Annotated in this window: 54 protein-coding genes (1 of these 54 only partly in view); 42 read left to right on the forward strand and 12 right to left on the reverse strand. The window is 63.3% G+C overall.

The window, feature by feature from the left end; all coding sequences use genetic code 11:
- Together ASU23_RS20485 and ASU23_RS20490 are read right to left on the reverse strand one after the other, a co-directional pair.
- Positions 1-431: the 5' portion of a pyridoxamine 5'-phosphate oxidase family protein gene (locus tag ASU23_RS20485; protein WP_058038610.1), read on the reverse strand. 73 nt of this gene lie to the left of the window's left edge; only the first 431 of its 504 coding nucleotides appear in the window; the start codon lies at positions 429-431; its stop codon lies off the left edge, out of view.
- A 55-nt stretch (positions 432-486) separates the two neighbouring features.
- Positions 487-1,188: an IclR family transcriptional regulator gene (locus tag ASU23_RS20490; RefSeq protein WP_007729342.1), complete on the reverse strand. Its 702-nt coding sequence runs from the start codon at positions 1,186-1,188 to the stop codon at positions 487-489.
- A gap of 158 nt (positions 1,189-1,346) precedes the next feature.
- Here ASU23_RS20490 and leuC point away from each other — a divergent pair, with 158 nt between their 5' ends.
- The 3 genes from leuC (at position 1,347) to ASU23_RS20505 (ending at position 4,248) form a co-directional block, all read left to right on the forward strand.
- Complete coding sequence (leuC, locus tag ASU23_RS20495) at positions 1,347-2,768, forward strand: 3-isopropylmalate dehydratase large subunit (protein ID WP_003944727.1); 1,422 nt, start codon at positions 1,347-1,349, stop codon at positions 2,766-2,768.
- Between the two features lie 27 nt (positions 2,769-2,795).
- Positions 2,796-3,404, forward strand: coding sequence for a 3-isopropylmalate dehydratase small subunit (gene leuD, locus ASU23_RS20500; RefSeq protein ID WP_058038611.1), 609 nt, complete (start codon positions 2,796-2,798; stop codon positions 3,402-3,404).
- A gap of 157 nt (positions 3,405-3,561) precedes the next feature.
- A complete protein-coding gene (locus tag ASU23_RS20505; RefSeq protein ID WP_047271271.1) occupies positions 3,562-4,248 on the forward strand; it encodes an HU family DNA-binding protein in 687 nt (228 codons plus the stop codon).
- Between the two features lie 167 nt (positions 4,249-4,415).
- On the opposite strand, the gene ASU23_RS20510 is transcribed toward ASU23_RS20505, so the two are convergent.
- From ASU23_RS20510 to cofC, 3 genes are read right to left on the reverse strand one after another with little or no spacing between them, the layout of a single operon-like run.
- Positions 4,416-5,342 (reverse strand): bifunctional NUDIX hydrolase/histidine phosphatase family protein, encoded by a 927-nt coding sequence (locus tag ASU23_RS20510; RefSeq protein ID WP_058038612.1) that lies wholly within the window; start codon positions 5,340-5,342, stop codon positions 4,416-4,418.
- Positions 5,343-5,359: 17 nt separating this feature from the next.
- On the reverse strand, positions 5,360-7,603 hold the full coding sequence (locus ASU23_RS20515) for an RNA degradosome polyphosphate kinase (protein WP_003942685.1): 2,244 nt from the start codon (positions 7,601-7,603) through the stop codon (positions 5,360-5,362).
- A 51-nt stretch (positions 7,604-7,654) separates the two neighbouring features.
- Entirely contained in the window at positions 7,655-8,404 is a 750-nt protein-coding gene (cofC, locus tag ASU23_RS20520) for a 2-phospho-L-lactate guanylyltransferase (protein WP_080552786.1), read from the reverse strand.
- Positions 8,405-8,530: 126 nt separating this feature from the next.
- On the opposite strand from cofC, the gene ASU23_RS20525 reads away from it, so the two are divergent.
- From ASU23_RS20525 to ASU23_RS20535, 3 genes are all read left to right on the forward strand, one after another.
- Positions 8,531-9,529 (forward strand): NAD(P)H-dependent glycerol-3-phosphate dehydrogenase, encoded by a 999-nt coding sequence (locus ASU23_RS20525; protein ID WP_030535420.1) that lies wholly within the window; start codon positions 8,531-8,533, stop codon positions 9,527-9,529.
- Entirely contained in the window at positions 9,526-10,677 is a 1,152-nt protein-coding gene (locus ASU23_RS20530) for a cystathionine gamma-lyase (RefSeq protein WP_058038613.1), read from the forward strand. The genes ASU23_RS20525 and ASU23_RS20530 overlap by 4 nt, the downstream gene beginning before the upstream one ends.
- 71 nt (positions 10,678-10,748) lie before the next feature.
- Positions 10,749-11,855, forward strand: a complete 1,107-nt coding sequence (locus ASU23_RS20535; RefSeq protein ID WP_042450837.1) for a D-alanine--D-alanine ligase family protein — start codon at positions 10,749-10,751, stop codon at positions 11,853-11,855.
- Here the strand turns inward: ASU23_RS20535 and ASU23_RS20540 are convergent, their stop codons facing one another.
- Entirely contained in the window at positions 11,856-12,548 is a 693-nt protein-coding gene (locus ASU23_RS20540) for a DUF3515 domain-containing protein (protein ID WP_003942765.1), read from the reverse strand.
- Positions 12,549-12,625: 77 nt separating this feature from the next.
- Here ASU23_RS20540 and ASU23_RS20545 point away from each other — a divergent pair, with 77 nt between their 5' ends.
- The 3 genes from ASU23_RS20545 to ASU23_RS20555 are packed head-to-tail and all read left to right on the forward strand — an operon-like array spanning position 12,626 to position 14,877.
- Positions 12,626-13,675: a thiamine-phosphate kinase gene (locus ASU23_RS20545; RefSeq protein ID WP_172827078.1), complete on the forward strand. Its 1,050-nt coding sequence runs from the start codon at positions 12,626-12,628 to the stop codon at positions 13,673-13,675.
- 9 nt (positions 13,676-13,684) lie between these two features.
- Positions 13,685-14,206 carry a gamma carbonic anhydrase family protein gene (locus tag ASU23_RS20550; RefSeq protein ID WP_003942761.1) on the forward strand — a complete coding sequence of 174 codons (522 nt, stop codon included), beginning with the start codon at positions 13,685-13,687 and terminating at the stop codon, positions 14,204-14,206.
- Positions 14,206-14,877: a uracil-DNA glycosylase gene (locus tag ASU23_RS20555; protein ID WP_020907272.1), complete on the forward strand. Its 672-nt coding sequence runs from the start codon at positions 14,206-14,208 to the stop codon at positions 14,875-14,877. The genes ASU23_RS20550 and ASU23_RS20555 overlap by 1 nt, the downstream gene beginning before the upstream one ends.
- 66 nt (positions 14,878-14,943) lie before the next feature.
- On the opposite strand, the gene ASU23_RS20560 is transcribed toward ASU23_RS20555, so the two are convergent.
- Positions 14,944-15,738 carry an enoyl-CoA hydratase-related protein gene (locus ASU23_RS20560; protein WP_003942812.1) on the reverse strand — a complete coding sequence of 265 codons (795 nt, stop codon included), beginning with the start codon at positions 15,736-15,738 and terminating at the stop codon, positions 14,944-14,946.
- Between the two features lie 131 nt (positions 15,739-15,869).
- Positions 15,870-16,061: a 50S ribosomal protein L28 gene (gene rpmB / locus ASU23_RS33520; RefSeq protein ID WP_003942669.1), complete on the reverse strand. Its 192-nt coding sequence runs from the start codon at positions 16,059-16,061 to the stop codon at positions 15,870-15,872.
- Between the two features lie 333 nt (positions 16,062-16,394).
- Here rpmB and ASU23_RS20565 point away from each other — a divergent pair, with 333 nt between their 5' ends.
- The 24 genes from ASU23_RS20565 (at position 16,395) to trmD (ending at position 44,707) form a co-directional block, all read left to right on the forward strand.
- Entirely contained in the window at positions 16,395-18,104 is a 1,710-nt protein-coding gene (locus ASU23_RS20565; RefSeq protein ID WP_003942755.1) for a DAK2 domain-containing protein, read from the forward strand.
- A 73-nt stretch (positions 18,105-18,177) separates the two neighbouring features.
- Positions 18,178-20,439, forward strand: coding sequence for an ATP-dependent DNA helicase RecG (gene recG / locus ASU23_RS20570; protein ID WP_003942757.1), 2,262 nt, complete (start codon positions 18,178-18,180; stop codon positions 20,437-20,439).
- Positions 20,440-20,559: 120 nt separating this feature from the next.
- Positions 20,560-23,964 (forward strand): pyruvate carboxylase, encoded by a 3,405-nt coding sequence (locus ASU23_RS20575; protein ID WP_058038614.1) that lies wholly within the window; start codon positions 20,560-20,562, stop codon positions 23,962-23,964.
- On the forward strand, positions 23,961-24,527 hold the full coding sequence (gene rsmD / locus ASU23_RS20580; protein ID WP_030535425.1) for a 16S rRNA (guanine(966)-N(2))-methyltransferase RsmD: 567 nt from the start codon (positions 23,961-23,963) through the stop codon (positions 24,525-24,527). The genes ASU23_RS20575 and rsmD overlap by 4 nt, the downstream gene beginning before the upstream one ends.
- Entirely contained in the window at positions 24,524-25,018 is a 495-nt protein-coding gene (coaD, locus tag ASU23_RS20585; protein ID WP_003942776.1) for a pantetheine-phosphate adenylyltransferase, read from the forward strand. Before rsmD ends, coaD begins: the two co-directional genes overlap by 4 nt.
- A gap of 131 nt (positions 25,019-25,149) precedes the next feature.
- Positions 25,150-25,911 carry a DivIVA domain-containing protein gene (locus tag ASU23_RS20590; protein ID WP_003942696.1) on the forward strand — a complete coding sequence of 254 codons (762 nt, stop codon included), beginning with the start codon at positions 25,150-25,152 and terminating at the stop codon, positions 25,909-25,911.
- 189 nt (positions 25,912-26,100) lie between these two features.
- Positions 26,101-26,661: a DUF177 domain-containing protein gene (locus ASU23_RS20595; RefSeq protein WP_058038615.1), complete on the forward strand. Its 561-nt coding sequence runs from the start codon at positions 26,101-26,103 to the stop codon at positions 26,659-26,661.
- 2 nt (positions 26,662-26,663) lie between these two features.
- Positions 26,664-26,846 (forward strand): 50S ribosomal protein L32, encoded by a 183-nt coding sequence (gene rpmF / locus ASU23_RS33525; RefSeq protein ID WP_007729318.1) that lies wholly within the window; start codon positions 26,664-26,666, stop codon positions 26,844-26,846.
- 19 nt (positions 26,847-26,865) lie between these two features.
- A complete protein-coding gene (gene rnc, locus ASU23_RS20600) occupies positions 26,866-27,639 on the forward strand; it encodes a ribonuclease III (protein ID WP_003942759.1) in 774 nt (257 codons plus the stop codon).
- An 8-nt stretch (positions 27,640-27,647) separates the two neighbouring features.
- On the forward strand, positions 27,648-28,517 hold the full coding sequence (gene mutM / locus ASU23_RS20605) for a bifunctional DNA-formamidopyrimidine glycosylase/DNA-(apurinic or apyrimidinic site) lyase (RefSeq protein ID WP_003942752.1): 870 nt from the start codon (positions 27,648-27,650) through the stop codon (positions 28,515-28,517).
- Positions 28,518-28,559: 42 nt separating this feature from the next.
- Complete coding sequence (locus tag ASU23_RS20610) at positions 28,560-29,012, forward strand: OsmC family protein (RefSeq protein WP_047271283.1); 453 nt, start codon at positions 28,560-28,562, stop codon at positions 29,010-29,012.
- Positions 29,012-29,935: an SMP-30/gluconolactonase/LRE family protein gene (locus ASU23_RS20615; protein WP_058038616.1), complete on the forward strand. Its 924-nt coding sequence runs from the start codon at positions 29,012-29,014 to the stop codon at positions 29,933-29,935. Before ASU23_RS20610 ends, ASU23_RS20615 begins: the two co-directional genes overlap by 1 nt.
- 5 nt (positions 29,936-29,940) lie before the next feature.
- Entirely contained in the window at positions 29,941-30,225 is a 285-nt protein-coding gene (locus ASU23_RS20620) for an acylphosphatase (RefSeq protein ID WP_037130369.1), read from the forward strand.
- Positions 30,226-30,251: 26 nt separating this feature from the next.
- Positions 30,252-33,839: a chromosome segregation protein SMC gene (gene smc / locus ASU23_RS20625; RefSeq protein WP_058038617.1), complete on the forward strand. Its 3,588-nt coding sequence runs from the start codon at positions 30,252-30,254 to the stop codon at positions 33,837-33,839.
- A gap of 42 nt (positions 33,840-33,881) precedes the next feature.
- The gene (ftsY, locus tag ASU23_RS20630; RefSeq protein ID WP_058038618.1) at positions 33,882-35,309 is read left to right on the forward strand and encodes a signal recognition particle-docking protein FtsY; all 1,428 of its coding nucleotides are present in this window, start codon (positions 33,882-33,884) and stop codon (positions 35,307-35,309) included.
- Positions 35,310-35,556: 247 nt separating this feature from the next.
- Positions 35,557-36,816 carry an ammonium transporter gene (locus ASU23_RS20635; protein ID WP_042450902.1) on the forward strand — a complete coding sequence of 420 codons (1,260 nt, stop codon included), beginning with the start codon at positions 35,557-35,559 and terminating at the stop codon, positions 36,814-36,816.
- A gap of 56 nt (positions 36,817-36,872) precedes the next feature.
- The gene (locus ASU23_RS20640) at positions 36,873-37,211 is read left to right on the forward strand and encodes a P-II family nitrogen regulator (protein WP_003942772.1); all 339 of its coding nucleotides are present in this window, start codon (positions 36,873-36,875) and stop codon (positions 37,209-37,211) included.
- On the forward strand, positions 37,201-39,708 hold the full coding sequence (locus ASU23_RS20645) for a [protein-PII] uridylyltransferase (RefSeq protein WP_003942689.1): 2,508 nt from the start codon (positions 37,201-37,203) through the stop codon (positions 39,706-39,708). The genes ASU23_RS20640 and ASU23_RS20645 overlap by 11 nt, the downstream gene beginning before the upstream one ends.
- Before the next feature lie 115 nt (positions 39,709-39,823).
- The gene (gene ffh, locus ASU23_RS20650; protein ID WP_003942713.1) at positions 39,824-41,401 is read left to right on the forward strand and encodes a signal recognition particle protein; all 1,578 of its coding nucleotides are present in this window, start codon (positions 39,824-39,826) and stop codon (positions 41,399-41,401) included.
- Between the two features lie 3 nt (positions 41,402-41,404).
- Positions 41,405-42,487, forward strand: a complete 1,083-nt coding sequence (locus ASU23_RS20655) for an amidohydrolase family protein (RefSeq protein ID WP_058038619.1) — start codon at positions 41,405-41,407, stop codon at positions 42,485-42,487.
- Between the two features lie 209 nt (positions 42,488-42,696).
- Positions 42,697-43,167, forward strand: a complete 471-nt coding sequence (rpsP, locus tag ASU23_RS20660; protein ID WP_003942818.1) for a 30S ribosomal protein S16 — start codon at positions 42,697-42,699, stop codon at positions 43,165-43,167.
- The gene (locus ASU23_RS20665) at positions 43,164-43,406 is read left to right on the forward strand and encodes an RNA-binding protein (protein WP_003939023.1); all 243 of its coding nucleotides are present in this window, start codon (positions 43,164-43,166) and stop codon (positions 43,404-43,406) included. The genes rpsP and ASU23_RS20665 overlap by 4 nt, the downstream gene beginning before the upstream one ends.
- A 14-nt stretch (positions 43,407-43,420) precedes the next feature.
- Positions 43,421-43,993 carry a ribosome maturation factor RimM gene (gene rimM / locus ASU23_RS20670; protein ID WP_058038620.1) on the forward strand — a complete coding sequence of 191 codons (573 nt, stop codon included), beginning with the start codon at positions 43,421-43,423 and terminating at the stop codon, positions 43,991-43,993.
- Positions 43,994-44,002: 9 nt separating this feature from the next.
- Positions 44,003-44,707 (forward strand): tRNA (guanosine(37)-N1)-methyltransferase TrmD, encoded by a 705-nt coding sequence (gene trmD, locus ASU23_RS20675; protein WP_003942745.1) that lies wholly within the window; start codon positions 44,003-44,005, stop codon positions 44,705-44,707.
- On the opposite strand, the gene ASU23_RS20680 is transcribed toward trmD, so the two are convergent.
- Positions 44,704-45,279, reverse strand: coding sequence for a dihydrofolate reductase family protein (locus ASU23_RS20680; RefSeq protein WP_058038621.1), 576 nt, complete (start codon positions 45,277-45,279; stop codon positions 44,704-44,706). The two genes, trmD and ASU23_RS20680, sit on opposite strands and share 4 nt — an antisense overlap.
- A 68-nt stretch (positions 45,280-45,347) precedes the next feature.
- Here ASU23_RS20680 and ASU23_RS20685 point away from each other — a divergent pair, with 68 nt between their 5' ends.
- Positions 45,348-45,926 (forward strand): TetR/AcrR family transcriptional regulator, encoded by a 579-nt coding sequence (locus tag ASU23_RS20685; protein ID WP_042450812.1) that lies wholly within the window; start codon positions 45,348-45,350, stop codon positions 45,924-45,926.
- A 4-nt stretch (positions 45,927-45,930) separates the two neighbouring features.
- Here the strand turns inward: ASU23_RS20685 and ASU23_RS20690 are convergent, their stop codons facing one another.
- Both ASU23_RS20690 and ASU23_RS20695 read right to left on the reverse strand, forming a co-directional pair.
- Complete coding sequence (locus tag ASU23_RS20690) at positions 45,931-46,377, reverse strand: GtrA family protein (protein ID WP_058038622.1); 447 nt, start codon at positions 46,375-46,377, stop codon at positions 45,931-45,933.
- A complete protein-coding gene (locus ASU23_RS20695; protein ID WP_058038840.1) occupies positions 46,374-48,572 on the reverse strand; it encodes a hypothetical protein in 2,199 nt (732 codons plus the stop codon). Before ASU23_RS20695 ends, ASU23_RS20690 begins: the two co-directional genes overlap by 4 nt.
- A gap of 172 nt (positions 48,573-48,744) precedes the next feature.
- Between ASU23_RS20695 and ASU23_RS20700 the strand changes: the two genes are divergently transcribed.
- Together ASU23_RS20700 and rffA are read left to right on the forward strand one after the other, a co-directional pair.
- Entirely contained in the window at positions 48,745-49,731 is a 987-nt protein-coding gene (locus ASU23_RS20700; protein WP_003942691.1) for a glycosyltransferase, read from the forward strand.
- A complete protein-coding gene (gene rffA / locus ASU23_RS20705) occupies positions 49,721-50,863 on the forward strand; it encodes a dTDP-4-amino-4,6-dideoxygalactose transaminase (protein ID WP_003942806.1) in 1,143 nt (380 codons plus the stop codon). The genes ASU23_RS20700 and rffA overlap by 11 nt, the downstream gene beginning before the upstream one ends.
- 26 nt (positions 50,864-50,889) lie before the next feature.
- On the opposite strand, the gene ASU23_RS20710 is transcribed toward rffA, so the two are convergent.
- Positions 50,890-51,876, reverse strand: coding sequence for a serine hydrolase (locus ASU23_RS20710; RefSeq protein ID WP_058038623.1), 987 nt, complete (start codon positions 51,874-51,876; stop codon positions 50,890-50,892).
- 75 nt (positions 51,877-51,951) lie between these two features.
- Between ASU23_RS20710 and ASU23_RS20715 the strand changes: the two genes are divergently transcribed.
- The 6 genes from ASU23_RS20715 to ASU23_RS20740 all read left to right on the forward strand — a co-directional run bounded on the left by ASU23_RS20715 (position 51,952) and on the right by ASU23_RS20740 (position 57,647).
- The gene (locus tag ASU23_RS20715) at positions 51,952-54,291 is read left to right on the forward strand and encodes a Tex family protein (protein ID WP_058038624.1); all 2,340 of its coding nucleotides are present in this window, start codon (positions 51,952-51,954) and stop codon (positions 54,289-54,291) included.
- Between the two features lie 104 nt (positions 54,292-54,395).
- Positions 54,396-55,283 (forward strand): hypothetical protein, encoded by an 888-nt coding sequence (locus tag ASU23_RS20720; protein ID WP_003942742.1) that lies wholly within the window; start codon positions 54,396-54,398, stop codon positions 55,281-55,283.
- Between the two features lie 89 nt (positions 55,284-55,372).
- Entirely contained in the window at positions 55,373-55,714 is a 342-nt protein-coding gene (gene rplS, locus ASU23_RS20725; RefSeq protein ID WP_003942791.1) for a 50S ribosomal protein L19, read from the forward strand.
- A 55-nt stretch (positions 55,715-55,769) separates the two neighbouring features.
- Complete coding sequence (lepB, locus tag ASU23_RS20730; RefSeq protein WP_003942787.1) at positions 55,770-56,573, forward strand: signal peptidase I; 804 nt, start codon at positions 55,770-55,772, stop codon at positions 56,571-56,573.
- A 50-nt stretch (positions 56,574-56,623) separates the two neighbouring features.
- Positions 56,624-57,304: a ribonuclease HII gene (locus ASU23_RS20735; protein ID WP_024487346.1), complete on the forward strand. Its 681-nt coding sequence runs from the start codon at positions 56,624-56,626 to the stop codon at positions 57,302-57,304.
- Positions 57,305-57,341: 37 nt separating this feature from the next.
- Positions 57,342-57,647: a DUF2469 domain-containing protein gene (locus ASU23_RS20740; RefSeq protein ID WP_003942715.1), complete on the forward strand. Its 306-nt coding sequence runs from the start codon at positions 57,342-57,344 to the stop codon at positions 57,645-57,647.
- Positions 57,648-57,671: the final 24 nt, after the last annotated feature.

The raw sequence follows: 57,671 nt of genomic DNA on the forward strand, positions 1-57,671 counted from the left end.
GAACGAGTTCGATCGGGAACGAACCGTACCGCGACGCGCTTGTGGAGCATCGCGTCGACGGCCGGGCGGAGATCGTCGGTGTACGGGCCCGTGTATCGCTCCCAGACGCTGATTCCCACAGCGAAGAGGGCTTCCGGATCTTCGACGATGACCCCGGTACCCTCCATCGAGACTCCTCGGAGCGTGTCGTACGTCTGACCGTCTTCGATCAGGACGGACATTCGGGAGTCCCGGCGAAGATTGACGGCCTTCTGCGACTTGGCTTTGGTCTCGAACCAGATTTCGCCGTCGACTATCGCGAACCACATCGCGATCAGGTGAGGCATTCCGTCGGCGCTCAACGTCGCCATCGTTGCCGTACGGCTCTTTTCGACGAAGCTCGAGATTTCGGCCTCGGTCATCGTGATCTGACTACGCTGCTTTCCTGCCATGGTCGCGTCGTACTCCTACGTGCTCGAGGATCTGAAGGCCTTACTGTGTCACGAATTACAGACGCTTGTGGAGCGCTTCGGCAGCTGCGAGAAGGTCCGCCGCCCAGCGGGCTCCCGGTCGTCTACCCATCCGATCGATGGGGCCGGAGACCGAAATCGCGGCAATGACAGCGCCTGCCGAGTCGCGGACGGGAGCCGCGACGCTGGCGACACCGGGCTCACGTTCGGCCGCGCTCTGTGCCCAGCCGCGCCGGCGAACCTCGAGGAGCACTCGTTCGCCGAAGGACGCATCGGCGAGGACGGTCCGTTGGGTTTGTGGATCTGCCCATGCGAGAAGGACCTTGGCACCGGATCCGGCGTTCATCGGCAGTCGGGCTCCGACGAGCACCGTGTCACGCAGGCCGGTCGGTGGTTCCATCGACGCGACGCAGATGCGTTGTGTGCCTTCGCGACGGTACAGCTGGACGCTTTCGCCGGTGATTTCGCGAAGGCGGGGGAGGATGAGTCCGGCCGCAGCAATGAGTGGATCATTAGCGGTGGCAGCGAGTTCGGCGAGTCCGGGCCCTGGGCACCACTGACCGTCCGAGTCGCGAGTGAGGAGTCGATGGACTTCGAGACCGACGGCGAGTCTATGGGCGGTCGCGCGCGGCAAACCGGTTCGTGCACAGAGTTCGGTGAGGCTGCACGGTTCCTCAGCTACTGCATGAAGCACGCCCATTGCTTTGTCCAGGACGCCGATGCCGCTATGCTGTCTCATAGGTCGATACCAGTTTCTCGCATAGTGGGATGCTACCGCATTTCCTGTAGGGATAGCGCATTTCCTCGGGACAGTCTGCATCTGCTGTGAAGGCTGGGGACCTACTTCACGCGCGGCGGGCCAGCCCGTAGTCCGCCGACGCGAGGCTACGTACAGAGGTGGAAGACATGGCACAGAAAGCACGCACTCTCGCCGAGAAGGTGTGGGACGACCACGTTGTCGTGAAAGGGGAGGGGCAGGATCCCGACCTCATCTACATCGATCTCCACCTCGTTCACGAAGTGACGAGCCCCCAGGCATTCGACGGACTTCGCCTGGCGGGACGCCAGTTGCGCCGTCCCGACCTGACGATCGCCACCGAGGACCACAACGTTCCGACGATCGACATCGACAAGCCGATCGCAGATCCTGTGTCCAAGACTCAGGTCGACACCTTGCGCCGAAATTGCGAGGAGTTCGGAGTTCGCTTGCACCGCATGGGCGATCTCGACCAAGGCATCGTGCATGTGGTCGGACCGCAGCTCGGCCTGACGCAGCCCGGAACCACCGTGGTGTGCGGCGACAGTCATACGTCGACGCACGGCGCATTCGGTGCGCTCGCAATGGGAATCGGCACCAGCGAGGTCGAGCATGTGATGGCAACGCAGACATTGTCGTTGCGCCCCTTCAAGACCATGGCGATCACGGTCGACGGCGAGCTGCCTCCCGGCGTCACGAGCAAGGACTTGATCCTCGCAGTCATCGCCAAGATCGGCACCGGCGGCGGCCAGGGCTACGTACTGGAGTACCGCGGCGAGGCCATTCGCAAACTGTCGATGGAAGCTCGTATGACCATCTGCAACATGTCGATCGAGGCCGGAGCCCGCGCGGGCATGATCGCACCGGACGAGACCACTTACGAGTTCATCAAGGGCCGTCCGCATGCACCGTCCGGCGCAGAGTGGGACGAAGCCGTCGCCGCGTGGGAGTTGCTCAAGACCGACGAGGGCGCGGAATTCGACAACGAGGTTCACATCGACGCAAGCGCATTGACGCCTTTCGTCACGTGGGGAACCAATCCGGGACAGGGTGCGCCGCTCGGCGACCGTGTGCCTGATCCCGAACTGATCGTCGACGAGAGCGAGCGTCAGGCAGCCGAGAAGGCGCTCACCTACATGGGTCTCGACGCCGGTATGCCGCTTCGGGATGTTTCTGTCGACACCGTGTTCGTCGGTTCGTGCACCAACGGACGCATCGAAGACCTGCGCGCAGTGGCGGAGGTGCTCGAGGGTCGCCATGTGGCAGAGGGCGTTCGGATGCTCATCGTTCCCGGCTCGATGCGGGTGCGGGCTCAAGCCGAGAGCGAAGGTCTCGGTGAAATCTTCACAGCGGCAGGGGCTGAATGGCGCCAGGCCGGTTGCTCGATGTGCTTGGGAATGAACCCTGACCAGCTTGCTCCCGGCGAGCGTTCGGCATCGACGTCCAACCGGAATTTCGAAGGCCGACAGGGTAAAGGCGGCCGGACCCATCTGGTTTCCCCGCTCGTCGCGGCTGCCACGGCGGTCCGCGGAACGCTCTCGGCACCGGCCGATCTGGTCTGACCCACTTACCATCTCGAGGAGAATTCGATGGAATCCTTTACCACGCACAAGGGTATCGGCGTCCCGCTGCGACGCTCGAATGTCGATACCGACCAGATCATCCCTGCCGTGTACCTGAAACGGGTGACGCGCACCGGATTCGAGGACGGGCTGTTTGCAGGCTGGCGTACCGACCCCAACTTCATTCTCAATCTGGCTCCGTACGACAAGGGAAGTGTCCTCGTGGCCGGTCCCCATTTCGGCACGGGCTCTTCGCGTGAGCATGCCGTGTGGGCTCTCTCCGACTTCGGATTTCGGGTCGTCATCGCTTCCCGGTTCGCCGACATCTTCCGCGGAAACGCCGGAAAAGCCGGTCTCGTAGCGGCACAGGTCGAGCAGAGCGACGTCGAATTGCTCTGGAAGTTGCTCGAAGAGCAGCCCGGATTGGAATTGACAGTAGATCTCGAGAATCGGACCGTCAGCGCCGGAACTACGGTGGTGCCGTTCAATATTGACGACTACACACGGTGGCGTCTGCTGGAGGGTCTCGACGACATCGGACTGACATTGCGGCAGGTAGACGCGATTTCCGAGTTCGAAAAGTCAAGGCCTTCATGGAAACCGACTACCCTTCCAGCCCGAATTTCGCAGGGCTGAACCGAAATCCGCAACTCCGCGCGGGAAGAGAAATAGGTCACCATTTCGCAGTCACGTTGAATGAGAATTGGCGTGGCACATAGACTCTTGCCGTTATCAGGTTTACCGTGGTTCTCAGTCGGTCCGACGGTGGACCACAATTAGCGGAGGAATTTCAATGAACAAGGCAGAGCTCATCGATGTTCTGACTGAAAAGCTGGGTTCGGACAGGCGCACAGCGACCGACGCAGTGGAGCACGTCGTGGACACCATCGTCCGCGCCGTCCACCGTGGCGAGAGCGTGACCATCACCGGCTTCGGAGTCTTCGAGCAGCGTCGTCGTGCAGCACGTGTTGCACGCAACCCGCGTACGGGCGAGACCGTCAAGGTCAAGCCGACGTCGGTTCCGGCTTTCCGTCCGGGTGCGCAGTTCAAGGCTGTTATCGCTGGTGGACAGAAGCTTCCGGCCACCGGCCCGGCAGTCAAGCGTGGCGTAGCAGCACCGGCCACCAAGGCTGCAGCCAAGAAGGCTGCTGCCAAGAAGACCGCAGCCAAGAAGGCTCCGGCCAAGAAGGCTCCGGCCAAGACCGCAGCCAAGAAGACGGTTGCCGCGAAGGCTCCCGCCAAGAAGGCTCCGGCCAAGACCGCAGCCAAGAAGACGGTTGCCACCAAGGCTCCCGCCAAGAAGGCTCCGGCCAAGACCGCAGCCAAGAAGACGGTTGCCACCAAGGCTCCGGCCAAGAAGGCTCCGGCCAAGACCGCAGCCAAGGCTCCGGCCAAGAAGGCTCCGGCCAAGAAGGCCCCCGCCAAGACCGCAGCCAAGAAGGCTCCGGCCAAGAAGGCTCCGGCCAAGCGCGCAAAGTAGTCGCGTTCGGGTGAAAAACCCGATGCCGTAAGACAAAGAGGTGCAGCCGCGGATCAGATCCGCGGCTGCACCTCTTTTTTGCTGTCTGGGAGAAGTGTGAATTCTCCTGTGTTTCAGTGCTTTGCAAAACTACCGAATCGAGCTGGGCGTCGGTTGGTCCAAATCCCTCAGGAGTTGGCGACTTTGGGGAGCGGGCTGTCGAGGTGATCCGCGGCTACCAGACGGCCGTCGAGGAACGAGAGCACCCAAGTGCTCGCCTTACGGTTGCGCGCCGAGGGCAGTGTTACACCGGCCGTATCAGCCCACCAGCGCATCAAATCGGGGATGACGCCTCCTTGGCTGCAGATTACGGGAGTGCCCTCCAGTGCGGCGATCTGCAGCGCACGCGCCCTGGCGGCGTCGGGATCGGCCTCGTAACCTTCTTCGGTCAGAAGAGGTTCCGTCGAAATCTCTACACCCAATGCCTCCGCCAATGGCATCACAGTGTCGATGCAGCGCGTACGGTCAGCCGCGAAAACCGAATCGGCTCCGAAGATTTTCAGCTGTTCGACCAAGGCGGCGGATTGCTCTTTGCCCTTGGCGTCGAGTGGACGCACATTGTCGTCGCCCTTGTATCGCTTACGGCTCCCAGCTTTTGCGTGGCGGACGAGTAATACCGTTTTCGTGTCAGGCCGAAGGGAAACGAAGCGGCGAAGAATCATTCGATCCATCGGGTAGGAAAGATGATCGGCGACCTCGGTGACCGGAAGCCAATAGAGAACATCCACTTCGCTATTCGGCCCGAAATCTCCGTCCACTGCTTCGGCCGACCAGTATTCGACCCGTTTGAGTTTGCGATGTCCCGGGATCGGGTACGTCACGCCACCGAGGTGCCTTCCGAAACGTCCGGTGATCGAGGTCTCTTCGCGGACCTCCCGAACTGCTGCGGTCAAGAAGGTCTCGCCGGGATCGAGCTTTCCTTTGGGGAATGACCAGTCGTCGTACTTCGGTCGATGTACGACGGCGATCTCGATGGCGGAAGGATCCTGAGGAGCCTTCCGCCACAGAACCGCGCCTGCGGCAAAGATGTTGGCTTTGACCGGCTTGTCGTTCATTGTGTGATCCGAGCCCGTCAAGACCCGCTGGCGGTGCGGCTGCGCATCAACGACTGTTGATGCTCACGTACGTCCTCACCGCGTTCGGGGGCAGCGACCCAACTCCCGTCCGGATGCAGTACCCAGCAGCGAGTTCGGGGATCGAGCGCGGAGTCGAAGATGTCACCGAGTTGCTTCGACAGTTTCGGGTCCTTGACCTGCACCATGACCTCGACGCGGCGATCGAGGTTGCGGTGCATCATGTCTGCGCTGCCGATCCAGAATTCGTCGGCCGAGCGGAAATGGAACATTCGCGAGTGTTCGAGGAAGCGTCCGAGAATGGAACGTACTTCGATGTTTTCGCTGAGGCCGGGAACGCCCGGCTTGAGCGCGCAGATTCCGCGGACCACGATCTCGACGGGGATACCGGCCTTGGATGCGCGGTACAACGCGTCGATGACCTGCTCGTCGACCAATGCGTTGGCCTTCAAGCGGATACCGGCATCGCGGCCTGCGAGCTTGTGAGCGATCTCGTTGTCGATCCGCTCGATGATCCCGCGGCGAACCCCGTACGGCGCTACGAGAAGGTTGCGGTAGCTCGTCTTTCGGGAGTATCCGGTCAGCGAGTTGAAGAGGTCGGTGAGGTCTGCACCGATCTCCGGTGCTGCGGTGAGCAATCCGACGTCCTCGTACATGCGCGCGGTCTTCGGGTTGTAGTTGCCCGTGCCGATGTGGCAGTAACGACGAATGGTCGAGCCCTCTCGTCTGACGACGAGGCACGTCTTGCAGTGAGTCTTGAGACCGACGAGACCGTAGACGACGTGAACGCCGGCCTGCTCGAGTTTGCGTGCCCACTTGATGTTGGCCTGCTCGTCGAAGCGGGCCTTGATCTCCACCAGCGCGACAACCTGCTTGCCCGCTTCGGCGGCGTCGATCAGTGCATTGACGATGGGGGAGTCGCCGGAAGTGCGGTACAGGGTCTGCTTGATCGCGAGCACCTGCGGGTCGGCGGCGGCCTGTTCGATGAAGCGTTGAACGCTTGTGGAAAACGAGTCGTATGGGTGGTGGACGAGCACGTCGCCTTCGCGCAGGGTCGAGAACACGCTCTTCGGAGTCTCGCGTTCACCGAACGCCGGATGCGTCGCCGGGACGAACGGAGCGTCTTTGAGAGCGGGGCGGTCGACGGCGTAAACCTGCCAGAGGCAGGACAAGTCGAGGAGACCGGAAACCTCGATCACGTCGGCCGGATCGACGTCGAGTTCACGCAGAAGCAGTTCGAGCATGTGCTCGGTCATGTCGTCGGCAACTTCGAGGCGAACGGGTGAACCGAAACGACGACGCGCCAATTCACGTTCGAGTGCCTGCAGCAGATCCTCGTCCCGATCTTCTTCGACCTCGAAATCGGCGTTGCGTGTGATTCGGAAAGCGTGATGTTCGACGATTTCCATTCCGGGGAACAGCACGTCCAGATGAGCCGAAATCAGTTCTTCCATCGGGAGGAAAGAATCGATGGTGGACGAAGATGTCGTGCTCTTGACTCGCACGAACCGGCCGACGTTGTCGGGAACCTTGACGCGAGCGAAGTGTTCGCCGCGGGTGACGGAGTCCTTCACTGTCACGGCGAGGTTGAGGCTCAGTCCGCTGATGTAGGGGAACGGGTGGGCGTGATCGACTGCCAACGGCGTCAGTACCGGGAAGACCTGCTCGTGGAAATGCGCCGAGAGCCGGCCGTGATCGTCGGCACTGAGGTCGGCCCATCGAACAATTGAAATGCCTTCTGCCGCCAGGGCAGGGCGGACCGAGTCGAGAAACACGTGTGCGTGCTTGTCAGCGAGTTCCTGGGTGCGACGCGCGATGAGCGCCAATTGTTCGCGTGGGGAGAGGCCGTCGGCGGACCTGACCGACAGTCCCGTCTCGTCGCGGCGCTTGAGTCCGGCGACCCGGACCATGAAAAATTCGTCGAGATTGGAAGCGAAGATGGCGAGGAACTTTGCGCGTTCGAGCAACGGCAGTGACTCGTCGGCAGCCAATGCGAGAACACGGGCATTGAAATCGAGCCAGCTGAGTTCGCGGTTGAGGTAACGATCCTCGGGAAGTCCGACGAGCAATTCGGGTAGCTCTGCCTTGGTAGCTGCAGGGGGAGCGCCCGGGATGTTGGTGGCGACCGCGACGGCCTGAGATCGCGGCGAGGTGGCCGCGCCGTTCTCGTGCCGGCCGGAGCTGTGGTCTCCGTCCGACTGGTCTTCGGAAATACGGTTTTCGAGTGCTTCGCCATTGCTCACTCGTCGATCATCCCCCACAATCGCGCGGTCCGACAATCGATGAAAGAAAATTCATCGACTGTTCGACGGCGTGGCCTTGAGTCTGGTCAACGAAGCCGATGTCGCGGGGCCTACTCCCAGTGCTCGCACAGTGCCGAGATCGGCATGGGTGTCGACGTCGGTGCGCAGTCCCGGCCATTGGCCGTTGAGTGGACGAGCACCTGAATTGGCATGTCCAAGTGCGGATTCCGGCCCGAACCGAGGGTCGAGTGCGCTTTCGCCGCACGCAAACAATGCGGAAGTGCCGGTGCCGTGGTGATCGACGACGACTGAACGTCCGCCGCTTCGGGCCGCGGCCACGGCCTCCGTCAGTTCGCTCGGTTGCATGGCGGGCAAGTCGGCTTGCAGCACAACGAGGTCGACCACTCCGCGCTTGGCTCGGATATCGGCGGCCGCTGCACTCAACGCCGCGTTGAGGGTTTCCTCCGTGCGCGGTGTTGCGCCGTTGGTTCGGGCGCCGTCGGGAGCTGGATCGGCGTAGACCGTCACGCCGACGGAATATGCAAGGGCGGCAACGGTGGGGTCCGGGGTGACCACTGTGACGCTGTCGATGGCCGAGACGGCTGCAACTGTGGCGAGGGTGTCGTGAAGCATGGCCAACACGAGGTCTGCACGCGCGTCCGAGTCGAGTTCGCCCGCGAGGCGGGACTTGGCCGATCTCAAGGACTTGACGGCCACTATCGCATGCATGGGGCGTTCGATCTCCGTGCGCGCATGCGGTGTCTCCACGGCGTGTGGGTACGGGGGTTCCGCGCTGTCCATCCCTCGATCTTGCCAGTCATCACGCTCGGTGTCCGCGGCTGCCCACCGCAGTGCACCACAGGCGATACTCTGTGCAGACGATTTTTCTGGCGGCGACCCGCTTCGCCGGGTAGACGGGGTGAGCGTGTGAGTAAGGCAGCTGTATTGGGCGCAGGTTCGTGGGGAACGGCGTTGGCGAAGGTGATGGCCGAGGCCGGAACCGACGTGACGATGTGGGCCAGGCGTGAAGAGGTCGCGAAGCGCATCGACACCACGCACGAGAACAGCGACTATCTGCCAGGCATTGCTTTGCCTTCGTCGATTCGCGCGACCCACCACCACGAGGAGGCGATGGCAGGTGCTGACTTCATCGTGCTGGCGGTTCCCTCGCAGTCGCTACGAGCAAACCTGGAGCAGTGGAAAGGCTCGATCGGGCCCGATGCGACTCTGCTGAGTCTGGCCAAGGGAATCGAGACCGGGACGCTCATGCGGATGAGCCAGGTCATCGTGTCGGTGACCGGCGTGGAACCGGGGCGAGTCGCGGTGCTCTCGGGCCCGAATCTTGCACACGAGATCGCCGGCGGGCAGCCCGCGGCGACGGTGATCGCCTGTTCGGATTCCTCGCGTGCCCTCGCTCTCCAGGATGCTTGTGCTACGGGCTATTTCAGGCCGTACACCAACTCCGACGTCATCGGTTGCGAGATCGGTGGTGCGTGTAAGAACGTGATCGCGCTGGCCTGCGGCATGGCCGCCGGCAGTGGATTCGGCGACAACACGGTCGCCAGCATCATCACCCGTGGGCTCGCCGAGACGATTCGTCTCGGCGTTGCGCTCGGCGCCAAGGCGTCGACTCTTGCAGGCTTGGCGGGTGTCGGTGACCTGGTAGCGACCTGCACGTCCGAGTTGTCGCGAAACCGGACGTTCGGAGAGCGGCTCGGACGAGGCGGGTCGATGGAGTCGGCACAGAAGGCAACCAACGGTCAGGTCGCCGAGGGTGTGAAGTCGTGCACGTCGGTACGCGCACTCGCTGCCGGATACGACGTGGAGATGCCGTTGACCGACGCGGTCCACCGGGTGTGCCACGAAGGCATGGCCGTCAGCGATGCGATCGGTCAGTTGCTCGGACGCCGGACGAAGCCGGAATGAGTGAAATCGGTGTGGGTCGCTTCGAGGATTACGGGGATTCGACGCGCAGCGTGAGCGCCGTCGCGCGCGAACACGCCGCGGGTCAGCCCATGCAACTGGGCCCGATATTCGCTGCGCCGTACCAACTTTCGGCGGACGAAGGTTCCGAGTCCGATACCTATGCACGTGCGTCGAACCCGGGTTGGCGCGGACTCGAATCCGCGCTCGCGGCGCTCGAGAGAGCGGACCACGCCCTCGTCATGGGATCGGGGATGTCCGCGATCACCGCTACCTTGCGCAGCGTCCTCGTCGCGGGGGATACCGTCGTCGTGCCCTCGGACGGGTACTACCAAGTGCGGTTGTACGCGAACGAGCGCCTCGCGCCGTTGGGAATCACCGTTCGCGAGGTTTCGACTCTGCAGATGGGCGACGCGAGCTTCGTAGATCTGCTCGACGCGTCACCGGGCCGCGTGGTCGTCGTCGCCGAGACGCCGTCCAACCCGGTGCTGGACGTGGTCGACCTTCGCGTGCTCGCCGACGTGTGCCACCGTTCGGGTGCGCTGCTGATCGTCGACAACACGACCGCGACACCGCTGGGTCAGCGCCCGCTCGAATTGGGTGCCGACGTCGTGGTGGCCAGCGGTACCAAGGCTCTCAGCGGGCACAGTGACCTCCTGATGGGTTACGTCGCCACCTCCGATGCGGCAGTGAGTCGGCAAATCGAGCGTGAGCGACTTCTCTCGGGAACGGTGCTCGGCCCCTTCGAGACGTGGCTTGCGCACCGGAGCCTCGGCACGGCAGGCCTGCGATTCGGGCGTCAGTGCGACAACGCGCTGGCGCTTGCCGAGATGTTGGTAAATCACAAAGCAGTCCGGTCCGTTCGTTACCCCGGCCTTCGCGGTGACCCGTCCTACGCAACGGCATCCGGTCAGATGAATCGATTCGGCGGATTGGTGAGCGTCGAGTTGGATTCGGCTCAGGCCTTCCACTCGTTCGTCGAAGCGAGCGCTCTCGTCACGGCTGCTACCAGCTTCGGCGGGATCCACACGACGGCGGATCGCCGTGCGCGCTGGGGCGATCCGGTCAGTGCGGGGTTTGTCCGAATCGCTTGTGGCATCGAGGACACCGCCGATCTCCTGGCCGACATCGAGCGCGCACTCGACGCGTAAACGGGCCGGGTCGACGAAATCGGTCCGGCCCGATCGCGTGCCGCAGTCGATTCGGCGGTACGGTTTGACGCGTGAACAGCAGTCGTACCCGCGTGGCCGTGATCTTCGGTGGCCGGAGCAATGAGCATTCAGTGTCCTGTGTTTCCGCCGGAAGCGTCCTGAGCAACCTCGACCCCGATCGGTACGACGTCGTACCGATCGGCATCACCGTCGACGGTTCCTGGGTGCTCGGTTCGAGCGACCCCAGTTCCCTCGCGATCAGCGGGCGCGCGCTGCCGTCGGTCGACAAAGACGGAACGTCGGTGGTCCTCAGCGCGGACCCCACCCGCGAGGGCGAGGTCATCTCCTTCGACGGCTCCGACGCCGGTGCTGTGCTCGCGTCGGTCGACGTCGTGTTCCCCGTTCTTCATGGGGCTTACGGCGAAGACGGCACGATCCAGGGTCTGCTCGAACTTGCCGGGGTTCCGTACGTCGGACCCGGAGTTCTGGCCAGCGCCGCCGGCATGGACAAAGAGTTCACGAAGAAGCTTCTTGCTGCTGAAGGACTTCCCGTCGGAGTGCAGGTCGTGCTTCGACCGGGAACCGCAACGCTGACCGAAGAGCAGAAGGCGGAATTGGGCCTTCCGGTTTTCGTCAAGCCCGCTCGTGGAGGCTCGTCCATCGGCATCACTCGGGTGAGCAATTGGGACGGTCTGGACGGGGCGATCGCTCATGCACGCCTGCACGATCCCAAGGTGATCGTCGAAGGCGCGATCATCGGCCGCGAGGTGGAATGCGGCGTCCTCGAATTCCCGAACGGCGACGTCAAGGCGAGTGTGGTCGCCGAGATCCGGATGCCGGATTCCGACGCCGATTCGGACGCGTTCTACGACTTCGACACCAAGTACCTCGACGACGTCTGTGAATTCGACATCCCCGCGAAACTCGACGAGTCGGTGAGCGACCAGATCAGGGAGCTTGCTGTCCGCGCGTTCAAGGCACTCGATTGCCAGGGACTCTCGCGGGTCGATTTCTTCGTCACGGCTGACGGCCCGGTGATCAACGAGATCAACACGATGCCCGGGTTCACTTCCATCTCGATGTACCCGAAGATGTGGAACGCCACCGGAATCGATTACCGCACTTTGATTTCGACTCTGGTCGACACCGCCGTCGCTCGCGGCACCGGCCTTCGCTGATCAGGGAACCGCGACCGGCGCCGGGTCGAGAGGCTTCTGTTCGAGGGTCGCCGTGATGGTGTCGGAGATTTCCTGAATCGGCGTCGGACCGGTCCCGTCGGGGATCGTGATACCGATGTATTCACCGCGGTCTACGGCAAACCAAGTGCTCGCCGCCAAACCGATGTCGGTTCCCGAGACCTGGAACCACTGGACACCGTTCACAACCTGTAGTGCTGCAGCCTGGTCGAACTCGGACGGACGGTCGAGTCCGCAGCGCAAGACGATCGGCTCTCCTTCGCTGCGCTGCCACGCTGCCGCACCGGCCGGAGCAGGTTCTACCAATTCGGCTTTCGTGAAGTCGTCGATCTTGTCGGGGAGCGCGCCGAGAAGGGAAACGCAGGCCGGCGACTCCGCTGCCGGTGCCGGCACGGGTCCCAATGCAACCGGCGAGAGTTCAGGGTTGTTTCCCGCGACGACGGCCGCGATCACTACTCCGACGATCAGGGCTACCGGGAGTGCGATGGCGGTGGCGATCAGCGCCGGACTGCGGCGCTCTGACGGATCGTCGTCGCCGTCGGGGTCGATGTCGGCGTTGTCTGCGGTGGAGGTGTTTTCTGCCATGCTCAGTTCTTCGCTCGGGTCCTGGTCCAGTCGATCAGCGGTCTTGTCACTTCTGAGAGCATGTCGGTGAATCGGTAGGATTGCCGACACACGCGTGAGCTTGCAGAAGCATTCACGACCACAGCTAGAAGGTACCGCAGGCCGCTTACGAGCGAATTGCGTCGGCATTGGAGAGACTCATCGCATCGTCGGAGTTCACTGCATCATCGGAGTTCGCTGCATCATCGGAGTTCGGGTCGGAGCCCACTGTCGAGCAGGTGGGGGAGTTCGACGTGATCGCGCGATCTCTTCTCGGACGAATCCAACCGGTCACCACTGAATTGGGGCCGGGTGACGATGCCGCCATCGTGACTTCCGGAGACGGCCGTGTGGTCGTCTCGTCCGACATGTTGGTCGAAGGTCGTCATTTCCGAATGGATTGGTCTTCACCACGCGACATCGGCCGGAAGGCAGTGGCACAGAACGCTGCTGATGTGGTCTCGATGGGAGCGCGTCCGACGGCCTTCACGGTGTCTCTGGGGTGCCCGTCTTCGACACCCGTCGACGTGGTCGACGCAATCTCCGCGGGAATCTGGGACGCGGCAACCGATCTGGGTGCCGGTGTGGTCGGCGGTGACCTGGTCCAGTCACCGGTGATCGTGGTGTCGGTGACCGTGCTCGGCGATCTCGGTGGCCGTGCGGCAGTTCTGCGTTCGGGAGCAAAGATCGGTGACAAGATCGCGGTCGCCGGGTTGTTCGGTTGCTCGGCAGCAGGGTTGGCACTACTGCTCGACGAAGCCGTACTGCTCGACAAGCCCGCAAACTTTCCAGATTTGCTTGCCTCCCATCGCGTTCCGAATCCGCCGTATCAATCGGCATGGGACGCCGCAGAATCAGCACATTCCATGACGGACGTGTCCGACGGATTGATCGCGGACCTTCGACATCTCGCAGAGGCCTCGCACGTGCGGTTCGACATCTTCTCGGCTGCGGTTCCGACCTCACCGGATGTCGAATCGGCGGCCGAGGCGCTCGACGTCGATCCGCTGGACTGGATCCTCTCCGGTGGTGAAGATCACGGATTTGCAGCAACTTTCGGGCCTGAGGTCGAGATTCCGTCGGGTTGGATCGTGATCGGTGAGGTTGCCGCCGGTTCGGGCGTGAGCGTCGACGGTTCGCTTCGCGAGAGCGGCGGGGGCTGGCACAGCTTTTCGACCACCGGTACCACCGCGGTATAGGTTGCTTTCATGGCTGTATACGCACTTGGAGACAGAGTTCCGGACATTCATCCGGACGCATACGTCCACCCGGACGCGGTGGTGATCGGCGCCGTGACTCTCGCAGCGGGTACCTCGATCTGGCCGCAAGCGGTATTGCGTGGTGACTACGGAACCATTTCGGTGGGAATTGGATCGAACATCCAGGACGGAACCGTCATCCATTGCACCGCCGTCGATGCGACTGTCATCGGTTCCGGTTGCGTCGTGGGCCACAACGCGCACATCGAGGGATCGACCATCGAGGACCATTGCCTGATCGCGTCGGGGTCAGTTGTTCTCAACGGAACGGTGATCGGGACGGGGTCGATCGTCGCCGCTGGTGCGGTGGTGGCCAACAAGATGCAGGTTCCGCCGCGCAGCATGGCACTCGGTGTCCCCGCCAAGGTCCGTGCGGGATACGAGGTTCCGCTCGGTCACCTCGACGGCAACGTCAAGATGTACGCAGCCAATGCGGCGTACTACCGCGACGCGTTGCGCAGGCTCGACTGATGGCGCCGCTTGCAGAGATCGTCGACCCAGGGTGGGCGCGAGCACTCGAACCGGTCTCGGAGCAGATCTCCGCGATGGGTAAGTTCTTGCGCGAAGAGATCGCTGCGGGACGGGAGTATCTGCCTGCGGGAGAGAACGTCTTGCGTGCATTCACGAATCCGTTCGACGACGTTCGGGTGCTCATCGTCGGTCAGGACCCTTATCCGACGCCCGGTCACGCTGTCGGGTTGAGCTTTTCGGTTGCACCGGACGTGCGGCCGGTTCCGCGAAGTCTCGGCAACATCTACAAGGAGTATCACCAGGATCTCGGGTTGCCGATACCGCCGAACGGCGATCTGACACCGTGGTCGAAACAAGGTGTGCTGCTTCTCAATCGCGTTCTCACCGTGCAGCCGGGTCAAGCCGCTTCTCATCGTAAGAAGGGCTGGGAGCCGGTGACCGAGCAGGCTATCCGCGCTCTGGTCGCGCGGTCGTCGCCGATGGTGGCGATCTTGTGGGGTCGTGACGCGGCCACTCTCGCGCCGATGCTCGGCGACACACCGATCATCGAATCCGCGCACCCGTCACCGCTTTCGGCCTCGCGTGGCTTCTTCGGTTCGCGCCCCTTCAGTCGTGCGAACGAACTCTTGACCGGACTCGGAGCCGATCCGGTCGACTGGAATCTGGGCTGATCGAACGGTGTCTGCACGAACCGGCCTGCCGAACGTCGAGTCGCGACGTTCGGCACGGCAGTTCGACTAGGCTTGCTTTGCGGAAGTGAAATCGGGCCGACGCTTGTCGACGAACGCGTCGACGCCCTCGCGTCCGATCGGGCTGTTCGCTGCGATGGCGATGGACGCGGCTTCGGCGTCGAGTTGCTCGGCGAGCGAGTTCGTCCGAGACGAACGCAGCAGTGCTTTGATTCCCGAGTACGACGTACTCGGTCCGTTGGCCAGAGCGCGGGCGAGGCGAGCTGCCTCTTCTTGGACCTCGTCGTCACCGACGAGTCGGGTGAGGATCCCCAGGCGGACGGCTTCGTCGCCACCGATCACCGAATCGTTGAGAAGAATCTCGCGAGCGCGTGCCACGCCGACGATGCGTGGAAGCGTCCACGACATTCCGCCGTCCGGGGTGAAACCGATGGAGGGGTACGCGGGGCGAAGCTTGGTGCCGGTGCCGCCGATTGCGACGTCGGCGAGGCAGACCAGGCTCATTCCGGCGCCGGCGGCCCATCCGTGGACCCCGGCCACCACTGGAGCGGTCGCAGCGTCGAGCGCGCGAACGAACACGTGGAAGACGCGGGCAACCTCGGCGACGTACTCGCCGCGGTCAGGGGCTGCGGCGAACGCACGGACGTTGCCGCCGGCACAGAAGTTTGCGCCTTCGCCGACCAGAAGGATGCTCCCGATGTCGTTTCCGACTGTCTCGAGCGCCTGCGCGCCCTGAACCAGTCCTTCGTCGTCGAGGGAGGTGCCGTTGGCGGCGGTGGAAATGGTGATGCGGAGTACGCCCTCGTCGAGGGTCACTTTGCTCAGGTCATCGATGGAAGTCACTCAACGCACATTACGGGTGTCCGACAGCCATACGAAACACGGGGACACATAGATACAGCCACATAGATACAGCTCTGCCCCCGTCACCGAAGTGACGGGGGCAGAGCCTGCAATAGTTTGTGCTCGGGCAATCAGCCCCGAGCGACCTTGCCTGCCTTCAGGCAGGAGGTGCACACGTTGACCTTACGGGTGTTACCCGGGGCAACCTCGGTACGAACAGACTGAATGTTCGGGTTCCAGCGACGATTGGTACGCCGGTGCGAGTGCGAGACCGACTTACCGAAGCCGGGCCCCTTGGCGCATACGTCGCAGACGGCAGCCATAGTCGCGAACTCCTTGTTAGAAATGAATATTGAAGTGGTTACCCTACACGGTAGGGCAGCCAGAATTACAATCCGAATATACTCGACTTCGAACCGATCCTTGACCGCTCACTGTGCAGCCGAACGTGAAAACAGTCAATCAGCAACAAACAAAGTGCAGCATTATTTCGTGTAGCCCGTTCGAGGCAACCGTGTAAGAGTAACCGCTTCCGGCCCGAATGGCCAAACCGCCCGGTAATGACGGTTGCGCAGAAGCGTCGGACTACCCTCGACTGCACCGATCACCGATCTCTTTTTTTTCGTCAGTCTTTCCATCGTCGAGGGGAACCGTCAGTGGGGGAAGTGCAACGCGTCGCCGAGGAAGCGGAATCCGTCGCGGACGGACATCTGCTGCGGCGCTGGGCCCGCCGGGCGGTCGACAGCCTCCAGAAACGTCGCGGTGAGATCAACAGCCTCAACGTCTTTCCCATCCCTGATTCGGATACCGGCACCAATCTGCTGTTCACGATGCGGGCTGCACTCGATTCCGCCGAGACGATCGAGGACGACGTCCGCAGTGCGGGCCGCGTCGCCAACGCTCTGGCTCGGGGCGCCGTGTCCGGTGCTCGCGGTAATTCCGGAGTGATCCTCTCCCAGGTGATCCGGGGCATCGCCGAGAGCGTTCAAGGTGAGCACATCGACGGCCGAAGCTTCGCGAACTCGCTGACCACGGCGACGACGCTGGCCTCTCGGGCTGTCTCCGATCTGGTGGAAGGCACCATCGTCACGGTATTGCGCGCATCGGGAGAAGCAGCGCAGGAGTGCGTCGACACCAGGACACCGAGCGGCGAGGATCTTGCATCCGTGGTTGCCGCCGCTGCCGACGCCGCTGCGGTCGCACTGAACAAGACGCCGGAGCAACTGGACGTTCTCGCGTCCGCCGGGGTGGTCGATGCCGGGGGATTCGGTCTGGTTCTGATCCTCGACGCTTTTGTCGAGGTGCTGACCGGGAAGCCGCAGGTTCGCGAAGATCTGGGGACGCCGGACCCGAGGTCGAGCGCAGTTGTCGACGTCAGCGCATTCGATCACGATTGGGCTCACAAGAGCCCGATCGAATGTGGTGATCACTCGGAACAGGATTTCGAGGTCATGTACCTCGTCGACGACTCCGACGACGATCGCATGACGGCGCTGCGCACGCGGCTGTCCGTCCTCGGAGATTCGACGGTCATCGTCAGCGACGGTTTCGGCGGCTGGTCGGTGCACGTGCATTGCTGCGATGCCGGTGCAGCCGTGGAAGCCGGCCTCGAGGCCGGGAAGGTTCACGGTATTCGCATCAGCAGTTTTCTCGTCGACGAACGCGACCAGTTGGTGGCACGGGCGGAGAGGCGATTCCCCGGGGCCGGCGCGCGCGGCGTACTGGCCGTCGTTGCCGGTGACAGCGCGGCGGCGTTGTTCGAGAGTGAGGGTGCGACGGTTCTTCGGTGCGACGATGCGCCGGTGACACGCGCACAACTGCTCGGCCGCATTCGTCAGATGGAACGCAGCGAAGTTCTGGTGCTTCCGAACGGAGCTTTGACCGCTCAGGAACTCGTCGCAGTCAGTGCCGCTGCACGCGATCCGCTTCACCAGGTTCTGCTGCTGTCGACGTCGTCGATGGTCCAGGGCCTGGCAGCACTTGCCGTTCACGACCCTCAGCGCAACGTCGCCGACGACGGCTTCACGATGTCCGAGGCGGCGGCCGCCACGCGCTGGGGATCGTTGCGGATCGCGGTCGAGCGTTCGCTGACCTACGTCGGGACATGTGATCCGGGTGACGCGATCGGTCTGATGGGGCACGAGGTGGTGCTCATCGGTCCCGACGTCGCGGAGTCGAGTGCGCGACTGGTCGACCTCGCGCTCGGATCCGGCGGCGAACTCGTGACCCTACTCATGGGCGCCGACGCGCCGGACGACCTGGCCGGGCAGCTCGAGGCGCACGTCGTCGCGCACCACCCGGGCGTCGACGTGCTCGTCTATCAGGGTGATCAGCCGGGTGACCTGTTCCAGTTGGGTGTGGAGTGATCGAACCTGGTCTGTCGGTGACTGCTGATATACGAACACATGTGCTTACCGCGACACTGTGCTGGAGGAACTGATGGCGACGCTCGCCGACCCACTCGATCGGCTGCTGGGAAAGAAGACCGCGGACGCGCTCGACGAGGCGTTCGAGATCCGCACCGTCGAGGACCTGCTGCGTCACTACCCACACCGGTACGCGTCGGCAGGCAAGGAACTCGCCGAGAAGGAGCCGCCCGAGGGTGAGCACATCACCATCATCGCGCGGGTGGCGTCGGCCGCCGTCGTGAAGATGAAGAACCGTCCGGGGCAGATGTTGCGAGTATCGCTGGCGACTGATTCGCAGACCGTCGACGTCACGTTCTTCAACCCGCAGAAGGTGCGGCACGTCATCAAGCCCGGCGTTCGGGCGATGTTCTCCGGGACGGTGAAGTACTTCCGCGGCAAGTGGTCTCTCACTCATCCGAGCTACCTGATTCTCCCGGAACCTCGTGTCGGCGAAGAGGATTCGGTAGTTCCGCTTGCGTCCATCAAGGGAGCCGGTGACCTTGCGGGCCTGGCTCGCGCAAATCAGGATCCCGGCGCCGAACTCGATCTGTCCGTCTTCGACCGCGCATTGATCCCGCTGTACCCGGCGACCCGCGAGGTCGAGAGCTGGACCATCATGCGGTGCGTGCGGCAAGTGCTAGACCAACTCGATCCGATCGAGGAGCCGTTGCCCGCCGAGACTCGGGCCGAGCACGGATTCATCGGTTTGGACGAGGCGCTGCGCACCGTTCACCTGCCAGATACCAAGGAAGACATCGAACGAGCACAGGATCGTCTGCGTTTCGACGAGGCGCTGTCTCTGCAGTTGGTCCTCGCGATGCGTCGTCACGACAATTCCGAGCGTGTGGCTCCGGCCTGCGCTCCGGTCGCCGGCGGGATCGCGGACCAGTTCGAGGAGATGCTCCCGTTCACTCTGACGGAGGGACAGCAAGCAGTCGCGGAGGAGATCTCCACCGACCTTGCCCGCCCACACCCGATGAGCCGCCTTCTTCAGGGCGAGGTCGGGTCAGGCAAGACGATCGTGGCTCTGCGCGCGATGCTGCAGGTCGTCGATGCGGGTTATCAGTGCGCGTTGCTCGCACCCACCGAGGTCCTGGCAAATCAGCACGCGCGATCACTGCGCAAGATGATGGGCTCGCTGGCTGCAGGTGGTGAACTCGGTTCTGCCGAACATTCCACCCGTATTGCCCTTCTTACCGGCTCGCTGCCAGTCGCTGCGAAGCGCGCAGCTCTGCTCGAAGCCGTGACCGGCGACGCCGGGATCGTCATCGGTACCCATGCGCTCATTCAGGACAACGTCGAGTTCTTCAACCTCGGCATGGTTGTCGTCGACGAGCAACACCGCTTCGGCGTCGAGCAACGTGATCAGTTGCGATCACGTGCCCGTGAAGGACTGAGTCCGCATCTGCTGGTGATGACGGCAACGCCGATTCCGCGAACCATCGCCATGACGGTGCTCGGCGACCTCGAGGTCTCGACCCTGCGAGAGCTTCCACGTGGGCGAACCCCGATCAAGAGCAGTGTCGTGCCCGCGAAGCAGAAGCCGCAGTGGGTCGATCGCGCATGGGAACGAATCCGTGAGGACGTAGCCGACGGCCGTCAGGCGTATGTCGTGTGCTCGCGGATCGGTGACGGCGAGCAGGGTGCAGGCGAAGACCAGTTCACCGAGGAGAAGCAGCCCGAGACCAAGTCGGCGGTCGACGTCTTCGAAGAGTTGTCGAGTGGTCCGCTGGCCGATCTGCGAGTCGGGTTGCTGCACGGTCGACTGCCTTCCGACGAAAAGGACGTGGTGATGAGCGCGTTCAACGTCGGTGACATCGACGTCCTCGTCTGTACGACCGTTGTCGAAGTCGGTGTCGACGTTCCGAACGCGACGGTGATGGTGATCGTCGACGCCGAGCGGTTCGGCGTCAGTCAGCTCCATCAGTTGCGTGGCCGCGTCGGTCGAGGGAAACACCAGGGCCTGTGCATCCTCGTCACCGGAAGCAATCCCGGGGGGCCGGCGTACGAGCGGCTCTCGGCGGTGGCAGCGACCAACGACGGGTTCGAACTGGCTCAACTCGACCTCGCGACCAGACGTGAAGGAGACATCCTCGGTGCGGCGCAGTCGGGCACAACCTCGAATCTGCGGCTGCTTTCCCTCATGGCCCATGGAGACATCCTCGAGTCCGCCAGGGAGTTCGCTCAGGGAATCGTCGACTCCGATCCGTCGCTCGACGGTCATCCCGCCCTCGCTTCCATGGTGACCGCCGCCCTGGACTCCGACCGGATCGAGTACCTCGAGAAGTCGTGAAGGGTATGACGACAAGCTGAAATCGAATAGCACGAGGACCGCCGGGTTGGTTTCTCGATTCAGTCCGAAATATGAGACTCCGCATGTAGACGCAAGATGAAATCGGGGTAGTTTTCTCGAATGTTCTCCAAAGTGCTCGTCGCGAACCGCGGCGAAATTGCGATCCGTGCCTTCCGCGCCGCCTACGAACTAGGTGCCGGAACCGTCGCGGTGTTCCCGTACGAGGATCGGAATTCGATCCACCGTCTCAAGGCAGACGAGAGCTACCAGATCGGGGAGAAGGGTCACCCCGTTCGCGCGTATCTCTCGGTCGAGGAAATCGTCGCCGCCGCCAAGAGCGCCGGAGCCGACGCCATCTACCCCGGTTACGGTTTCCTCTCCGAGAACCCGGACTTGTCGGCGGCGTGTGCCGAGGCAGGCATCAAGTTCGTCGGCCCGTCCGCCGAGATCCTCGAGTTGACCGGAAACAAGGCTCGGGCCATCGCAGCGGCAAAGGCCGCCGGTCTCCCGGTGCTCGCGTCTTCGGAGCCGTCAGCGGACATCGACGAGTTGCTCGCAGCCGCCGAGGACATGACCTTCCCGCTCTTCGTCAAGGCTGTCGCAGGCGGCGGTGGGCGCGGAATGCGCCGCGTTGCGGAGCGCTCACAACTCAAGGAATCGATCGAAGCCGCAGCGCGCGAAGCGGAATCGGCCTTCGGCGATTCGACGGTCTTCCTCGAGCAGGCCGTCATCGACCCCCGGCACATCGAAGTGCAGATCCTCGCCGACGAGCAGGGCAACGTCATCCACCTCTTCGAGCGTGACTGCTCGCTGCAACGTCGCCACCAGAAGGTGATCGAGCTCGCTCCGGCGCCCAATCTCTCCGAAGAGTTGCGCGCCAAGATCTGTGCCGACGCCGTCGCCTTCGCGAAGGAGATCGGATACACGTGCGCGGGCACCGTCGAGTTCCTTCTCGACAAGCGCGGCAACCACGTCTTCATCGAGATGAACCCGCGAATTCAGGTCGAGCACACCGTCACCGAAGAAGTGACGGACGTGGACCTGGTCCAGTCGCAGCTCAAGATCGCGTCCGGTTCGACGCTTGCAGAACTTGGTCTGTCACAGGAGACGATCAAGCTTCGCGGCGCGGCGCTGCAGTGCCGCATCACGACCGAGGATCCGGCAAACGGATTCCGCCCGGACACCGGCCGTATCACCGCGTACCGCACCCCGGGCGGAGCCGGTATCCGCTTGGACGGTGGCGCCACACTCGGCGCCGAGGTCGGAGCGTACTTCGATTCCATGCTGGTCAAACTCACTTGTCGCGGTCGCAACCTCGAAGCCGCTGTGGCGAGAGCTCGCCGCGCGGTCACCGAGTTCCGCATTCGTGGTGTCTCGACCAACATTCCGTTCCTGCAGGCGGTTCTCGACGACCCGGACTTCCGGGCGGGACGCGTGACAACCTCCTTCATCGAGGAACGTCCTCAGCTGCTGACTCTGCGTTCTTCGGCGGACCGCGGCACGAAGATCCTGACCTACCTCGCGGATGTGACTGTCAACAAGCCGCACGGGGAGCGTCCCTCGGCGGTGTACCCGCAGGACAAGCTGCCCAAGATCGATCTTTCGACACCCCCTCCTGCCGGTAGCCGTCAGCGCCTCCTCGAACTCGGACCCGAAGGTTTCGCGAAGGCACTGCGTGAGCAGAAGGCAGTCGGCGTCACCGACACCACCTTCCGTGACGCGCACCAGTCGTTGTTGGCCACGCGAGTTCGAACCAGCGGACTGCTCGGAGTAGCGGGGCACGTTGCGCGGTTGACGCCGGAACTGCTCTCGATCGAAGCCTGGGGCGGCGCGACCTACGATGTGGGACTTCGCTTCCTGCACGAGGATCCGTGGTACCGGCTTGCCGCACTGCGCGAGGCGATTCCCAACATCTGCCTCCAGATGCTTCTTCGCGGTCGAAACACGGTGGGCTACACGCCGTATCCCGAAAAGGTCACGCGCGCATTCGTTCAGGAAGCCACCGACACCGGCATCGACATCTTCCGAATCTTCGACGCGCTCAACAACGTCGACCAGATGCGCCCTGCCATCGACGCGGTGCGTGAGACCGGAACGGCTCTCGCCGAGGTGGCGTTGAGCTACACCGGCGATCTGTCGGATCCGAACGAAACGCTGTACACGCTCGACTACTACCTGAAGTTGGCAGAAGAGATCGTCGATGCGGGCGCTCACGTGCTCGCGATCAAGGACATGGCGGGCCTGCTGCGCGCTCCGGCGGCCACCAAGCTCGTGACGGCGCTACGCAGCAACTTCGATCTTCCGGTTCACGTCCACACGCATGACACCCCCGGTGGACAGTTGGCCACGTATTTCGCCGCGTGGCAGGCGGGCGCCGACGCAGTCGACGGTGCTTCGGCGGCACTGGCCGGAACCACCAGTCAGCCTGCGCTCTCGGCCATCGTTGCCGCCGCTGCGCACTCCGAGTTCGACACCGGACTGAACCTGCAGAACGTGTGCGACCTCGAACCGTACTGGGAGGCGCTGCGAAAGGTATACGCGCCGTTCGAATCCGGACTGCCGGCGCCGACGGGACGTGTGTACACGCACGAGATTCCGGGCGGCCAGCTCTCCAATCTCCGGACCCAGGCCGTTGCTCTCGGTCTCGGCGACCGGTTCGAAGAGGTCGAAGCCAAGTACGCCGACGCGGACCGCATGCTCGGGCATCTCGTGAAGGTGACGCCGTCGTCGAAGGTCGTCGGCGACCTCGCCCTCCACCTTGTCGGCGCCGGCGTGCCTTCGGAGGAGTTTGCCGCAGATCCGGCGAAGTTCGACATTCCCGACTCCGTGGTGGGCTTCCTGCGCGGTGAACTCGGTACGCCTCCCGGTGGTTGGCCGGAACCGTTCCGCAGCAAGGCACTCGAAGGACGTGGCCAGGCCAAGCCCGAAGCGACGTTGTCCGCTGAGGACGAGGTGCTGCTCGAGGGCTCGTCGAAGGACCGTCAGGCGACGCTGAATCGTCTGCTGTTCCCCGGCCCGACAAAGGAATTCCTCGAACACCGCGAGAAGTACGGTGACACGTCGCGGCTTTCGGCGAACCAGTTCTTCTACGGTTTGCGGCGCGGCGACGAACACCGCGTCGAGTTGGCTCCCGGCGTTGAGCTGATCATCGGTCTCGAAGCGATCTCCGAGCCCGACGAGCGCGGCTACCGCACTGTCATGTGCATCCTGAACGGCCAATTGCGCCCGGTCTCGATCCGCGATCGCTCCATTGCCAGTGACGTACCGGTGGCGGAGAAGGCCGACAAGAACAACCCGGGCCACGTGGCTGCACCGTTCGCGGGCGTCGTGACGCTCGCGGTGAAGGAAGGCCAGAAGATCGAGGCCGGCGACACCGTGGCCACGATCGAAGCAATGAAGATGGAAGCGGCGATCACCTCGCCGCGCGCCGGCGTCGTCTCTCGGATCGCGATCAGCGCCGTCCAACAGGTCGAGGGCGGAGACCTGCTGGTAGTCGTCTCGACGGGGGAGAGCGCCGCAGAGTGACACGCATCATCTCGGGACTCGCGGGCGGTCGACGCCTGCGAGTCCCGCCGAGCGGCACCCGTCCGACGTCGGATCGGGTTCGTGAGGCGCTGTTCAGTGCTCTCGAAGCGCGCATCGATCTCGAAGGGTGCGCGGTTCTCGACCTCTTTGCGGGTTCGGGTGCTCTCGGCCTCGAGGCGCTCTCGCGGGGAGCCGAGCACGTTGTTCTCGTGGAATCGGATGCCAAGGCTGCTGCCGTCATCAAGGCGAACATCGGCACTGTCGCGTTGCCTGGGGCGACGGTTCGCGCCGCTCCGGTTGCGGCCGTGGTCTCGGGTCCGAGCGCGCGTGAATACGACATCGTGATCGCGGACCCACCGTATGCGGTGACCGACGAGGCCGTCGTGTCCATGCTCACCGATCTGCAGGCCAACAAATGGGTGGGGGAGGGCACGATCGTGGTACTCGAACGATCGTCGCGCTCGCCGGAGACCGTGTGGCCTCAGGGCTACGAGCCGATCAAGGCCAAGAACTACGGTGAAGCCCGCATCGAGCTGGCCACCTGCTACGGTCTGGACTCATGACTGGCGCCGTCTGCCCCGGATCCTTCGACCCTGTGACCAACGGTCACCTCGACGTAATCGGAAGAGTTGCTGCGCAATTCGACGAGGTCGTGGTCACCGTGCTGATCAACAAGAGCAAGCGTGGCATGTTCACGATCGACGAGCGGATCGAGATGCTCGAAGACGCGACGAGTCACCTGCCCAACGTTCGCGTCACGTCGTGGCACGGATTGTTGGTCGACTACGCGAAACAAGAAGGCCTCAGCGCGATCGTCAAGGGTCTGCGCGGCGCGAACGACTTCGATTACGAGCTGCAGATGGCTCAGATGAATCAGAAGCTCACGGGCGTCGACACACTGTTCGTCGCCACGAATCCGACGTACAGCTACCTGTCGAGTTCTCTGGTGAAGGAAGTCGCGACTTTCGGCGGCGACGTCTCCGACATGTTGCCGGCCAAAGTGCATTCTCGGCTACTCGCACGTATCGCCGAGCGAGCAGCCGAAAACAGCTGATCCCCGACACACCGACCACGACGACACCCCGTTGGCCGTTCTTCCGGCAAACTTGGACAGGAACGGGCACAGGTCCGAGTGGACCGGTGACGATGTGGGCCGATTTCGGCCGGTAGAGATTGGGGTTGCTTGTGTACCGCGTATTCGAGGCACTGGACGAACTGGTCGCAATTGTCGAAGAGGCGCGCGGTGTTCCCATGACCGCAGGGTGTGTTGTGCCTCGCGGTGACGTACTCGAGCTACTCGACGACGTCCGGGACGCAATTCCGAGCGAGCTGGACGACGCTCAGGACGTCCTCGATCATCGCGACAAATTGGTCGGTGACGCGCGAGCAAACGCCGAGAAGACGGTCAGCAGCGCCAATGCCGAGGCAACCTCGACTGTGGAGAACGCGCGCGACGACGCCGACCGGATTCTGTCCGATGCCAAGGCTCAGGCCGATCGCATGGTTGCCGAAGCGCGTGCGCACGCCGATCAGTTGGTCGAGGACGCCGAAGCAGAAGCGGAACGGACCGTCACCGACGGCCGTCGTGAGTACGAGGCCGTCACCGGGCGGGCGCGTGCCGAGGCCGATCGGATGATCGAGTCCGGCCAGGCCTCGTACGAACATTCGGTGGCGGAGGGAACGGCGGAGCAGGCTCGTCTGGTGTCGCAGACCGAGGTTGTCCAGTCCGCTCACGCGGAATCCGCGCGAGTGATCGACGCCGCTCATGCCGAGTCCGACAGGATGCGTTCGGAGTGTGACCTGTACGTGGACACCAAGTTGGCCGAGTTCGAAGAGTTCCTCACCGGAACGGTTCGATCGGTCGGGCGTGGTCGTCAACAGCTTCGAACGGGTTCGGGGGTTCCCGACTACCAGGACGACGATCGTCGTTCCGAGCGGCGCCGATAGAGCAGACAAGTCAGTCGAGGGTGGGTCGTCCGATATGGGGCGGCCCACTTTTTCGTGGATCGAATTGGGATTTGCCTTGTAGCTGCCGTATTGTGGAGTGGTTGCCCATACCAGTTTCAACAGTTAGGTGAGTTCTCTTTGTCAACGCATCGTCGTAGTTCGTCGCATCAGTCAAGTGATGCGGGATTTTTGCTGGACACGGTCAAGCTCGGTCGTCGTCCAGGGTCGATGCGTACCGTCGAGAGAACAATTCAGTCCCCGAACCGTATCGGTCTCGATCTGATCGCGATCGAAGCGGGCGCGGACATAGATCTCGATCTTCGTCTCGAAGCAGTGTCCGAAGGCGTTCTCGTCACCGGAAACGTGCACGCACCCACCAAGGGTGAATGCTCGCGGTGCCTTGAACCTTTCACCGACACCGTGGACATCTATCTCACGGAGTTGTTCGCTTACCCGAACAGCACCACCGAGGAGACGACGGAAGAGGGAGAGGTCTACGCGGTCGAAGACGACGAAATCGACCTCGAACCGGTCATCGTCGATGCAGTCGGGCTGGCGCTTCCGCTCCAGCCTCTGTGCAGTGACGATTGCCTGGGATTGTGCTCAGAATGTGGCATTCGCCTGGCGATTGCGGAATCTGGGCATGGGCATGACATACTTGATCCTCGCTGGGCTGGTCTCGCGGCCAAATTTGGCGTGGAATCAAACACCAGCGAAAATCTTGTGATCACCGAAGCCGAGGAGAAGTAGAAGTGGCTGTCCCCAAGCGCAAAATGTCGCGATCCAACACGCGGTCGCGTCGTAGCCAGTGGAAGACCACTGTGCCCACCCTCGTTACCTGCCCCAACCGTGGCTGTGGCGAGCAGACCCTTCCCCACATCGCATGCCCGTCATGCGGTACTTACAAGGGCCGCCAGGTAACCGCTGCTGTCTAGTTCTCCCCGGAGAAAGACTATGACGAGCGAAAATACAGTTTCAGCCGCCGGCGGCGAGGGCAATCACGACAAGCTCCTCGCCGCTGTCGGCGTAGATATAGAGCCCGGTCTTCTGACCCTGGCTCTCACGCACCGCTCGTACGCGTACGAGAACGGCGGACTGCCCACGAACGAGCGCCTCGAGTTCCTCGGGGATTCCGTTCTCGGCGTCACGGTGACCGAAAATCTCTACCTGTCCCACCCGGACAAATCCGAAGGTGATCTGGCGAAGATCCGTGCCAGCGTGGTCAACATGCATGCACTCGCCGAGGTTGCCAGGACTCTGGGTGAAGGTGGACTCGGAGCACACCTGCTGCTGGGTAAGGGCGAGGAAATGACGGGCGGCCGTGACAAGCCGTCCATTCTCGCCGACGGTATGGAGTCGATTCTCGGCGCCATCCACCTGCAGCACGGCATCGAGACTGCGCGACGCGTCGTCCTCGATCTGTTCGACGATCTCCTCACTCGCGCACCGCTTCTGGGCGCGGGTCTGGATTGGAAGACGAGTCTGCAGGAACTGACCGCAGAACACGGTGCCGGAGTTCCCGTTTACGAGATCACCGCCACCGGACCCGATCACGACAAGGAATTCACGGCCACCGTTCTCATCAGTGGCAAACCCTTGGGTGTCGGTGTCGGTCGTTCCAAGAAGGAAGCCGAGCAGAAGGCAGCAAGTTCGGCATGGAAGACGATGTCGGAGAATGCCGCTGCTACCGCAGTCGCTGCTGACGACACGCCTGATCTTGCCGGCTGAGTTCACTCTTGCCTGAGCTTCCCGAAGTCGAAGTCGTTCGCCGCGGCCTACAGTCTCATGCTGTAGGTGCGGCGATCGAGGCCGTCGAGGTACTCCATCCCCGCGCGATCAGGCGCCACATTCTCGGTTCCGAGGACTTGATCGGCCAACTCACCGGGCAGACCATCGCTTCGGCAGAGCGTCGCGGCAAGTACCTGTGGCTGGTTCTCGAGCCTGCCGGTGTCGGACTGGTGGTTCATCTCGGGATGAGCGGACAGATGCTGGTCCAACCCCCGACAGTCGACTGGGAAAAGCACCTACGCATTCGGTTGGCCCTCGATTCCGGGGCCGATCTTCGATTCGTCGATCAGCGGACCTTCGGTGGCTGGTCGATTTCACCCCTCGTCGAGGTCGACGGAACGATGCTGCCCGAGTCGGTGGCGCACATCGCTCGCGATCCCATGGATGCGGCGTTCGATCTCGAATCCGTCGTGAAAGTCCTGCGGGGCAAGCACACCGAGATCAAGCGCGCGATTCTCGACCAGACGGTGGTCTCCGGAATCGGAAACATCTACGCCGACGAATCATTGTGGCGCGCCAAGATTCACGGCAACCGAATCGCCGAAACGCTTACCAGGCCCAAACTTCGAGAACTGTTGACCGCAGCACACTCGGTGATGGGTGAAGCGCTCGATCAGGGCGGTACGTCCTTCGACGCGCTGTACGTGAACGTCAACGGGGAATCGGGCTACTTCGACCGGTCGCTGTCGGCGTACGGGCAGGAAAATCTCCCGTGCCCGCGATGCGGCGCGCCGATCAAGCGTGAGAAGTTCATGAATCGATCGTCGTTCAGTTGCCCGCGGTGCCAGCCGACCCCGAGGGCCCGGCGAATCGCCTAGGTCTCCCGCCCCTTCGGTTCGGCGGAGTGGCAAGATTGCGTCATGGCTGAACAGACTCCCGACACCACTGCAACCGCCCCGGCTCACACGGAGCTTTGGGTCGAACGAACCGGAACCCGCCTCTACACCGGCAAGAGTTCGCGCGGCGCAGAGGTTCTCATCGGCTCCGAATCGGTGCCAGGAGTCTTCACGCCCGGCGAACTCCTCAAAATTGCACTGGCCGCATGCACCGGGATGAGCTCCGACTTCCCGATCTCGCGCCGGCTCGGTGACAACTACGACGCGACGGTCCGAGTGTCCGGAGCCGCCGATCGTGAAAACGAGGTCTACCCGCAGCTCGACGAGGTCCTCGAGCTCGATCTCAGCGAGTTGGATGCCGAGGCACAGCAGCGCCTCGTCACTCTCGTCGAGCGTTCCGTGGACAAGGTATGCACGGTCGGGCGCACGCTCAAGGCCGGAACCAAGGTCACTCTGTCGTTCGACACGGAAGCCTGATGTTCCGCGCCGGCAGCGTTGTCGCTGCGATCGCACTGGGTTCCGTTGTGGCGCTGAATGCTCCAGCGCAGGCCTCGGTCCCGGCCGACGGCTCGGCCGGTAGTTGCGGCACATGGACGTCGAGCGTCGTGACGACTGGTGCCGGAATGCTCGAGAACCTCGAATTCGACGGCAACGGATCGATGGTGTTGTCGCAGTCGGCTCTGATCGGGCCGGGTGCACTGCTGAAAGTGGCGCCGGACGGAACACGGACAACTTTGGTCGGTGACGTCACCGGACCTGGCGGTCTGGTCGCGCGTGAGGGATCCGTGTACTTCACCACGGGCAACTCGACTGTCTCGGGACTGTTCGGAATCGCCGACGGCAGCCTCCGCAAGGTCGACGTCGCAGACGGGTCGGTGACAACGATCGCCGACGGTCTGGTGATGCCGAACGGGCTTGTGCAGCTGGACGATAACCGTTTCCTCACTGCCCGCACACTCGCCAGGCCGGGGCTCACGGTCGTCAACAGTGACGGAAGCAGTTCGATCGTTCGTGAAGACCTCGGCACCGTCGACGGCCTCGCACGCTCCGGTTCGACGATCTACGTGAGCACGACCTTCGACATGGTCACCGCCGTCCACATCCTCGACGCAAACGATCTGGGCGGGCCGGTGCGAACGATCACGCTCCCCGGGTTCGGTCCGGCAAACATGGCGGACGATCTGACCGTCGGACCGGACGGCGCGTTGTACGTCGCATTCAATGCAGGCGGCAAAGTTGTTCGCGTCGATCCGGATTCGGGATCTTCGTGTGAGATCGCCTCGGGTCTGCCGTTCACATCTGCGGTCAAGTTCGGCGCCGGACCGGGCTGGGATCCCAACGCGCTCTACACCACCGGATTCCTGGGTGACGTTCACCGTCTCGAACGTGTGGCGGGCTGAGCGTCATGGCTGAGGCAGCGCCTGTGCGGTTGACGGCGTGGGTTCACGGATACGTTCAAGGCGTCGGGTTCCGGTGGTGGACCAGGGCCCGCGCACTCGAACTCGGATTGATCGGATATGCGTCCAATCAGCGTGACGGTCGAGTGCTCGTCGTGGCGGAGGGCGAACGCACGCAACTCGAGCGATTGGTGGAGCTGCTGCGCTCGGGTACTACCCCAGGCTCGGTGGATCTCGTGGTCGACAGCTGGGACACCGCAAGGGGCGACCTGACAGGGTTCGTCGAACGCTGACCTGTTTGGCGGTAAAGTTTCCCCCCATGCACCTCAAGAGTCTGACACTCAAGGGATTCAAATCCTTTGCGTCGGCAACGACTCTTCGGTTCGAGCCGGGAATTACCTGTGTGGTCGGCCCGAACGGCTCGGGTAAATCCAACGTCGTCGATGCGTTGACCTGGGTGATGGGCGAGCAGGGCGCCAAGGCCCTGCGCGGCGGCAAGATGGAAGATGTCATCTTTGCCGGCACCTCCGGCCGCGCGCCGCTGGGCCGCGCCGAGGTGACCTTGACCATCGACAACGCCGACGGGGCGCTCCCGATCGAGTACTCCGAGGTGTCGATCACGCGCCGCATGTTCCGCGACGGCGCGGGGGAGTACGAGATCAACGGCTCGTCCTGCCGTCTGATGGACGTCCAGGAACTGCTCAGCGACTCCGGCATCGGCCGCGAAATGCATGTCATCGTCGGGCAGGGACGGCTCGCCGCGATCCTCGAATCCCGTCCCGAAGATCGACGCGCCTTCATCGAAGAAGCCGCGGGAGTCCTCAAACATCGCCGCCGCAAGGAAAAAGCGGTGCGCAAACTCGATTCCATGCAGGCCAATCTCGCTCGCCTCAGTGACCTCACCGCGGAACTGCGTCGGCAACTCAAACCGCTGGGACGCCAAGCCGAGGTTGCTCGGCGAGCACAGACGGTCCAGGCTGACCTGCGTGATGCAAAGATGCGTCTGGCCGCTGACGATCTGGTGACCCGTCGAAACCAGTTGAACGACCAGGCGCAGGACGAGAAAGCGGCCCGTGAACAGCACAACCAGGTGGCGGCTGCGCTCGACGAGGCCAACCTCGAACTCGGGCGCCAGGAGCAAGCTCTCGCTCGTCTGACTCCGGGATCGGAAGCGGCTGCACAGAGTTGGTTCCAGCTTTCCGCGCTTGCCGAACGCGTCAACGCCACCGTGCGCATCGCCCGCGAGCGTGCGCGTCATCTCGACTCCGAACCCGTCGGCAACCGCGGCCAGGACCCGGACGAGATGGAGGCGCGCGCCGAACGTCTTGCTGCCGAAGAGGCCGAACTCCTCGAAGGCGTCGAAATCGCGCGAGCGGCGTCGGAAGCTGCTCGGGACCAGCTCGCAGCCACCGAAGATGCTGCAGCAGAAGCGGAACGGGCGCACATGGCGGAAGTTCGTGCCGTCGCCGACCGCCGTGAAGGTCTTGCTCGACTCTCCGGTCAGGTCGACACTCTGCGTACCCGCGTCGAATCCGTCGACGCGGAAGTGTCTCGGCTGACCGAGGCGATCGACGAGGCTCGTCTGCGTGGCGATGCCGCACAGGCCGAGTTCGACACGGTGCAAGAAAGCATCGGGGACCTCGACGCCGGTGAAGTCGGCCTCGATACCAATCACGAACGCGCCATCGAGGCTCTCGAGATGATCGACGCGCGCGTCGAAGAGCTTCGTGAGGAAGAAAAGACGAGCGGGCAACGCATCGCTTCGCTCCGGGCGCGCATCGAGGCACTGTCGATGGGTTTGCAGCGCAAGGACGGTGGCGGCTGGCTGCTCGAACACCGCGGCGACGACGGCATCACCTCGCTGGTCGGATTGATTCACGTCGAACCCGGCTACGAGGCCGCGATCGCTGCCGCGATGGGGCCGGCAGCAGACGCCGTCGTGGCGCAGTCGCTGGACTATGCTCGCTCCGCTGTCACAGCACTGGCCGATCAGGACGGTGGACGTGCATCACTGATCGTGAGCGGTGAACCGGCGATCAAGCGCGAGGCCGAGATCGCGCCGGGTAGTCGTCCGGCCGTCGACGTCATCGACTGCCCTGACGAGTTGCGTGCCGGATTGACCGCCATCCTCGATGGCGTCGTCCTGGTCGAGACTCTCGATGACGCGATTCGAGTTGTTGCTGACCACAAGGGAATTCGTGCAGTGACGCGTTCTGGCGATCTGCACGGTTCGGGGTGGATGATCGGTGGCTCGGATCGGCAACCGAGCACGCTCGAGGTGCAGGCGGCGATCGACGCGTCAGCAGCGGAACTGGCGGCAACGGAGAGCCGATCCGAGGAACTCGACGCGGCGCTGTCCGGCGCTCTGGCCGAACAGGCCGCTCGACGCGAGACCGCGGAGCAAACTTTGGCAGCGCTCAACGAGTCGGACGCCGCCATGTCCGCCATCTACGAGCAGTTGGGCAGATTGGGGCAGGCAGCACGAGTCGCCCACGCGGAATCCGAGCGTTTGACCGCCCAGCGAGTGCGTGCCGAGGAGGGCCGCGGGGAGTCGCTGACAAAGCTCGCGGATCTGGAGGAACGTCTGCGCGTCGCCGAAACCGACGGCAGTGCGCCGGGACACGGCGCGGAATCGACCGCTGCCGATCGTGAAATGGCCGCAGCAGCGCTCGCCGAAGTGCGCATCGTCGAAATGGATGCTCGCCTTGCCGTACGAACCGCCGAAGAACGTGCGGAATCCGTTCGCGGAAAGGCTGATTCGCTTCGCCGTGCCGCGGCCGCCGAACGAGAAGCGCGGATCCGCGCCGAACGGGCTCTGCGCGCCAGGGCGCACGCTGCGGAGGTCGCAGCTGCCGTCGCCGAATCGGGACAGCGCGTGGCGGTCGAACTCGAGACCGTCGTCGCCGCGGCTCTTGCCCACCGTGACGAGTTGGCTCGGGCCCGCGCCGAGTGCACGGCCAAGCTGGATCAGGTCCGCGAGACAGTCCGAGCACTGACCGGACAACTCGCTTCGCTCACCGACGCCGTCCATCGCGACGAGGTAGCGAAGGCGCAGGCAGCGCTGCGCATCGAACAACTCGAGGAGTCGATCCTCGATCAGTACGGTATCGGCCTCGACGATCTGATCGCCGAGTACGGGCCCGAGGTCGAACTGCCGCCGACCGCTCTCGAAATCGAGGAGTACGAGCAGGCCAAGGAGCGTGGGGAGCAGGTCACCGCCCCCGCTCCGCTTCCGTACGACCGCGCGACTCAGGAACGGCGCGCCAAGCGGGCCGAGAAGGACCTCGCCACCCTCGGCAAGGTCAATCCGCTGGCGCTCGAAGAATTCGCAGCTCTCGAGGAGCGGTACACCTTCCTCTCCACTCAGCTCGAGGACGTCAAGACCGCACGCAAGGACCTTCTTGCTGTGGTCGCAGACGTCGACGCACGAATTCTGCAGGTGTTCACCGAGGCCTATGCCGACGTCGAGCGTGAGTTCGTGGGAGTGTTCGAGAAATTGTTTCCCGGGGGAGAAGGGCGGCTGGTCCTCACCGATCCCTCGGACATGCTCACCACCGGCATCGAAGTCGAGGCGCGTCCGCCCGGTAAGAAGGTCAAACGGTTGTCGTTGCTGTCGGGCGGCGAGAAGTCGTTGACCGCGGTGGCCATGCTGGTCGCGATCTTCCGGGCACGCCCGTCCCCGTTCTACGTGATGGACGAAGTCGAGGCGGCGTTGGACGACACCAACCTGCGGCGGCTGATCGGACTCTTCGAACAATTGCGGGAGAAGTCGCAGTTGATCGTGATCACTCACCAGAAACCGACGATGGAAATCGCCGATGCGTTGTACGGCGTCAGCATGCGCGGCGACGGCATCACCACCGTGATTTCGCAGCGACTTCGCGGTCAAGACATGGCCTCGACGTAAGCCCTGCTCACTTTCCGGGTCGGAGCCTGAAACAATGGGCCGGTGACTACCCAGGCTTGGATCATCATCGCGGCTGTAGCGGCCGTACTACTCGTCGTTCTCGTTGCCGGATTCCTGCGCTACCGCAAGGGGCAGGTATCGCTGAAGGCGCCCGAGACGAAGCCGGAGCTCGGCGCCCCCGAGAAGGACAAGTCAGGCGGCTACAAGGCCGGTGGCGGGTTCAACTTCAGTCAGGGGTCGACGGCAACGGCGCCACCTCCGGTGGTTCCGACACCGCCGGTCGCCGAGAAGCCGCCCGTCGTCGAAGAACCTGTCGTCGAAAAACCGATCGTCGAAGAACCTGTTGCGGAGAAGCCGGCCGTTGTCGAGGAGCCGGTTGTCGAAGAACCCGCTGTTGTCGAGGAACCGGTTGTCGAAGAGCCGGTAATCGAAAAGCCGGTCGTAGAAGAATCAGCGGTAGCAGAACCTGTTGTCGAAGAACCTGTCGTTCCCGAACCTGTTGTCGTTCCCGAACCCGTCGAGCCTGCACCGCGCGTGCTGGACGAGATCGACCCGACCGAGGGTCGGCTGGACCGATTGCGCGGGCGCCTTTCCCGCTCGCAGTCAGCAGTCGGCAAGAGCTTGCTGGGTCTGCTCGGTGGCGGCGATCTGGACGAGGATTCGTGGGAAGAAGTCGAGGACACCCTCCTCATCGCAGACCTCGGCTCCGCGACCACGGAAAAGGTCGTCACGAAGCTTCGTGAGCAGATGGCGGCCCGCAGCGTCCGGACCGAGGCTGCCGCCCGCGCCCTTCTGCGCGAGGTGTTGATCGCCGAACTGCGTCCCGAACTGGACCGCTCCATCCGCGCATTGCCGCATGATGATCACCCGGCTGTTCTGCTCGTCGTCGGCGTCAACGGGACCGGCAAGACAACGACCACCGGCAAGCTGGCTCGCGTGCTCGTCGCCGACGGTCGTCGCGTCGTGCTCGGTGCCGCGGACACGTTCCGCGCCGCCGCCGCCGATCAGCTCCAGACGTGGGCCGAGCGTGTCGGCGCTGAAGTTGTTCGTGGCAAGGAGGGTGGCGATCCCGCTGCGATTGCCTTCGACGCGGTCTCACGGGGCATCGCGGACGGCGTCGACGTGGTCCTGATCGACACCGCCGGCCGTCTGCACACCAAGACCGGTCTGATGGACGAGCTCGGCAAGGTCAAGCGGGTTATCGAGAAGAAGGCCTCGGTCGACGACGTTCTGCTGGTTCTCGATGCGACGGTCGGCCAGAACGGACTGGCGCAGGCTCGAGTGTTCGCGGAGGTCGTGGACATCACCGGCGTCGTACTGACCAAGCTGGACGGAACCGCCAAGGGCGGAATCGTCTTCCAGGTTCAGCATGAACTGGGTGTGCCGGTGAAGTTGGTCGGTCTCGGTGAAGGTGCCGACGACCTGGCGCCCTTCGAGCCGGGTGCGTTCGTCGACGCCCTGCTGGGCTGACGCCCCCGTGCGCCTTTTTGGTAGCGCGAACTACCAAAAAGGCGCACAGGGTCGGTAGAACTCCCTGGCGAAACCTGTTTGCAACAAAGTTGGGCAATTGGTTCACGTCTGCGAAACGCGACAGCGCCATGGACGAAACACCAGCCCAGCACTCTTCTCCTTAACGACGTGCTGCCCGGCACGTGCGACTAGGAGGTAGTAAGTGAGTACCGACGATTTGTTGGCGAACTCCGGTAACGCCGCATGGATGCTGATGGCTGCATCTCTGGTCTTGCTGATGACACCCGGCCTCGCTTTCTTCTACGGCGGGATGTCTCGGTCCAAGTCCGTCCTGAACATGATGATGATGTCCTTCGGGGCCATGGCCGTCATCGGCGTCATCTACGTTCTGTGGGGATGGTCGATGTCCTACGGCACCGAGAACATCGGGGGCATTTTTGCCAACCCGTTCGAGTTCTTCGGCCTCAAGAACAGCATCACCGATGCTGACGGCAACTTCATCGCCGGCGCCTGGGGCTACCCCAACGTCATCGACATCGCGTTCCAGGTGACGTTCGCGATCATCACCACCGCCCTCATCAGTGGTGCCCTGGCCGAGCGGGTCAAGTTCGGCACCTGGCTCCTGTTCTCGGGTATCTGGGTCACCGTCGTCTACTTCCCGCTCGCACACATGGTGTGGGGCGGCGGACTCCTCTCGGGCTCCGAGGACGGCATCGCGGCAAAGCTCTTCGGCACCACGGTCAACGACGACGGAGTCACCGTCGCCAACGTCGCTCCGATCGACTTCGCCGGTGGCACAGTCGTTCACATCAACGCGGGTATGGCCGGTCTGGTCCTCGCACTCATCGTCGGCAAGCGTCTCGGCTTCGGCAAGACCGCCTTCCGTCCGCACAACCTGCCCTTCGTGATGCTCGGCGCCGCACTCCTCTGGTTCGGTTGGTTCGGCTTCAACGCCGGCTCGGCATTCGCCGCCGACGGTAACGCCGGTCTCGCCTGGGTCAACACGACCACCGCGACGTGTGCCGCAGTCCTGGCCTGGCTCGCTACCGAGCGTATTCGTGACGGCCACGCCACCAGCCTCGGCGCAGCTTCCGGTGCGGTCGCCGGTCTGGTCGCCATCACCCCTGCTGCCGGTGCGCTCAACCCGGTCGGTTCCATCTTCCTCGGCGCAGTAGCCGGCATCCTGTCCGCTCTCGCAGTCGGCCTGAAGTTCCGCTTCGGCTTCGACGACTCGCTCGACGTCGTCGGTGTTCACCTTGTCTCCGGCCTGTGGGGCACGATCGGTATCGGATTCTTCGGCACCGCAACCGGCCTCTTCTACGGCGGCGACTACAAGCAACTGGTGGTTCAGATCGTGATCGCACTCGCAGCACTCGTCTTCACCGGCGTTCTGACGACGATCATCGGCTTCGCACTCAAGCCCCTGGGCTGGCGAATCTCGGCCGAGGACGAGGCACGCGGCATCGATGAGACCGAACACGCAGAGACCGCATACGACCTCGCGTGATCAGCACGTGATTAAAGTGAATTCAGGCACTTCAGAGTTTGGAAAGGGATGAGCACATGAAGCTGATCACAGCAATCGTCAAGCCGTTCACGCTCGAGGACGTCAAGACCGGACTCGAGCAGGCCGGAGTGCTGGGTATGACAGTCAGCGAAGTTCAGGGCTACGGCCGACAGAAGGGCCACACCGAGGTGTACCGAGGCGCGGAGTACTCCGTGGACTTCGTACCCAAGGTCCGGGTCGAGGTCGTCGTCGACGACGCGGCCGTTGACAAGGTGGTCGAGGTGATCGTCGAGGCCGCTCGAACCGGCAAGATCGGTGACGGCAAGGTGTGGGTCTCGCCAGTCGAGTCGGTCATCCGGGTTCGCACCGGGGAACGCGGTGGCGATGCACTCTGACCCGAAAGGGTCCGAGAACTTCGGCCCTGGTTCCGTCGCGAAAGCGACGGGGCCAGGGCCGGTCTCGTCAGGGGGATCCGACGAAGCTGCGGACCTGGCCCGCGCACGCAAGGCCCTACTCACCGGAGGCGTCAAGAACAGGAGGCTCGACGCCCCCGCGCTGCGACATGCACTGGTCGATCTGCACGAATTCTGGTTGACCACCAAGGGGACCGAACTGGGCATCAAACCGGATTGTGGGTTTGCCATCGTCGCCGTGGGTGGTCTCGGCCGACGCGAACTGCTGCCGTATTCCGATCTCGATCTGATTCTGCTGCACGACGACATGGACCCGGCGGTCGTGGCCCAGGTCGCGGACAGCCTGTGGTACCCGCTGTGGGACGCGCACATCAAACTCGACCACAGCGTGCGGACGCTTCCGCAGGCGCTTCAGGTTGCGGCCACCGACATGACGGCAGCACTCGGAATGCTCGAAGCACGCCACATTGCCGGCGACGTGGAGCTGAGCAACCTGTTGATCAGTGGTGTCCGACGACAGTGGCGCATGGACATCCGCAGCCGATTCGACGAATTGATCACCCAGACCCGTACGAGGTGGGAGCGCAGCGGCGAGATCGCCCATCGCGCCGAACCGGATCTCAAGAGCGGTCGTGGCGGGCTGCGAGACGTCCAACTGCTCAACGCCCTGTCCATCGCGCAATTGACCGACGGGATGCCGGGGCTGGGACCCAACTCGCCCGGCGGCGGTCTGGCACTTGCGCACAGGCGGTTGCTCGACGTGCGCACCGAACTTCACCGCGTTGCCGGTCGCGCCCGCGACCAACTGCGAGCACAGGACGCCGACGAGATCGGTGCGGCGCTACGGATCGGTGATCGCTTCGATCTGGCGCGACTTCTCAGCGAATCGGCGCGCACCATCAGCTATTCGGTCGACGTCGGTATCCGTACCGCCGGAAACTCCTTGCCCCGGCGTGGTTTGTCGCGGCTGCGTCGCGCGCCGGTGCGACGGCCACTGGACGAGGGCGTCGTCGAGCATGCCGGCGAAGTAGTTCTGGCGCGCGATGCGAGACCGAAGAAGGATCCCGGTCTGGTGATGCGGGTCGCGGCAGCGGCGGCCACCAACGGCATGCCGATCTCCGCGTCGACGCTCAATCGCCTGGCCGACAATGCCCCCGAATTGCGTGAGCCGTGGCCGAAAAATGCAGTCAACGATCTCTTGGTCGTGCTGGGTTCGGGATCGCGTGCGGTTCCGGTGATCGAGGCGATGGACCGGACCGGGCTCTGGGGTCGACTCCTGCCGGAGTGGGGGACCATTCGCGATCTTCCGCCGCGCGACGCCGTCCACACGTGGACGGTGGATCGGCACCTGGTCGAAACCGCCGCGTATGCAAGCGGATTCACCACTCGCGTCGCTCGGCCGGATCTGCTCATGCTCGGTGCGTTGATCCACGACATCGGGAAGGGGCGAGGGGGAGACCACAGCGTCGTCGGTGCCGAATTGGCCACCGCGATCGGAAATCGCTTGGGACTCTGGCCTTCCGACGTCGCGACGTTGACGGCGATGGTGCGCTACCACTTGCTGTTGCCGGAAACCGCCACCCGTCGCGACCTCGACGATCCGGCAACGGTGCAGCGAGTGGTCGACGCACTCGAGGGAGACGGGACCCTTCTCGATCTCCTGCATTCGTTGGCGGAAGCGGATTCGCTGGCCACCGGGCCTGGTGTCTGGGGCGACTGGAAGTCGTCGTTGATCGGCGAGCTGGTGCGTCGTTGTCGTTTGCTGATGGCAGGGGAGGAGCTCCCGCAACCCGATCCACTCGCTCCCGAGCAATTGGCCATCGCCGAGGAGGGCGGGGTTCACGTCTCGCTCGTTCCGGCCGAGAATGCGCACACCTACGTCGTGACCGTCATCGCGCCCGACGCTCCCGGGCTGCTGTCTCGGGCTGCCGGAGTTCTGGCGCTGCAGTCCTTGCGGGTGCATTCCGCATCGCTGGGGTCGCATGCAGGTTCGGCGGTCAACTCGTTTGTCGTGACGCCGAGGTTCGGCACACCCCCGCAGGCGGTGCTGCTCCGGCAGGAATTGATCCGGGCTTCGGCCGGTGAACTGAATTTGCTCGAACTTCTCGACGCGAAGGACGAGGAGGCACGGGCAGAGCAGTGGGACGACCCGATCCAGACCAACAAGGATTCCGCGGTTCCAGTGCTCTATGCGCAGGCGCCACCGCGGGTCATCTGGTTCGACGCGCCCGGTGACGGTCAGGCGATCCTCGAATTGCGTACCGAGGACCGCGTCGGCCTGCTCTGCCGACTGGCCGCAGCACTCGAACACAGTGGAGCCGACATCCGGTGGGCGAAGGTCGCCACCTTGGGTTCCTCGGTGGTCGACGCGTTCTGCCTCGACTTCGGTGAGGCCGATACCCGCGCGGCGCGAGAGCGCGTCGAGGAGGCGGTGCTGGCGGTGGTTCCGGTGCCACAACCCAAGAAGAAAGAGGATTGACGGACCGGTTTCGGCAGTTACGCCCGCATCGGCTGGGATCGGTGCGGGCGTAGCGGCTAGGCTGGTGCCCGAGAATATCCACGGCTAACTCGCACGACCTTCAGGAGCGCACTCGGTGTTCGAATCCCTTTCCGACAGATTGACCGGATCTCTCAAGGATCTGCGTGGCAAGGGTCGTCTGTCCGGCGCCGACATCGACGCTACGGCCCGCGAGATCCGCCTTGCCCTGCTCGAGGCCGACGTAGCGCTTCCCGTAGTGCGCAGCTTCATCGCCAAGATCAAGGAACGCGCCAAGGGCGCCGAGGTCTCGGGTGCACTGAACCCGGCTCAGCAGGTCGTCAAGATCGTCAACGAAGAGCTTGTCGAGGTTCTCGGCGGCGAAACTCGTCGACTGCAGTTCGCCAAGACTCCGCCGACGGTCATCATGTTGGCCGGTCTGCAGGGTTCCGGTAAGACCACGCTGGCCGGAAAGTTGGCCAAGTGGCTCAAGGATCAGGGGCACACGCCCCTCCTCGTCGCCTGTGACCTTCAGCGTCCCGGCGCCGTCACTCAGCTTCAGATCGTCGGTGAGCGTGCGGGCGCGGCAGTCTTCGCGCCGCATCCCGGTACCTCCATCGGCGGCGGCGAGAACGCACTGGGCGTGTCCGCAGCCGACCCCGTCGAGGTCGCCCGCGCCGGCGTCGAAGAAGCACGCAACAAGCATTACGACGTCGTGATCGTCGACACCGCCGGTCGCCTCGGTATCGACTCGGAGCTGATGGCGCAGGCCGCCGGTATCCGTGACGCCGTCAACCCGGACGAGACCATCTTCGTCCTCGACGCCATGATCGGTCAGGACGCGGTCAGCACGGCCGACGCGTTCCGTGAGGGAGTCGGCATCACCGGTGTCGTCCTCACCAAGCTCGACGGCGACGCCCGCGGTGGTGCCGCGCTGAGCGTCCGCGAGGTCACCGGCCAGCCGATCCTCTTCGCGTCCACCGGCGAGAAGCTCGAAGACTTCGACGTCTTCCATCCCGATCGCATGGCCAGCCGGATCCTCGGTATGGGCGATGTCCTGAGCCTCATCGAGCAGGCCGAGCAGGTTTTCGACGCCGATCAGGCCGAAGCGACCGCAGCGAAGATCGGTTCCGGTCAGCTCACCCTCGAAGACTTCCTCGATCAGATGATGGCCGTCCGCAAGATGGGCCCGATCGGCAACCTCCTCGGTATGTTGCCGGGTGCCGGCGGCATGAAGGACGCGCTGGCCAACGTCGACGAGAAGCAACTCGATCGCATTCAGGCCATCATCCGCGGTATGACGCCGGCCGAGCGCGACGATCCGAAGATCATCAACGCCTCACGCCGACTGCGCATCGCGAACGGTTCGGGCGTCAAGGTTTCCGACGTCAACCAGTTGGTGGACCGTTTCTTCGAAGCCCGCAAGATGATGGCTGCCATGGCCGGCCGTATGGGTATGCCCGGCGCGCGTAAGCAGGTTCGCAGCAAGAAGGGCAAGAAGGGCAAGAAGGGCGGCAAGGGCCCGACGCAGCCCAAGATGCGCGGAGGATTCCCCGGCATGGGCGGATTCCCGGGTATGCCCGGCGGAATGCCGGCCGGTATGCCCGACCTGTCGAACATGCCCAAGGGTCTCGATCAGTTGCCGCCCGGACTGGAAGGCATCGATCTCTCCCAGCTCAAGCTGCCCAAGAAGTAGTCGGTGGCTGCGCTTCATCTGCGGGGTATCGGTCTGCCCGATGCCGAGCCGATCGAATTGTGGATCGTCGACGGGCTGATTTCCTTCGAGCCGGTGTCCGGTGCGGAGACGATCGTCGAATCGGGTTGGATCACACCGGGTCTCGTGGATGCGCACTGTCACGTCGGTATCCGCTACGGCGGTGGCGGCGGCGAAACCGTCGACGGCTTGCTGGGGCAGGCGAAGACCGAACGTGACGCGGGCGTGCTGTTGCTTCGTGACGCCGGATCGCCGGTCGACACCAGGTTCATCGACGAGCGCCTCGATCTGCCGCGGATCATTCGCGCAGGTCAGCACATCGCAGCACCGAAGCGGTACATCCCGGGCCTGCCGGTCGACCTGGACGACGAATCTCAGTTGCCGGCCGAGGTGGTGCGTCAGGCACGCGCCGGTGACGGTTGGGTCAAGCTCGTCGGGGACTGGATCGATCGTTCCATCGGTGACCTCGCCCCGTTGTGGAGCGACGAGATTCTGGTCGAGGCCATCGCTGCCGCCCATGCCGAAGGCGCAAGGGTCACCGCTCACGTCTTTGCCGAGGATGCTCTGCCCGGCCTGATCAATGCCGGCATCGACTGCATCGAGCACGGCACCGGATTGACGGACGCAACCATCGAGTTGATGGTCGCTCACGGCACGGCCTTGGTTCCGACGCTGATCAACATCGCAACTTTCCCCGAGATCGCGGACTCCGCCACGCGGTATCCGATCTACGCGGCGCACATGCGGGATCTGCACGCTCGTCGACATCGGACGATCGGTGCCGCTCACGAGGCCGGGATTCCGATCTATGCCGGAACGGATGCCGGCGGATCGATCAGGCACGGGCGGATCGCCGACGAGATCGCCGAACTCGAAGTTGCCGGTTTGACGGCGCATCAGGCGCTGGGCGCAGGCTGCTGGGACGCGCGGAGTTGGTTGGGTGCGCAGGGGATCGAAGAAGGAGCGCCCGCCGACCTGGTGGTTTATTCCGAAGATCCGCGCGGAAACCCCGATGTGCTCGCGAAGCCGATGCGTGTGATCCTCCGCGGAACCCCCGTGAGCGGTTAGGGAGTCCCCGCTCTCTCGAAGCGCGCACAGGGTGGTTTCCGAACGAGCCCACCCATCTGGCACAATGGACCATTGTTCGTCGCAACCGGTTACGTACCGCTGCGACGGTCACAGGATAGAGGCAAAACCGGGCTCACAAATCGTGTGGGTCGCTGAATTGCACGTGACATGCGCAGCACTGTTGTGCGCGCTGAAGGAGAACTGCAGCTGTGGCTGTCAAAATCAAGCTCACCCGCCTCGGCAAGATCCGCAACGCTCAGTACCGCGTTGTCATCGCCGACTCGCGCACCCGTCGTGACGGCCGTGCGATCGAGACCATCGGCAAGTACCACCCCAAGGAAGAGCCCTCGCTGATCGACATCGATTCCGAGCGCGCTCAGTACTGGCTGTCCGTGGGCGCACAGCCCACCGAGCCCGTCGAGGCACTCCTCAAGATCACCGGTGACTGGCAGAAGTTCAAGGGCCTGCCGGGCACCGAAGGCACCCTGCGCGTCAAGGAAGCCAAGCCCACCAAGCTCGAGCTCTTCCAGGCTGCGCTCGCGCAGGCCGAGAACGAGCCGGTTGCAGAAGCAATCACCCCCAAGAAGAAGAAGGCTGCAAAGGCTGACGAGGCCAAGGCAGAAGACACCGCGGCTGACGCCGAGGCTCCCGCTGCAGACGCCGAGGCTGCTGACAAGTGAGTGCCGTCGTCGCTGATGCGGTAGAGCATCTCGTGCGTGGCATCGTCGCCAATCCCGACGATGTGCGCGTCGAGCTGATCACCGGACGTCGGGGACGGACCGTCGAGGTGCACGTGCACCCAGACGATCTCGGCAAGGTCATCGGTAGGGGTGGTCGCACGGCGACCGCTCTGCGGACCTTGGTCTCCGGCATCGGTGGCCGCGGTATCCGTGTTGATGTCGTCGACACCGATCAGTAGACGGCAGTAAACAGGTGGAACTCGTAGTCGGTCGTGTCGCGAAGTCGCATGGCATCAAAGGTGAATTGGTAGTCGAGGTTCGTACAGACGAGCCTGAAGATCGTTTTGCCGTAGGTTCCGTGCTGCGTGGGCGCAAGCCGCGCGAGTCCACACTGAAGTCGTACACAGTGGAAGCCGCCCGGGATCATTCCGGGCGGCTTCTGCTGCGCCTCGAAGGCGTCAGTGACCGTGGCGACGCAGATGCGTTGCGCGGCACACTGTTTGTCATCGACAGTTCCGAACTCGAGCCTTCGGATGATCCGGACGAGTTCTACGATCACGAACTCGAAGGACTGAAGGTCGTCCTCACGGACGGCACCGAGATCGGTTCGGTCATCGAGGTATTGCATTCCGCCGCAGGCGAATTGCTCTCTATTCGCCGCGCCGGTGAGACGTCCGGTGAATTGCTGATCCCGTTTGTCGCAGCCATCGTCACCTCGGTGTCGATCGCCGACCGCGTCGTGGTGATCGAGCCCCCCGAGGGACTGCTCGACCCGGACTTCGGTGACAAGTCGAACAGCGACAATTCGAACGCCGACAGCGACTGATCGCTTGTCATGCGTCTCGATGTAGTCACCATCTTTCCCGAGTATCTCGAACCGCTTCGTGCTGCCTTGCTGGGCAAGGCAATCGAACGTGGCTTGATCTCGGTCGACGTCCACGATCTTCGGTCGTGGACCCATGACGTACACAAAGCCGTCGACGATTCCCCGTACGGCGGCGGACCCGGCATGGTCATGAAACCCACCGTCTGGGGCCCGGCACTGGACGACGTGATCGGGCGCTCCGATTCTTCCGGCCCGGATGATGCCGAGACCATTCTGGTGGTGCCCACTCCCGCCGGCGTCCCGTTCACCCAGGAGACCGCGCACCGCTGGTCCAACGCCAAGCACCTCGTCTTCGCCTGCGGCCGATACGAAGGTATCGATCAACGGGTTTTCGACGACGCCGCCAAGCGGGTCAGAGTCGAAGAAGTCAGCATCGGCGATTATGTCCTGATCGGCGGCGAAGCAGCGGTGCTGGTGATGGTCGAGGCTGTCGTGCGACTGATGCCCGGCGTTCTCGGCAATCAGCTGTCACACCAAGAGGATTCATTCTCCGACGGCCTTCTCGAAGGGCCTAGCTACACTCGCCCGGCTGTGTGGCGCGACCTCGAAGTTCCGCCGGTGCTTCTCTCCGGTGATCACGCGAAGATCAAAGCGTGGCGCCATGAGCAGTCGCTGCAGCGCACGGCCGAGCGTCGACCGGATCTTCTTCCTTAGGTATTTCGCTTCAACCAGGTGATGCTTGCGCCGTCGTCGAGCGATTCGGTTGCAGTCGGTGTGAACAGTGCCGGCTCGAAGTTACTTCTGATCATCGGTATGCCTGCGCCGGCGACTACCGGATACCTCTTGATGATCAACTCGTCGATCTCCGGTAGTAGTTCGCCGGCGAGAGTTCCGCCGCCACACAGCCAGATATCTTGTCCTTCTTCCTCTTTGAGAGATCTGACTACCCCAAGCGGATCGGCGCGAACGATGGTGACGGGGGGATCCTCGGCGTCAGGGATGGTTGTGGAGACGACGAACTGACGCAGGTGCGCGAAGGGGCTTTTCACTCCGGCGGCCAGCCCGGGCTCGTAGGAGCCGCGGCCCATGACGACCGTGTCGAAGGTCTTGTTGGGCGCGTCCTCGATTCCGAGAGCGGGCCGCACATGCGTTGGCACGGTTTCAGGATATCGATCGCATATCCAGGCCGTGATCTGTTCGGAGACCGGGAGGAAATCGAATTCGCCACCAGGCCCCGCGATGTATCCGTCGAGGGAAGCTCCCACGTAGTACACAAGCTTTCGCATATAACGCTCCGTTCGTAGTACTATGTTTGTAGTGGTTTAACTTAGGGTCGTGTCAGGAGTGATGTCAAGTGCGAAAGAACCCGGAACGCCGGCTTGCCCTGATCGACGCGGCAATCGAGGTGTTGGCCCGAGAGGGTGCTCGAGGCTTGACGTTTCGAGCCGTCGACGCCCAGGCAGCAGTGCCGAACGGGACAGCGTCGAACTACTTCTCCAATCGCGACGACCTGCTCACTCAAGCGGGTGGCCGGATCTACGAGCGACTGATTCCGGAGGACCTCGAAGGGATGATCGATCCCGTCAACGGCACCGATCGTGAGCGCCTGGTGACGCTCATGCTCGACGTGGTCGAGCGCGTCACCTCGTTCGGAACGGGTTTCCTCGCGCTCATGGAGTTGCGACTGGAGGCGACGCGTCGACCGGACCTGCGAGCGGTGCTGACCGTCCGCATCCGAGAAGACTTCGATCTGAACGTAGCCAATCATCTGGCGTCGGGCGTGCCGGGTGATGCGATGACCGTTCGCCTGCTCTATTTGTCGCTGAACTGGCTCGCACTGGATCGACTCACATTGCCGGACCTGTTCGGAGAGGAAGATATTCGGACGATCGTCGAGGCGGCGGTGGATCGAGCGTTACCCCGCGAATCGTAGAAGGTCAGTGTCGTTCGGCAGGTTTGCGGCGGAACGAGAAGTATCGATGACCGAAGAAGCTCATACCGGCGACGATCAGCATGACAACCGCCTGGGCGGGAAGCGGCGGGGCATGCAGAATCGACACCGCGATTGTTCCGAGTATCAGATTCAGCACCAGGCCACCGGAATTGACGACGATGAACGCTCCCAGGTCGCGTGCCACATGTCCGCGGACGCGGAAAACGAGAGTCCGATGCAGAACGAAAGCGATGAGGACGCTGATGGAGTACGCGCCGATCACAGCCACTTGATACAGATCCTTGTTGTCGAGGATCAGTGTCCAGATCACGAAGAGCACGTATCCGATCGCCGTATTAGCCACTCCGACAATGGCAAATGCGATGGGTTGATGCTTGACCACCCGAAGCAGTGGGCCGGGATTCTCGGGTGATGCGATGTCTTCGGTCATGAAGACTCGGTTTTCACGGTGTTGATCCCGTCCTTGCGTCGGTTCCGCAGATACATCCACTCGAGCACGCCGAGTCCGAGGACTCCGGCGACCATCGAAGCGCCGCCGACCTTCCATCCCGGGGGACGCCACGTCAGGACAAGTTCCGCGTCTTTCGTACCGGCTGGAACGTCCACGGTGACAAAGGACTTCGCGACGACGTCGATCGGGACAGGCTGACCGTCGATGCTCGCCCGATATCCGGGCCAGCCGAGCCGTGCGAACACAACCTTGCCGCCGGTCTCCGAACTGACACGAAGGGTGCTCGACATGTTCGATTCCGCGATCGACGTAGCCTCGACGCCGTGGGCGTCGGCGATGCGTCCGTTGCGTGTCGAGACGGGGCCGTCGACGCGTTCGAGTACCGAGATGTAGTTCTCGTGTCCGGGGTAGTCGACCCATTTCCATCCGTCGGGAGCCGGGTTCTTGCGTGCATCGGGGTAGAGAGCGTTCTGAAGTACGACGCGGTCCACGTTCATCAGGTCGACGATGGTGCGGCCGGTGGTGGGTTCGACGGTGAATGCGCGCCGAAAGGCGTCGGGGCAGACGCTCATGTCCCAGCGCATGCAGAGCAGATCACCGAAGTAGAAGTGCCCGTTGGGGGTGTAGCCGCTGGTGTAGGTCAGTTCGAGGTCTTTGGGGTAGTTGCCGAAAGCCAGGGAACCGTACGCTCCGTCGAGGGTTTTGTCCCCGGGTGCGATGAGTGCACGGTCGCCCAGTTGCAGTGTCGTGCCTTCGAAGTCGGGGAAGGCCTCTTTCATCTCCGAGCGGGATTCGGGCAGGTTCCAGCTCATCGGGGTGGGTTGCGCGGCCCGAACCTGGGCGTAGGCGATGGGGGAGACCGCGACGATCGCTACGAGGCATGCGAAAGCAGTGCCCTTGGTACGGCCGAGCCAGACCATCGCGGCGCCGAGTGCGGCAACGAGCAGGGCCGAGATCACATGCCATTTCGCGAGCCCGGGAGCTGCCGAGGCTGACCGAATCAGAAGCAGGCCCACGAGGATTCCCGCTGCAACGCAGCGCCCGCGCAACTTGTCGGTCGTGGCGTAACGCCCGAGCAGGATGCACACCAGAAGCAGGAGTCCGATGGCCACCATCGGAAGTACGCGCGCGGGCCACCGCAGTGGGCCGATCGTGCTCGGCCCGGCAGTCCACATGAGGACGGCGACCGTGAAGATCCCGACGGCGGTCAATTCGCGTGCCGCGGCGCGTGCCTTGCCCCAGTCGATGAATGCCAGGGCGGGTATGAGGAACCAGGCGATGTAGACCATGGGCATGGTCTGGATGTATCCCCACCACGAGGTGAACGCGGGCATCGTGCTCGGCAGGCTCGCGTTCAGCGATTCCGACCACGGGACGGCGAGGAATGCATCGTTCTTGACTTCGGATGCACCGCGCCAGGTGACGTCCGCGGTGAGCAGGCTCGGCAGATACGTCGCGAGACCGGCCAGAGCGGCACACGCGGACACCGCCAGAAGCCGCAGTGACGGCAGCCAACGCCGCTGATAGACAACTTCGCCGATTGCGACCGCGCCGATCATCAAGCCGGATTCGACTGCGGGGAAAACATATTGGACCGACATCGCGAGATACAAGAACACGAAGGTCGGGATCGGACCGCTCTTACCTCGGGCGTAGCGGATTGCCGACGCCCACGCCTGAACCATCCAGGCAGTGCCGGTGAAGGCAGTCATCCAACTGGCCGAGTCGAAGAACAGCAGGAAACCGGTGAACGGAATCGAGACGCCGGCGACGGCAGCCCACGTGGGCTTCGAGCCGTACTCGAGGCAGATCCGATAGACGCCGAGTGCAAGGATGATCGCGAAGATCAACTTCACGATCGTCGCGTACAACGCCAGGTTGTCGAAGGACGGTGCGATCAGGTCGATCAGGAGTTGCGGTGGATTGAGAAGGCCTGCTTCCTCGATCGCGTAGTTGCCCGCCATCCAGTTCTCGGGGACGAGCACCGGGAGGTGTCCTTCTCGCAGACTGCGGCCGAGCATGACCCACAGCGGCGCGTATTGGGACTCGGTGTCGTCGGTGTAGAAGTGACGAGCATTCGCGAGCACCACGGCCAGATAACCGGCGATGACACCGATCGCCGTGACGGCGCCCCACTTGTACACGTCTGCCCGGGCGAGAGTGCGAGTTTCCACCACGAGTTCCAGACCTTAACAGGGCAGGTGGGGCGTGCGGAGACGCGAGCGCGTCACGCGCCGCCGGCATCCGAAGTCAAGACATCTCTGCGTGTTAAAGTTCGCGACGGTGTGGGCCCGATCGTGCCTGTCTCTCGGCGCCAGTCGAGCCCCCTGAAGGGAGTGGAAGCGAGTGCACTCGATTTCCGTCGTAGTGCCCGTTTATCAGGGCGAAAAGACGATCACGGCGCTCGTCGAGGAGTTGGACGGCCTGGGCACACCGAGTGCGACGCCCGGTGGTGCGCAGTTCTCCGTCGACGAGATCGTGCTGGTTCACGACAACGGCCCGGATCGCTCCGACGTCGTGTTACTCGAATTGGAGCGCCGTTTCGAGCAGGTGCGTGTCGTGTGGCTCAGCCGCAACTACGGCCAGGACGCGGCGACCATCGCCGGCATGGCCGCTGCAACTGGACAGTGGATCGTGACGATGGACGAGGACGGCCAGCACGACCCGGTGCACATCGGGGCTTTCCTCGACACCGCGCTGACGGAGCGATCCGATCTCGTGTATTCCAAACCCACGAACACACGCCCGCACGGATTCTTGCGGAACCTGACCTCGCGCGGCGCAAAGATCGTCTTGGCGACGGTATTCGCGTTCCCTGATTCGACGAGATTCGAAAGTTATCGCCTGATCCGCGGTGACATCGGCCGACAGTTGGCCGGCGTCGCGGCCAACGGCGTGTATCTGGACGTTGCGCTGACGTGGGTTGTCGGTAACACGGCCACGGCGCCGGTGACACTTCGAGCCGAAGGCCGCGAAGAATCCGGGTACAACTACCGCCGTTTGTTCTCGTTGTTCTGGAAGATGGTGTTGTGTAGCGGAACACGCGGTCTGCGGCTGGTCAGCCTGCTCGGAGTCACCCTGGCGTCGGCCGGCGTGATCATGGCCGCGGTGATCTTCATCGGGGCCATGACCGGCGACAACAATGATCCCGAAGGATGGGCGTCGATCATCATGGCGCTGCTGGTCTGTTCGGGTGCGATTCTGTTCTCGCTCGGGCTCATTGCCGAATATCTCGGTGTGGCACTGCACGTCCTTGTCGGAAAGCCGCTGTATCTGACTGTCGACTCCCCGCGGCCCGGAACCTCGATCGATCGGCGTAGTCGTGAGCACTGATCGCATCATCTTCTCCCGCCCCTATCGGGCATCGAACGAATTGTCGAATCTGGCAACGGTTCTGGAGTCCGACCACATTCACGGTGACGGACGTTTCACCAAGTCCGCGACTGCAGCGCTCAAGGCGATCACCGGATCCACGCATGCTCTGCTGACCACCTCGTGCACGCATGCACTCGAATTGGGTGCGCTGCTGCTCGAATTGGGCCCGGGCGACGAGGTAATAGTTCCGAGCTTCGCGTTCAGTTCGGCGGCGACCGCCGTCGCGTTGCGCGGGGCCACTGTTGTTTTCGTCGACATCGATCCGAGTACCGGCAACATCGACCCGGCGTGCGTCGCGGCGGCGATCACCGAACGCACCAAAGCTGTACTGGTCATGCATTACGGCGGAGTCGCCGCGGACATGGAACCTCTCCTCGACCTCGCGGAACTCCACGGCGTTGCGTTGATCGAAGACAACGCTCACGGACTCGGCGGAAAGTGGCGCGGGCGCTCGCTCGGCACCATCGGAACAATCGGAACGCAGAGTTTTCACGACACCAAGAACGTTCACTGCGGTGAGGGCGGCGCGCTGTTGCTCTCCGACGATCAGTTGATGACTCGCGCCGAAATCATCCGTGAGAAGGGGACCGACCGTGCGCGTTTCCTGCGCGGGCAGGTCGACAAGTATTCGTGGCAGGACATCGGGTCGAGTTATCTGCCCAGTGAACTCAATGCCGCCGTCCTCGACGCACAACTCTCCGAGTTCGACGCGATTCAGGCGGCCAGGCATCGCGTCTGGGATGCCTACAGCGTGAGTCTGGGCGAGTGGGCGGCCGCGAACGGTGTCGTGCCCATGGCGGTGCCCGATGATCGCGAGCACACTGCGCACCTGTTCTATCTCAAGATGCCGACCGAAGAGAGCCGTGACGGCTTGATTCGGCACCTTGCCGGTGACGGAATCGTGGCGCCGTTCCACTACGTTCCGCTCGATACGAGTGCGGCCGGTGTGCGCTACGGACGAACACCGCAGCCGTGCGTGCGTAGTGCCGAGTTCTCCGCGTCGATCCTTCGACTGCCGCTGTGGCCCATGCTCACGTTCGAACAACAGGACCGTGTCATCGGTTCGGTGCTCGAGTACAAGCAGGCTTGAGGACGAACACGACCGCGTGGATCGAATCAGGGCCCGGAAGCTTCGGGCATCGCCGAATCCGCGGTCGTGGATGCCGCTGCCCAGTCGTCGATGCTTCCGCTCGGGAAGAGAATCTGCGTGACGCCGGTGACCGTGTCGCGAGCGTGCAGTGCACTTTCGTCGTCGACGGCATCGGTGAACGAGGTGTCGGGATAGAAGCTGTCCTCATCCGTGTACTGGACGTCTTCTCGCGAACCGATCGCGATGATGTATCGGTTGTCGTCACCGACGATGCCGGTGGACAGATGGATCCACTTGTCCTCGACACAGCACATCCAGCCCTGTTTGACTCCTATGACGGGCTCGCCGAACAAGGCCTCGGGCAGGCCGAATCTCTGGTCGTAACCGTCGGTTCCTTCGGGAGTGGATTGCCGCAGGTACTCGACGAACTGCTCGACCCGTTCAGGTCCGAGTTGATCGGAGTCGTCGAGGACACCGCTGTAGAAGGTGACCAGGTCACGTGTCGTGGTCTCGGTGTTCCACCACATTCCGTCCCAGGGCGGCGTCGTCGCGGTCAGTGCGTAACGCTCGGCGACGCGGGTGATCACCTCTTGGCCGCCGACCTCGTCCCACAGGAGGTTGGCTGCGGTGTCGTCGGAGGATTCGAGCATCGCCGCCATGAGGGTGCGATCGTCGTCCGTGATGGGTCGCTCACCGCGCGCATCCTGACGAAGTAGATCCTCGGCGATGAAAAGTTTTGCCACCGAGGCTGTTTCGATCTGCTGGTCACCGGCGACGTCGAGGTACTTGTCCGAGGAGCGGTCGAGGATGGCGATGGAGACGTCCGCACCACGCCCGAGCGCAGCTACCTGAGCCTGTCCCAGACGGCCGTCGAGGGTCTCGGCTACCGGAACATTGGTGTCGGGAAAGGCGGGGGTCTGCATCGGATCATCCGGGTTCTGTCCACCGCTGCACGAAGCCGCAAAAGTAACTGCGGCCACCATTGCGGCAATCCGGACGTACCGCGTACTCATTTGTTTCCCCCGGTAGCCCTGACACGGCACTGTTGCCGATCTTCTTGTCTCAGGATAGCGGTAGGGTCGGATCTCGTGATTCTCAAGACCGTGAACCAGCGCATTGCCGAGGAACTCGACGTCCGCGAAGGCCAGGTTGCAGCAGCAGTCGACCTTCTCGACGGCGGAGCCACGGTGCCCTTCATCGCCCGGTACCGCAAGGAAGTCACCGGCACGCTCGACGACGCCCAGCTGCGACTCCTGGACGAGCGGCTGCGGTATCTCCGCGAGCTCGACGACCGTCGTGACGCCGTGCTCACGGAGATCGACTCTCAGGGCAAACTCGACGATCAACTGCGCGGTCAGATCATGCTGGCCGAGACGAAAGCGCGGCTGGAGGACATCTACCTCCCCTTCAAGCCGAAGCGGCGCACCAAGGCGCAGATCGCCCGCGAGGCCGGCCACGAGCCCGTCGCCGATGCTCTCATCGGAGATCCCACCACCGATCCCGCGCAGTATTCGGACGAGCAACTCGACGGTGCCCGGTCGATCCTCGTCGAGCGCTTCGCCGAGGACGCCGATCTGGTCGGTGAGTTGCGTGAGCTGATGTGGAATCGCGGCCAGGTCGTCTCCTCGGTCCGCAAGGGCAAGGAAACCGATGGCTCGAAGTTTGCTGGCTACTTCGAGTTCTCGGAACCGTTCTCCAAATTGCCCTCGCACCGCATCCTCGCCGTCCTGCGCGGCGAGAAGGAAGAAGTGCTGTCGCTCAACATGGCGGCAGACACCGAAGAACTCGCGCCGGGGGAGCGCACGGTCTACGAAGGCCGCATCGCGTCGCGGTTCGAAATCGCCGACCGTGGTCGGGCCGCCGACGGGTGGCTTCTCGACACCGTCAAGTGGGCGTGGAAGACGAAGTTCGCCGTCACGCTCGGTATCGACACTCGGATGCGTCTGCGGCAGTCGGCCGAAAAGGACGCCGTCGACGTCTTCGCCACCAACCTCAAGGATCTACTCCTCGCAGCTCCCGCCGGCGCCCGACCCACCATGGGACTCGACCCCGGATTCCGCACCGGAACGAAGGTTGCCGTCGTCGACGGAACCGGCAAAGTTGTTGCCTACGAGACGATTTACCCGCACCAGCCGCAGAACAAGTGGGACGCGGCTCTCGCGACGCTTGCCGGACTGGTCGCCGAACACGGCGTCGAACTGATCGCCATCGGCAACGGCACGGCATCTCGCGAGACCGACACGCTCGCTACCGAACTGATCAAGAAGACCGGCGCGCCCAACCTGACCAAGATCGTCGTCTCCGAGGCAGGCGCATCGGTGTACTCGGCTTCGGCCTACGCGTCGCAGGAACTTCCCGACCTCGACGTCTCGATTCGCGGTGCGGTGTCCATTGCGCGTCGCTTGCAGGATCCGTTGGCGGAGTTGGTCAAGATCGATCCCAAGTCCATCGGCGTCGGTCAGTACCAGCACGACATCACCGAATCGCTGCTCTCGCGTTCCCTCGACGCCGTCGTCGAGGATGCCGTCAACTCGGTCGGCGTCGACGTCAACACCGCGTCCGTGCCGCTGCTTGCTCGGGTGTCCGGAATTGCAGGATCCCTTGCAGAGAGCATCGTCGCGCATCGGGACCAGAACGGTCCGTTCAAATCCCGCAAGGGTCTCAAGGATGTCTCCCGACTGGGACCCAAGGCATTCGAGCAGTGCGCAGGCTTCCTGCGGATCACCGACGGCGACGACCCTCTCGACGCGTCGAGCGTCCACCCGGAGGCATATCCGGTGGTTCGCAAGATCGTCGCGAGTGCAGGCGGGGACGTGCGCACCGTGATCGGAAACTCGCAGGCACTTCGATCGGTCAAGGCGTCCGACTACGTCGACGAGCGATTCGGTCTACCGACCGTCACCGACATCATCTCCGAGTTGGAGAAGCCGGGACGAGATCCACGACCCGAATTCAAGACCGCAACCTTTGCCGCAGGTATCGAGAAGGTCGCGCATCTCAAGCCCGGCATGACCCTCGAAGGCGTGGTCACCAACGTCGCAGCCTTCGGTGCCTTCGTCGACATCGGAGTTCATCAGGACGGTCTGGTTCACGTCTCGGCGATGTCACACAACTTCGTCAAGGACCCACGCGAGGTCGTCAAGTCAGGTGACGTCGTCAAGGTGAAGGTCCTCGAAGTGGACGAGGCACGCCAACGCATCGGGCTGACGCTTCGTCTCGACGACGAGGTGGGAGCGCCCCGCAAGTCCGAAGGCCAGCGAGGTGGGCAACCTCAGCGGCAGGGCCAGCCGCAGGGCCAGCGTCAGGGGCAGGGTCAGCAACGAGGAAATGGCGGACGCCAGGGCGGACGCGAGCAGCGACCGGACAACCGCGCGCCTGCTGCCGGGTCGATGGCCGACGCTCTGCGCAAGGCGGGCTTCGGCAAGTAAATCCGTCCGCCGGGTTTTCGAAGTCCGTATCGTCACAATCGAGTCGGTTGGCGGTATGAATCCGATCAGGGTCGGATCATGAATTCGGTGAAGGGAGGACAGTGATGCGGGAGTGGCTCGAGCGCGAGATCATCGCCCATGGCCGATTGCCGTTGCTGTTCTTCCTGCTCGGGTTCCTGTCCGCCTTCCTTTTCATCCGCCTCAGCGTCCGGATGATTCGCGCGCAAGTGAAATGGTGGCCGGGCAACATCGCGCCCGGAGGCCAGCATGTGCATCACGTCGTGTTCGGTGTGATCGCCATGATGATCTCCGGTGGTGCGTTGATCGCGGTCTACGTCGATGGTTCGCAGACCACCGGTGCCGTCCTGGCGGCGATCTTCGGTATGGGTGCTGCGTTGGTGCTCGACGAGTTCGCACTGATCTTCTATCTGAAGGATGTGTACTGGTCCGAACAAGGTCGGACCTCGGTGGATGCGGTCTTCGTCGCGATCGCCGTGACCGGCCTGGTGCTGCTGGGTTTCCGCCCGCTCGAACTTCTCGACGTCGCCGGATTCCGTGAAGAACGCGATCCGTGGATCAAATTGGTCTTCGTTTTCGTCGCGTTGATCAACTTCGCCTTGGCAGCCATCGTGATTCTCAAGGGGAAGATCTGGACGGGGCTCGTCGGTCTGTTCGTTTTCCCGTTGCTGGTAATCGGAGCGGTCCGCCTGAGCCGGCCGGGTGCACCGTGGGCTCGCTGGCGGTACACGCGCAAGCCGAAACGGATGAACCGCGCGCTCGAACGCGAACGGAAATGGCGTCGGCCCGTCATCCGGGCCAAGATCTACGTCCAGGATCTGATAGCCGGATCGCCGAGCGTCGAACATGCGATGACCGCGGCCGAGCAGGAACTGGACCACACCATCCACGCAGCTCCGCCGCCACCGATTTCCCCGCTGGTATCCGCGTCTGGCACAATGGACGGGTTGCCTGGACCAGGCAGCAGCACTTGATCTGGGCACGAACCAGACGAGCGCCGTTTCGGGAGACCGAAACGCGTGCCGCTCGGTTCCTCTGCTCCTGCGAAATACAAGGATGACATATGAACACCCTGGACTTCCTGGACAAAAAGTCGCTCCGCGACGACATCCCCGAGTTCCGTCCCGGCGACACGCTCAACGTGAACGTCAAGGTTATCGAAGGCTCCAAGGAGCGCGTGCAGGTCTTCAAGGGCGTCGTTATTCGTCGCCAGGGCGGCGGCGTTCGCGAGACCTTCACCGTCCGTAAGGTCTCCTTCGGCGTCGGCGTCGAGCGCACCTTCCCGGTTCACAGCCCCACGCTGGCCTCCATCGAGGTTCTGACCCGCGGTGACGTCCGTCGCGCCAAGCTGTACTACCTCCGTGAGCTTCGTGGCAAGAAGGCGAAGATCAAGGAAAAGCGCTGATCTTTCCGATGAGCCCGGCATCGCGTACGCGCGGTGTCGGGCTAATCTGGTTTCTGTGGCAGATTCTTCGAAGGAGCAGGCATTGTCGTCCGGACCCGAGAATCACGAGGGATCAAGCGGTTCCGCGGAACCGACCTCACATCGGCCGCAGAAGAAACAGCGATCGTTTCTGCGAGAACTCCCTGTTCTGATCGGCGTAGCGCTGGTACTCAGCATCGTCCTTCAGGCATTTGTCTTCAGAGTTTTTCTCATCCCATCCGAGTCGATGGAACCGACACTGCACGGCTGTGCGGGATGTACCGGTGACCGCATCGTGGTGGAGAAGATCGGATACCGCTTCGGCGATCCGGAACCCGGCGACGTCGTCGTCTTCAAGGGACCCGATTCGTGGAACACGAAATATGTGTCCAATCGGTCCGACAACGTTGTCGTCCGCGGTATTCAAGAGGTCGGTTCGTGGGTCGGCCTCGTTCCGCCGGACGAGAACGACTTGGTCAAGCGAGTGATCGCTACCGGCGGCCAGACCGTCGAATGCTGTGACGATCAGGGCCGAGTCCTGGTCGACGGCAAGCCGCTCGACGAGCCGTACATCAAGATGGATTTCCCGTTCACTCCGGGAACGCAAACGTGTGACACCGAATTGAAGTCGGGCCGCTGCTTCGGACCGATCACCGTTCCCGAGGGCCACGTGTGGGTCATGGGTGACAACCGCAGCAATTCCGCCGACTCGCGCTACCACGTCGACGACGAGTTCCAGGGAACCGTCCCGATCGACAACATCATCGGTCAAGCTCGTTTCATCGTTCTTCCCCCGTCGCGAATGGGCGGCATCGATGCGCCTGATATTCAGGGCAACTGAGTTGTCGGACCGCACACATGGATTCGCGTAGTTCCGAGTAGGCAGAGACAGTGAGTAGTTGGCCCCCTCGCGTTGTCATTCGCAGATCGGCAGGTCTGCGGACGATGGAGTCTGCGTTGGCGCGAACCGGACTCGGTCCGGTGGCCGGCGTCGACGAGGCCGGGCGCGGAGCGTGCGCTGGTCCACTTGTCATTGCAGCGTGTGTCCTGGCGCCGAAACCGCAAGCAGCCCTCGCGCGGCTCGACGATTCGAAGAAGCTGACCGAACGTGCGCGCGAGGAGCTTTTCCCGGCGATCAAGCGCTTGGCGTTGGCGTGGAGTGTCATCTCTGTTCCCGCTGCGGAAGTCGATCAGATCGGCATCCACGTCGCCAACATCGAGGGGATGCGACGAGCAGTTGCGGGCCTCGACCTCGAACCGGGCTACGTTCTCACCGACGGATTCCGGGTTCCGGGTCTGACGGCTCCGTCGCTACCGGTCATCGGCGGTGACGGCGCCGCTGCATGCATCGCCGCGGCGAGCGTTCTCGCGAAGGTGACCCGAGATCGTGTGATGACCGAGATGGACGACACTCATCCGGGATACGGCTTCGCGATTCACAAGGGATACAGCACGCCACTGCACATGGACGCACTCGACGAGCTGGGGCCGTGCCCTGAGCACCGCATGACCTATGCCAACGTGGTGGCTGCGGGAGTCCGGTTGGAACAACGCGCGGGCCGTACGGGATGATGGACGTTCAGACGAACTGGGAGGACTGGCTAAACCGATGAGTGCCGAGGATCTCGAGAAGTACGAAACCGAGATGGAGCTGTCGCTCTACCGTGAATACCGGGACATCGTCGGACAGTTCTCCTACGTCGTGGAGACCGAACGACGTTTCTACCTGGCCAACACGGTCGAGTTGCTGCCCCACAATTCAGACGGGGAGATCTACTTCGAGCTGCGGATGTCCGACGCCTGGGTGTGGGACATGTACCGCCCGGCGCGATTCGTGAAATACGTACGCGTCGTGACCTTCAAGGACGTCAACATCGAAGAGCTGGACAAGCCGGATCTGCGCCTTCCTGACTGATCTGCGCTTGCCGGACTGATCTCG

This window comes from Rhodococcus sp. KB6, from assembly GCF_001445685.1.
GTDB lineage: Bacteria > Actinomycetota > Actinomycetes > Mycobacteriales > Mycobacteriaceae > Rhodococcus_F > Rhodococcus_F qingshengii.

Excerpts from the sequence above, each read along its gene's own strand:
- ASU23_RS20635 (WP_042450902.1), top strand. The coding sequence starts at position 35,557 with ATGCTGATGGCTGCATCTCTGGTCTTGCTGATGACACCCGGCCTCGCT.
- ASU23_RS20680 (WP_058038621.1), bottom strand. The coding sequence starts at position 45,279 with ATGCGAAAGCTTGTGTACTACGTGGGAGCTTCCCTCGACGGATACATC.
- ASU23_RS20530 (WP_058038613.1), top strand. The coding sequence starts at position 9,526 with ATGAGTGAAATCGGTGTGGGTCGCTTCGAGGATTACGGGGATTCGACG.
- ASU23_RS20555 (WP_020907272.1), top strand. The coding sequence starts at position 14,206 with ATGGCGCCGCTTGCAGAGATCGTCGACCCAGGGTGGGCGCGAGCACTC.
- cofC (WP_080552786.1), bottom strand. The coding sequence starts at position 8,404 with ATGGACAGCGCGGAACCCCCGTACCCACACGCCGTGGAGACACCGCAT.
- ASU23_RS20640 (WP_003942772.1), top strand. The coding sequence starts at position 36,873 with ATGAAGCTGATCACAGCAATCGTCAAGCCGTTCACGCTCGAGGACGTC.
- ASU23_RS20505 (WP_047271271.1), top strand. The coding sequence starts at position 3,562 with ATGAACAAGGCAGAGCTCATCGATGTTCTGACTGAAAAGCTGGGTTCG.
- smc (WP_058038617.1), top strand. The coding sequence starts at position 30,252 with ATGCACCTCAAGAGTCTGACACTCAAGGGATTCAAATCCTTTGCGTCG.
- recG (WP_003942757.1), top strand. The coding sequence starts at position 18,178 with ATGGCGACGCTCGCCGACCCACTCGATCGGCTGCTGGGAAAGAAGACC.
- ASU23_RS20690 (WP_058038622.1), bottom strand. The coding sequence starts at position 46,377 with ATGACCGAAGACATCGCATCACCCGAGAATCCCGGCCCACTGCTTCGG.
- ASU23_RS20610 (WP_047271283.1), top strand. The coding sequence starts at position 28,560 with ATGGCTGAACAGACTCCCGACACCACTGCAACCGCCCCGGCTCACACG.
- ASU23_RS20490 (WP_007729342.1), bottom strand. The coding sequence starts at position 1,188 with ATGAGACAGCATAGCGGCATCGGCGTCCTGGACAAAGCAATGGGCGTG.
- ASU23_RS20510 (WP_058038612.1), bottom strand. The coding sequence starts at position 5,342 with ATGAACGACAAGCCGGTCAAAGCCAACATCTTTGCCGCAGGCGCGGTT.
- rnc (WP_003942759.1), top strand. The coding sequence starts at position 26,866 with ATGACGAGCGAAAATACAGTTTCAGCCGCCGGCGGCGAGGGCAATCAC.
- ASU23_RS20710 (WP_058038623.1), bottom strand. The coding sequence starts at position 51,876 with ATGAGTACGCGGTACGTCCGGATTGCCGCAATGGTGGCCGCAGTTACT.
- leuD (WP_058038611.1), top strand. The coding sequence starts at position 2,796 with ATGGAATCCTTTACCACGCACAAGGGTATCGGCGTCCCGCTGCGACGC.
- ASU23_RS20645 (WP_003942689.1), top strand. The coding sequence starts at position 37,201 with ATGCACTCTGACCCGAAAGGGTCCGAGAACTTCGGCCCTGGTTCCGTC.
- ASU23_RS20575 (WP_058038614.1), top strand. The coding sequence starts at position 20,560 with ATGTTCTCCAAAGTGCTCGTCGCGAACCGCGGCGAAATTGCGATCCGT.
- trmD (WP_003942745.1), top strand. The coding sequence starts at position 44,003 with ATGCGTCTCGATGTAGTCACCATCTTTCCCGAGTATCTCGAACCGCTT.
- ASU23_RS20720 (WP_003942742.1), top strand. The coding sequence starts at position 54,396 with ATGCGGGAGTGGCTCGAGCGCGAGATCATCGCCCATGGCCGATTGCCG.
- rpmB (WP_003942669.1), bottom strand. The coding sequence starts at position 16,061 with ATGGCTGCCGTCTGCGACGTATGCGCCAAGGGGCCCGGCTTCGGTAAG.
- ASU23_RS20740 (WP_003942715.1), top strand. The coding sequence starts at position 57,342 with ATGAGTGCCGAGGATCTCGAGAAGTACGAAACCGAGATGGAGCTGTCG.
- ASU23_RS20620 (WP_037130369.1), top strand. The coding sequence starts at position 29,941 with ATGGCTGAGGCAGCGCCTGTGCGGTTGACGGCGTGGGTTCACGGATAC.
- ASU23_RS20550 (WP_003942761.1), top strand. The coding sequence starts at position 13,685 with ATGGCTGTATACGCACTTGGAGACAGAGTTCCGGACATTCATCCGGAC.
- rplS (WP_003942791.1), top strand. The coding sequence starts at position 55,373 with ATGAACACCCTGGACTTCCTGGACAAAAAGTCGCTCCGCGACGACATC.
- ASU23_RS20615 (WP_058038616.1), top strand. The coding sequence starts at position 29,012 with ATGTTCCGCGCCGGCAGCGTTGTCGCTGCGATCGCACTGGGTTCCGTT.
- coaD (WP_003942776.1), top strand. The coding sequence starts at position 24,524 with ATGACTGGCGCCGTCTGCCCCGGATCCTTCGACCCTGTGACCAACGGT.